The 57,671-nt window shown below is 51.0% G+C and carries 43 protein-coding genes (2 of these 43 only partly in view); 23 read left to right on the top strand and 20 right to left on the bottom strand.

The window, feature by feature from the left end:
• From SH449x_RS11755 to cbiE, 3 genes are all read right to left on the bottom strand, one after another.
• Positions 1–195, bottom strand: the start of a protein-coding gene (locus SH449x_RS11755; RefSeq protein ID WP_482381526.1) for a 3-keto-disaccharide hydrolase. 597 nt of this gene lie to the left of the window's left edge; the window shows 195 of its 792 coding nt (coding positions 1–195); its start codon is at positions 193–195; the stop codon falls past the left edge of the window.
• An 81-nt stretch (positions 196–276) separates the two neighbouring features.
• Positions 277–1,491, bottom strand: a complete 1,215-nt coding sequence (locus SH449x_RS11760) for a hypothetical protein (protein ID WP_482381527.1) — start codon at positions 1,489–1,491, stop codon at positions 277–279.
• On the bottom strand, positions 1,488–2,729 hold the full coding sequence (gene cbiE / locus SH449x_RS11765; protein ID WP_482381528.1) for a precorrin-6y C5,15-methyltransferase (decarboxylating) subunit CbiE: 1,242 nt from the start codon (positions 2,727–2,729) through the stop codon (positions 1,488–1,490). Before cbiE ends, SH449x_RS11760 begins: the two co-directional genes overlap by 4 nt.
• 1,483 nt (positions 2,730–4,212) lie before the next feature.
• On the opposite strand from cbiE, the gene SH449x_RS11770 reads away from it, so the two are divergent.
• Positions 4,213–8,247: a protein kinase domain-containing protein gene (locus tag SH449x_RS11770; RefSeq protein WP_482381529.1), complete on the top strand. Its 4,035-nt coding sequence runs from the start codon at positions 4,213–4,215 to the stop codon at positions 8,245–8,247.
• A gap of 800 nt (positions 8,248–9,047) precedes the next feature.
• Here SH449x_RS11770 and SH449x_RS11775 read toward each other — a convergent pair.
• On the bottom strand, positions 9,048–12,521 hold the full coding sequence (locus SH449x_RS11775) for a c-type cytochrome (protein WP_482381530.1): 3,474 nt from the start codon (positions 12,519–12,521) through the stop codon (positions 9,048–9,050).
• A 300-nt stretch (positions 12,522–12,821) separates the two neighbouring features.
• On the opposite strand from SH449x_RS11775, the gene folP reads away from it, so the two are divergent.
• A complete protein-coding gene (gene folP, locus SH449x_RS11780) occupies positions 12,822–13,682 on the top strand; it encodes a dihydropteroate synthase (protein ID WP_482381531.1) in 861 nt (286 codons plus the stop codon).
• 86 nt (positions 13,683–13,768) lie between these two features.
• Here folP and SH449x_RS11785 read toward each other — a convergent pair whose 3' ends face one another.
• From SH449x_RS11785 to SH449x_RS11795, 3 genes are all read right to left on the bottom strand, one after another.
• The gene (locus SH449x_RS11785) at positions 13,769–14,197 is read right to left on the bottom strand and encodes a tetratricopeptide repeat protein (protein WP_482381532.1); all 429 of its coding nucleotides are present in this window, start codon (positions 14,195–14,197) and stop codon (positions 13,769–13,771) included.
• Between the two features lie 95 nt (positions 14,198–14,292).
• Positions 14,293–15,459, bottom strand: a complete 1,167-nt coding sequence (locus SH449x_RS11790) for a DUF1559 family PulG-like putative transporter (protein ID WP_482381533.1) — start codon at positions 15,457–15,459, stop codon at positions 14,293–14,295.
• Positions 15,460–15,812: 353 nt separating this feature from the next.
• Positions 15,813–16,253 carry a secondary thiamine-phosphate synthase enzyme YjbQ gene (locus tag SH449x_RS11795; protein WP_482381534.1) on the bottom strand — a complete coding sequence of 147 codons (441 nt, stop codon included), beginning with the start codon at positions 16,251–16,253 and terminating at the stop codon, positions 15,813–15,815.
• Positions 16,254–16,403: 150 nt separating this feature from the next.
• Between SH449x_RS11795 and mdh the strand changes: the two genes are divergently transcribed.
• The 6 genes from mdh to SH449x_RS11825 all read left to right on the top strand — a co-directional run bounded on the left by mdh (position 16,404) and on the right by SH449x_RS11825 (position 22,256).
• Positions 16,404–17,354 (top strand): malate dehydrogenase, encoded by a 951-nt coding sequence (mdh, locus tag SH449x_RS11800; protein ID WP_482381535.1) that lies wholly within the window; start codon positions 16,404–16,406, stop codon positions 17,352–17,354.
• Positions 17,355–17,524: 170 nt separating this feature from the next.
• The gene (locus tag SH449x_RS11805) at positions 17,525–18,340 is read left to right on the top strand and encodes an alpha/beta hydrolase (protein WP_482381536.1); all 816 of its coding nucleotides are present in this window, start codon (positions 17,525–17,527) and stop codon (positions 18,338–18,340) included.
• A gap of 3 nt (positions 18,341–18,343) precedes the next feature.
• Positions 18,344–19,159 carry an ABC transporter ATP-binding protein gene (locus tag SH449x_RS11810; RefSeq protein ID WP_482381537.1) on the top strand — a complete coding sequence of 272 codons (816 nt, stop codon included), beginning with the start codon at positions 18,344–18,346 and terminating at the stop codon, positions 19,157–19,159.
• Positions 19,160–19,348: 189 nt separating this feature from the next.
• Positions 19,349–20,323, top strand: coding sequence for a WecB/TagA/CpsF family glycosyltransferase (locus SH449x_RS11815; RefSeq protein WP_482381538.1), 975 nt, complete (start codon positions 19,349–19,351; stop codon positions 20,321–20,323).
• Between the two features lie 161 nt (positions 20,324–20,484).
• Positions 20,485–20,832 carry a hypothetical protein gene (locus tag SH449x_RS11820; protein ID WP_482381539.1) on the top strand — a complete coding sequence of 116 codons (348 nt, stop codon included), beginning with the start codon at positions 20,485–20,487 and terminating at the stop codon, positions 20,830–20,832.
• A gap of 191 nt (positions 20,833–21,023) precedes the next feature.
• Complete coding sequence (locus tag SH449x_RS11825) at positions 21,024–22,256, top strand: cell division protein ZapB (protein WP_482381540.1); 1,233 nt, start codon at positions 21,024–21,026, stop codon at positions 22,254–22,256.
• Positions 22,257–22,260: 4 nt separating this feature from the next.
• On the opposite strand, the gene SH449x_RS11830 is transcribed toward SH449x_RS11825, so the two are convergent.
• The 3 genes from SH449x_RS11830 to SH449x_RS11840 all read right to left on the bottom strand — a co-directional run bounded on the left by SH449x_RS11830 (position 22,261) and on the right by SH449x_RS11840 (position 26,652).
• Positions 22,261–25,221, bottom strand: a complete 2,961-nt coding sequence (locus SH449x_RS11830; protein WP_482381541.1) for an Hsp70 family protein — start codon at positions 25,219–25,221, stop codon at positions 22,261–22,263.
• Positions 25,211–26,158, bottom strand: a complete 948-nt coding sequence (locus tag SH449x_RS11835) for a GDP-L-fucose synthase family protein (RefSeq protein WP_482381542.1) — start codon at positions 26,156–26,158, stop codon at positions 25,211–25,213. Before SH449x_RS11835 ends, SH449x_RS11830 begins: the two co-directional genes overlap by 11 nt.
• Positions 26,159–26,331: 173 nt before the next feature.
• A complete protein-coding gene (locus tag SH449x_RS11840; RefSeq protein WP_482381543.1) occupies positions 26,332–26,652 on the bottom strand; it encodes a FliM/FliN family flagellar motor switch protein in 321 nt (106 codons plus the stop codon).
• A 258-nt stretch (positions 26,653–26,910) separates the two neighbouring features.
• Between SH449x_RS11840 and nadA the strand changes: the two genes are divergently transcribed.
• A complete protein-coding gene (nadA, locus tag SH449x_RS11845; RefSeq protein ID WP_482381544.1) occupies positions 26,911–28,044 on the top strand; it encodes a quinolinate synthase NadA in 1,134 nt (377 codons plus the stop codon).
• Between the two features lie 20 nt (positions 28,045–28,064).
• Here the strand turns inward: nadA and folE2 are convergent, their stop codons facing one another.
• Positions 28,065–28,886, bottom strand: a complete 822-nt coding sequence (gene folE2, locus SH449x_RS11850) for a GTP cyclohydrolase FolE2 (protein WP_482381545.1) — start codon at positions 28,884–28,886, stop codon at positions 28,065–28,067.
• 308 nt (positions 28,887–29,194) lie between these two features.
• Here folE2 and SH449x_RS11855 point away from each other — a divergent pair, with 308 nt between their 5' ends.
• Positions 29,195–29,674 (top strand): 6-pyruvoyl trahydropterin synthase family protein, encoded by a 480-nt coding sequence (locus SH449x_RS11855; RefSeq protein WP_482381546.1) that lies wholly within the window; start codon positions 29,195–29,197, stop codon positions 29,672–29,674.
• Positions 29,675–29,752: 78 nt separating this feature from the next.
• Here SH449x_RS11855 and SH449x_RS11860 read toward each other — a convergent pair whose 3' ends face one another.
• Together SH449x_RS11860 and SH449x_RS11865 are read right to left on the bottom strand one after the other, a co-directional pair.
• On the bottom strand, positions 29,753–32,305 hold the full coding sequence (locus SH449x_RS11860) for a DUF1592 domain-containing protein (protein WP_482381547.1): 2,553 nt from the start codon (positions 32,303–32,305) through the stop codon (positions 29,753–29,755).
• 31 nt (positions 32,306–32,336) lie between these two features.
• The gene (locus tag SH449x_RS11865) at positions 32,337–33,215 is read right to left on the bottom strand and encodes an NAD(P)-dependent oxidoreductase (protein ID WP_482381548.1); all 879 of its coding nucleotides are present in this window, start codon (positions 33,213–33,215) and stop codon (positions 32,337–32,339) included.
• Positions 33,216–33,351: 136 nt separating this feature from the next.
• Between SH449x_RS11865 and SH449x_RS11870 the strand changes: the two genes are divergently transcribed.
• The 6 genes from SH449x_RS11870 to SH449x_RS11895 all read left to right on the top strand — a co-directional run bounded on the left by SH449x_RS11870 (position 33,352) and on the right by SH449x_RS11895 (position 41,749).
• Entirely contained in the window at positions 33,352–34,335 is a 984-nt protein-coding gene (locus tag SH449x_RS11870; RefSeq protein WP_482381549.1) for an NAD-dependent epimerase/dehydratase family protein, read from the top strand.
• A 298-nt stretch (positions 34,336–34,633) separates the two neighbouring features.
• Complete coding sequence (locus tag SH449x_RS11875; protein WP_482381550.1) at positions 34,634–35,614, top strand: glycosyl transferase; 981 nt, start codon at positions 34,634–34,636, stop codon at positions 35,612–35,614.
• Between the two features lie 3 nt (positions 35,615–35,617).
• Complete coding sequence (locus tag SH449x_RS11880) at positions 35,618–36,448, top strand: glycosyltransferase family 25 protein (RefSeq protein WP_482381551.1); 831 nt, start codon at positions 35,618–35,620, stop codon at positions 36,446–36,448.
• A gap of 2 nt (positions 36,449–36,450) precedes the next feature.
• Positions 36,451–37,299 (top strand): alpha-1,2-fucosyltransferase, encoded by an 849-nt coding sequence (locus SH449x_RS11885; RefSeq protein WP_482381552.1) that lies wholly within the window; start codon positions 36,451–36,453, stop codon positions 37,297–37,299.
• Between the two features lie 232 nt (positions 37,300–37,531).
• Positions 37,532–40,414, top strand: coding sequence for a DUF1549 and DUF1553 domain-containing protein (locus SH449x_RS11890; RefSeq protein ID WP_482381553.1), 2,883 nt, complete (start codon positions 37,532–37,534; stop codon positions 40,412–40,414).
• Positions 40,415–40,444: 30 nt separating this feature from the next.
• Entirely contained in the window at positions 40,445–41,749 is a 1,305-nt protein-coding gene (locus tag SH449x_RS11895) for a DUF1501 domain-containing protein (protein WP_482381554.1), read from the top strand.
• On the opposite strand, the gene SH449x_RS11900 is transcribed toward SH449x_RS11895, so the two are convergent.
• Positions 41,742–42,689, bottom strand: a complete 948-nt coding sequence (locus SH449x_RS11900; RefSeq protein WP_482381555.1) for a hypothetical protein — start codon at positions 42,687–42,689, stop codon at positions 41,742–41,744. The two genes, SH449x_RS11895 and SH449x_RS11900, sit on opposite strands and share 8 nt — an antisense overlap.
• 30 nt (positions 42,690–42,719) lie before the next feature.
• The gene (locus tag SH449x_RS11905) at positions 42,720–43,442 is read right to left on the bottom strand and encodes a PTS sugar transporter subunit IIA (protein WP_482381556.1); all 723 of its coding nucleotides are present in this window, start codon (positions 43,440–43,442) and stop codon (positions 42,720–42,722) included.
• 311 nt (positions 43,443–43,753) lie between these two features.
• Between SH449x_RS11905 and SH449x_RS11910 the strand changes: the two genes are divergently transcribed.
• Positions 43,754–44,074 (top strand): HPF/RaiA family ribosome-associated protein, encoded by a 321-nt coding sequence (locus tag SH449x_RS11910; RefSeq protein WP_482381557.1) that lies wholly within the window; start codon positions 43,754–43,756, stop codon positions 44,072–44,074.
• A 33-nt stretch (positions 44,075–44,107) separates the two neighbouring features.
• Here the strand turns inward: SH449x_RS11910 and SH449x_RS11915 are convergent, their stop codons facing one another.
• From SH449x_RS11915 to sppA, 4 genes are all read right to left on the bottom strand, one after another.
• Entirely contained in the window at positions 44,108–44,914 is an 807-nt protein-coding gene (locus SH449x_RS11915) for a 3'-5' exonuclease (protein WP_482381558.1), read from the bottom strand.
• 68 nt (positions 44,915–44,982) lie between these two features.
• Complete coding sequence (locus tag SH449x_RS11920; protein WP_482381559.1) at positions 44,983–47,505, bottom strand: excinuclease ABC subunit UvrA; 2,523 nt, start codon at positions 47,503–47,505, stop codon at positions 44,983–44,985.
• A complete protein-coding gene (locus SH449x_RS11925) occupies positions 47,502–49,055 on the bottom strand; it encodes a polyamine aminopropyltransferase (RefSeq protein ID WP_482381560.1) in 1,554 nt (517 codons plus the stop codon). Before SH449x_RS11925 ends, SH449x_RS11920 begins: the two co-directional genes overlap by 4 nt.
• Before the next feature lie 141 nt (positions 49,056–49,196).
• Entirely contained in the window at positions 49,197–51,248 is a 2,052-nt protein-coding gene (gene sppA, locus SH449x_RS11930; protein ID WP_482381561.1) for a signal peptide peptidase SppA, read from the bottom strand.
• 236 nt (positions 51,249–51,484) lie between these two features.
• On the opposite strand from sppA, the gene cmk reads away from it, so the two are divergent.
• The 6 genes from cmk (at position 51,485) to SH449x_RS11960 (ending at position 57,121) form a co-directional block, all read left to right on the top strand.
• Positions 51,485–52,219: a (d)CMP kinase gene (gene cmk / locus SH449x_RS11935; RefSeq protein ID WP_482381562.1), complete on the top strand. Its 735-nt coding sequence runs from the start codon at positions 51,485–51,487 to the stop codon at positions 52,217–52,219.
• Positions 52,206–52,898 carry a lysophospholipid acyltransferase family protein gene (locus SH449x_RS11940; protein ID WP_482381563.1) on the top strand — a complete coding sequence of 231 codons (693 nt, stop codon included), beginning with the start codon at positions 52,206–52,208 and terminating at the stop codon, positions 52,896–52,898. The genes cmk and SH449x_RS11940 overlap by 14 nt, the downstream gene beginning before the upstream one ends.
• Positions 52,891–53,247 (top strand): zinc ribbon domain-containing protein, encoded by a 357-nt coding sequence (locus tag SH449x_RS11945; protein ID WP_482381564.1) that lies wholly within the window; start codon positions 52,891–52,893, stop codon positions 53,245–53,247. Before SH449x_RS11940 ends, SH449x_RS11945 begins: the two co-directional genes overlap by 8 nt.
• A 27-nt stretch (positions 53,248–53,274) precedes the next feature.
• Positions 53,275–53,847: an NfeD family protein gene (locus tag SH449x_RS11950; protein ID WP_482381565.1), complete on the top strand. Its 573-nt coding sequence runs from the start codon at positions 53,275–53,277 to the stop codon at positions 53,845–53,847.
• 109 nt (positions 53,848–53,956) lie between these two features.
• Positions 53,957–54,655, top strand: a complete 699-nt coding sequence (locus SH449x_RS11955) for a metal-dependent hydrolase (RefSeq protein ID WP_482381566.1) — start codon at positions 53,957–53,959, stop codon at positions 54,653–54,655.
• Positions 54,656–54,661: 6 nt separating this feature from the next.
• Positions 54,662–57,121 carry a transglutaminase TgpA family protein gene (locus SH449x_RS11960; protein ID WP_482381567.1) on the top strand — a complete coding sequence of 820 codons (2,460 nt, stop codon included), beginning with the start codon at positions 54,662–54,664 and terminating at the stop codon, positions 57,119–57,121.
• Positions 57,122–57,148: 27 nt separating this feature from the next.
• On the opposite strand, the gene SH449x_RS11965 is transcribed toward SH449x_RS11960, so the two are convergent.
• Positions 57,149–57,671, bottom strand: partial view of a trypsin-like peptidase domain-containing protein gene (locus tag SH449x_RS11965; RefSeq protein WP_482381568.1) — the end only. 833 nt of this gene lie beyond the right edge of the window; 523 of the gene's 1,356 nt are visible here — the last part of the coding sequence; its start codon lies off the right edge, out of view; the stop codon is at positions 57,149–57,151.

A 57,671-nucleotide genomic window follows, 5' to 3' on the forward strand; every position in this document is an offset into this window, starting at 1 on the left:
ATTCTCCCACTGGGAAGCATCCTTGCCGTCAAACAGAACAACCGCGTCCGAAGGTGGTAGATTGTCGCTGGCACCTGGCGTCACGACGGGAGGCTGCTTCCACTCGATACCGTTCAAGTACTCCTGAGCAGAACAGGTAGCACCAATCAAGCCGAGCGCAGTGAAGCCGACGAAGAAATGTTTGAGCTTTGTCATTGGAATTTCCGTTGGGTGGGAGGAATCAAGGTGAGTGACCAATCCCAGCATTATGATGCAGGGCTGGCCGAATTACAAAGGTTAAGGTCGAGTAATCTGAAGTATAGCAGGAGCTGCCATGTCCCGGTCGAGACGCGACTCTAAGGACTTCGAGATTGCATCCCTCGTTCGCTCCAGAGATCCTTCGAAGACGGTGCTTCCTTCCCATACGACCTTCACCGGCAGGTCTAAATTAATAAGTTGATCACTAAGGTAGAGATTCAATTTCTTGAGTTCGGGATTCGATACGCTTTCTATTTCAATGGTCTGTTCTTTTATTGCCGCGCGGATCTCGGTACGTTCGCGAGCAGAATCGGCTTCGACTCCTAGCCAGTAAAATCTCTGGTGAGTCACGTCATCTTGCATCCAAACAATTTTCTTCGGCCAAGGATTGCGAACTCGCTTTTGTAGCCATGGCAAGCATTCGCGATCTTGTCCGTTCATCCAGTGCCCCGTGTCATAGGTTTTCACCCAGTGATCGTAGCCTTCAGGATCCGCTTTAGCTAACTGGCTCAGTTTATCCTTCCAGTCTATAGCGATCTGACTTCTTCCGTAGGCTGTATCTTTCTCACCCATGAACAACGCAAACGGGACATTCCTCAGGCCTTCAGGACGCGTTTCATTAGGGTGCCCTGCCATCATGGCGACAGCTGCCCATCGATCAGACATGCGAGGTGCTAACTGAAATACGCCATCCCCGCCAGCGCTGTAACCCATTAGATAGACTTTGTTAGGATTGACCCCTCGACAGAGAACATGTGCCAAAATCAACCGATCGAACAAACCATCGATATGGGCTTCATGCCATAAGTTCCAGGTGTTGGTAGGTGCACGGGGAGCAACATAATACCCTTCCTCAGGTTCATACAAACGAATCTGATTTCGCCACTGTTGATCGTTCATGCGAGCCGGACCATTCCCTCCGCCGTGCATGGAGATGTAAAGAGATCGTTCTCCCTCAGGTGCCGAACCGAATTGCTTGACCAGCAATTTCAGCGATTTGCCATCGAGCAGAATTTCGTTTGCTTCGAGTTCTTGGAGCAACGTTTGCTTGAGGGAATCGGTTTTCTCTTTCCAGATAACTTCCCGTTCCGATTCTACTCCTGCGGACGCTAACGTATCTCGAGGGTCGATCGCCCTGGCAGTCTTAGTCCAACCATAGAGGCAAGTTATCCCTATCACGTAGGCAACAAGATACTTCATAGCAACGGAACCTTGGGCCGGCACACCGCAAACATCTCTTGGTAGAAATATCATCCTGGCTTTACCGCCTTAATGAGGAATGAGGGATTAGCAGATTCGAGGCGAGTGGTCTCAAGCTGATAATTGCCTCGGGAGATTTGAATCATCCAAAATTGCGGCTCCACTTCAAGCTTGGCCGTAAAAAGTTTCTGGAGGGCGACCACATTTTCCATGCTCATGATATTCACAACCAACGAGCCGGTAGGCTGTAGTCTCGGCCAAGCTTGTTCGACCAGATCCGCCACGGCGCGTCCGGTTCCCCCTACGAAAATCGCCTCTGGATCCGGCAGATTATCCCAAGCTCTCGGCGCTTCTCCTAGTATCGGAACAATGTTGGTAACGCCAAATTTAGCAGAATTCTCGACGATCAAATTGTAATCCTCGACATCCATTTCGATCGCGTACGATTTTCCGTACCTCGCGATCTGAGCTGCTTCGATGGCAACCGAACCACTACCTGCACCGATGTCCCAAACGATCGAGGTTTCCTTGATGCTAAGTTCTGCGATGGCAATCGATCGCACCTCGGCGGGCGTAACCAGTTCTCTTTTCGGTTTAGATTGTCGAAACACGTCGTCTGGGTTGCCAAAAAGTCTGATTCTGTTTGGTTCTGTCGGGGTATCGGGCACGCCGGTTTGTCGAACGAGAATCATCACATTCAAGGGTGAGAATTTTTGGTTAACGATATCTCTCAATTGGGAACGCGTGACCCGTTCATCAGGGGAACCTAGATTTTCACAAACGTATGCCGTGAAATAGGTCAAACCCTTGGCGATAAGAGCTTCGGCGAGCTTGGACGGTGAGACTTGTTCGGACGTGAAGACCCCCACTTTTTCTGCCGATCGAATTCGCTCTAAAACTCGTTCCAGCGACTGTGTGGCCAGATTGGTCAGGTATGCCTCGTCCCAGCTTTCTTTGACCCTGGCAAAGGCGAGTTGCATGCTGCTGACGTGTGGCAATACCTCGAACCGGTCCTTGCCTAACCGATCGCATAGAAACCTGGCCGTACCATAGAACAGCGGGTCGCCGCTGGCCAGTAAAACCGAGGTTCCCTGCGCGGAGTCCAAGGTGTTTGCCAAACGATCCAGATCTGCTCCTACGACCTCTTTTCGGCCTGGGTAAGAGGGGAACTTGTCTAGCAAGTTCGCAGAACCGATCAACATTTCCGAAGAATTGACGATATCGAGCGCCTGGCGTGTCAGCCCAGCAGCACCATCGTCCCCAACACCAATAATCCAAATGCGACTTTCCATAGGCATGTTATACCGTCAAAGTCCGCGTTTGAGGAGTCGCACGGAAGGGGAGATCACCAACGAAAAAAGGCCATGATATGCCGCTCCATCGTCACACCATGACCCTAAATGTCGGAGGATCCGTGCGAGCGAATGATCCGACTTCCCAATCCATGTTATAGAAGTATCGGATTTTCCATCCAGACAGTCGAGGGAGTTCCAGGGCGGCCACAAAGGCTACCTAGCCCAACTACCCGAGCTAGGCGGAAGAGTCGCCTGAAAGTGCACCGAACCAGTATTTCGAGTTCCAGGTTGCATTGACGCTGTTGGGAGCGAGTCTGCCTTTTCCTCCCGATTCTTCAGATATGGGCTCATAACGGACCTGGCCGTTTGAGTCGCAGCCGTATCAGAGTTTTTCGAAACGACCAACGACATGGTAGTGGTCTCATGTGCTGTAGCAGCTTGATTAGGACGCGATCTCTGTGCGACCATAACATCGGAGTTTACGCCAGGCTGGGCAGGCACACTGTGCAGTGAAGACCACGACGATCGATAACGATTCTTGGCTAAGGTGTCTGTATGCCCTGCCGCGGGAGACGCATCGCAGGCATCGCACCCTACAGGAGCGCACCCCGCCGGAGCAGAGTGTCCGAATCCGCCGACATTACATTTCAGACAGGATTTATGACCTACGCCATGCGAACAGTCTCTACATAACTTAGACGCGATGGCTGCACGTTCCGCAGCGTAACCAGACCAAAAATCTTTGCAGTTGTCGTTACATGACAGGTAGGAAGCAACCTGCGATATAGGGGTTTCGCAACCGAGAGGGTAAAACTGGGGTGCTTCGTATGTTGGATGCGGTACTATGGGGGCAGGGGCAACCGGGCTACCTTCGATTGGCACACCCGTGATGGGGGCTTCCTGGGAGAAGGCCACTGGTGTAGAAATCGTTAAGATCAATAAAGCTTGCATCGTGCATCGCATACTCTGAATCCCCAGATAAAAGATGTTCATCCATGATCGCGGAACAACAAACCGATTCCGCACCTACACCTTCCGCGATGGGCCGCTTGTTGCTGCCTCACAGAGAGTGGAAAATGAGAGAAGGGGCGAAGCGCCCTATGACGTAGCAACGTTTAGCTACATTGACCGCGGTTGTCTGTCGCGGCGGGATTCGCCATCACTTTCTCCACATACTAATGTGACACCTGATTCGCGATCGGGCAAATGTACGGAAAGACTTTTTTTTCGGATTCACGTCTAACACTCCAGATGGCATGCCTAGGTAAAATAATTGGGCTGACCGAGTCGGTAGGTTCGCGAGAATACAGCAAAGCGATTTGCATAGAGAAGGAAAAGTGTATCCCTGTGGTCGACTCTTGCGTAGAATAAAGAATTGCGCAGAGTTTATCCCTCATTCCGATCAATCCGGCGTCAGACTATTCTGGGTGTGAACCGTTTCATTATTTCCATCTCAAACATTTGAGCAAACCTAGCCATCATGTCCGATTCGGAAATCAATCTTTCAAGGCTTGATTCAGAAGAGTTTGGGAAAGAGGAATCCGCTTCTTACCACACAAACGATTCAACCGCTGTCGTACCTGCTAACAATGCTAGACCCTCCGACGAGGTAGGCGACGTAGGAACACCTGAAGCTAGATTGCCTAACCGGTTTGTAGGACGATATCGTATCGATCGGCAGTTGGGGGCGGGTGGCTTTGGCGTCGTATTTCTAGCCCATGATACGACGCTTAATAGAAAAGTTGCCCTCAAGATCTCCAAGCCGTCCAATGCGATCAGTGAACAGCTACGTACTTCATTGCTGACAGAAGCCCGCTCCGCTGCAAATCTAGACCATCCTAATTTGGTACGGATTTATGACGTAGATCAGTGGAACAGCCAAACTTTTATTGTCATGGAGTACATCAATGGTAAGTCGCTTGCGCAGGTGATCGCCGAACACAATGTGCTTCCCCTGAAACGCATCAATAGTCTGCTTGTTCAGACGGCGCGAGCCCTCGAGGCGTTGCATGCAAACGGAATCGTTCACAGAGATCTTAAGCCTGCAAATATCCTGGTCACTGCTGCGGATCATGTCAAAGTGGCGGATTTGGGATTAGCGATTTCGGATGAGACGCCTATCGATAGTCGTAAACAGTTCGCTGGAACTCGCCAGTACATGTCGCCAGAGCAGGTGCTCGGAGAATTGCATCGTATCGACGGCCGTACTGACATCTGGGCATTCGGAGTCATTCTCTACGAACTATTAACCCTCCAGTCGCCATTTCGCTCTCGAGATCCGTCTGTTGTTTTCTCTCAAATCTTGAAGGGTGAGTTGCCATCCCCTCGTCAGCGTCGTCCCGACATACCAGATCGGTTAGAACAAATCTGCTTGCGTTGCCTTGCAAGACGGATGTCACAACGTTTTCAATCCGCACGGCAACTCATTTCAGAGCTAGAGGCAATCGACTCGGAATTCGAATTGACACACAGCATTCCAACCTATCGAAGCGAACCGTTGCCTGAACCGAGGATCGAATCGTCTCCACTCTCGTCTGACGAATTCCGAGGCGGCGACTCAAAAACATCCTCCCCAAAAATCAAACCGTCAGAAGCAGAATTGCTCAAAGGAATGGTTCCGAGAGGGCTGAGGGCGTTTACGGCTACAGACAGTTCTTACTTTCAAAAACTCATGCCAGGCCCTCACGACCTGGACGGACGACCGGTCATTTTAAATCACTGGTTGGACTGGATCTTGAGGGGGAGACTGCAGAACGGAGTTGGTGTTCTCTATGGCCCCAGTGGCTGCGGAAAAAGCTCGTTTGTAAGAGCGGCATTGTTACCAACACTTCCCGATGAAATCGAGACCTTCTTTTTTGACTTTTCCACCCAGAATCCTAACCAACAGCTTTTACGCGAGATTCAGAATAGGTTTTCCGAGGTGCAGAATGCAGAAAGCCTGGGTCAAGCATTTTCGCTTTTGAGGCGAAACCATTCAACGAACTTGAATAAGTTAGTTTTCGTTTTCGATCATTTCGAACGTGCACTTATCAGTCAGCGAATTGATCTCGAGCATGAGATGGTTCGAGTGTTGCGTCAGTGTGACGGCGTTGCATTACAAGCATTAGTTCTTGTGCGAGATGAGTTCTGGTCTGAGATTAGCCAGTTTATGCAACTGCTAGATGCGCCACTCTCTGACGGTGAAAACGCTTCAAGCTATCCAGCCATGTCCATAGCCCAATCTTTGAAAGTTCTCGAAGCGCTCGGTCGGGCACACGAGGTCCTACCACATTACGGAACGACATTAAGTCAGTCACAAAAAGATTTCTGCAAATTGGCCATAGATGGATTGTCGGAGGGCGGAACCGTTCTGCCTGTCCGCATCGCTTTGTTGACTGAATTAATGCGGGGACATCCTTGGGAGGCTGCTACCATTCAAACGCTCGGTGGTATTGATGGGGCGATTGTTCGATTCCTCGGAGATTGCTTCGATTCACCCGCATCCCCGATGTCCAGACGATCGGTCGCAATACCCTGCAAGCGAATACTAAGGCTTTTACTCCCAGCAGATCAAACGGAGCTAAAGGCCTATTCGAAATCGTATGCTGAACTTAGGGAGCTAACTGGGTTCAATGATAAGCCGATAGAATTTCAGCAAGCAATTCGCTGCCTAGAACAGGATCTGAAACTGATCTCTCCAATCAAAGGGAGCGACGAATCACGAGAGTATACGCTTGTACACGACTATCTGGTGCGACCCATTCGTACTTGGTTATCGGAAACGGACCAGCGAACCTGGGTCGGTCGGCAAAAGAACTTACTAGCCAAAAAAGCAGAACGCTACAAACGAGATCCATCCAACGACAATCTACTCAACCCTGTTCTGTGGATGACAGCAAGCTTGGTTTGGCCCAAGAGAGAGTTATCAAAGGAGCAGCAACTCGTCATAAAAAAGAGTACACCCAGAGCATTATTCTCCTTCTTCTTGTCGACAGGTTTAATCTGCGTGCTTGTCTCCATGGGAGTGATAATATCATCTCGTTCCAAACGGCTGAATGAACAAACAAGGAATGCAACGTACTACAGTGTCTTCAACTATCTCAATACGAAGGACGATCTGGAATCGAATTTTAAGACTGTCAGCCAGAATCCAGGACTTGCGTATAGCGTAATAGATGACGTCCGAAAAAATGGCGACCCAGGGCTCCAGTCCCGAGTTACCTTACTCAAGGCTAGATTGAATTACCCTGTGTCTGTTAGTGAAATAATTAAGGCACTAAACGAAAGCGTTCCCACGGAATGGACGCAATGGAAGCTTGTCGTTGCCGACCAAAATCTTCGAGACGAACTCTCAAGTCAGCTTGTACCTCGAGACCCTGTTGAGATCCCTCCTGTTTTACATTGGTTATTTATGGACCAAGGTGATTTTCGCTTGCTCCATGGCTGGAAAGAACCTCTAGCTGCGGAATTGCCGTCTCAGCGATTGTTAGCGTTTTTAGTCTCCCACGCCGGATTCGATCCCGCCGAACGTGGTCTAAGCCTCGAGGACCAAGTGTCTTTGGCTGAAGCCCTCGCGACCTATAGCCACAAGCCAACAACGGATTTACCGATGGTTGCAAGAGTTGCAATGTTGCTATACGGTTTTAAGGACTCCAAAAAATCTCAGACCTTCGACTGGGCGGCGTTTGCTGAGACATACCAGAATTCTCCTCAGAGGTCGATTGCTTTAACTGCTCAATGGTTGCTCAGTCAGCTCAGAGAGCAATTCGAGATTTCTGAGCCCTCTGAAAAGAATGGCAATTGGAAGCTCGTACGCGTGGCCGATGCTCAACCGTTTCGAATGATACTGATCGAGAAAGGTGAATTAATGTACCAACATTCATCGATTCTATCGGATTCAATGAATGCGGAGCGGTTAGTTGTACCGAAACCATTCTGGCTAGCCCAAACCGAGGTGAGCGAAACTCTTGTGGAAGCCTTTTTTAACGATTACCCAGACCTACGAAATGGTTGGATGCGCAACACTCGCGTCGAAAAATCCGCAGCGGGGCTCAACGGGCTGCAATGGTTGAAATTTTGCAATTGGGCAAGCGAACGAGAAGGTTTGGAACCGTGCTACCACTTCTCGGAGGTTGAGGGGTGCGAGAAAACCAATTTTGAAGGGGTTTGGTTCAACCCCAAAGCAATCGGGTTCCGACTCCCAAACCTAAATGAGATGCAATTAGCCGCTGCAAATGGTGATGTAGAGCTATCCAGGTCTTATTCAGAATCCCAACCTTACGCGGATAGAGTTGCACCCGCCAGCCAGAGAGCAAACGTCCGTAACCTGTGGTCAATTCTACCAGACGCATGGTCGTTTCAAGGCTTATACGGTAATCTGTTTGAAATGGTAATGAACGACCGTAATGAGTTTGCTACATCAACCATGAATCTCGAATTGAAGAACTCCTGGGAATCAGCAATCACCAGTAATAAACCCGAGAATTTTGCGATTAGCATTACCGGCGTCCGGCTAGCACAAAGCGTTCTGCACTAGCCAACTAATCGACAAATAATATTCATGGTCGGTTTTTTATCGACGACGCGATATCGGCTTGCATCGAAACAATGGGATGCATCTATGAACGGGCCGCGTGCATACAGCAGGTGAACAGGTCGGATTAATATAGATACAATTGGTTTCGATGGGCAGCGGCTGGATTTCGATTGATCGTAAACATGCGAAGTAGTTGTCCTCACAAAGCGCTGGAAGATTTTGCCCACCAGACATGCAGGTATTGTAAAACTGCAAGCAAGTTGCAGGACTTGGTGGTTCTGGGAGCGTTAGATAGTAGCTCGGATCGTAAATAGAAGGTAACGGGTGCCGCCCTCCATTTAAACAGCGGTTGTATCGCGATAACGCAATCGCTTTGCAAAAATCACAAGCAGCAGGATCGGACGGATAAAGTCTCTCACAAAGCAATACATCGGATCGATACTGATCACAACACGGATTTGCGATTGTCGGAGATGCGGGGAGCCTTCCCGTGATTCGACCAATTATCCCACAGCGATTGCTCGGCTCACAATTGCGATTTGCGATCTTCGCTTTCAGTCGCCCAAAAAGCTGAGCGTGAGAAGTCGGTGCCATTAAGCAAATGAATAACGAAGCTAGAAACACTCTGCGTAGGATCAATTGTGAAAGCATGATGAACCCCTGGTTAATTTGCAGACATGAGCATAATTCGAAATTAGACATTACAAATTGCTCGCTATATTCACCACTCTAGCAATTTACGACGGCGAAACAACTCCCCCGCAATTGGGTCGAGGACACCAGGGCTACTCTACAAAACTCTATAAAGTGGAGAGGTAAGCCATAAGATTCGCTAACTCTTGGTCGTCGTTGTCATCTAGCAGTCCGCTCGGCATGATGGACTCACTCGAATAGGCCAACTCCTCAAGATCCTCTTTGTTGACCCTGATGATCTGACCGGTCGCTGTCGTGATCGTTGTGCCATCAGCAGCCGAGTAGACCACCAAACCGGTAAAGACATCGCCATCGATCGTCAGGATCCTAACCGCCCTGTAGCGATCTGAGACGTCTCGGCTGGGATCAAAAATCGCCGTCGCAAGGTCCATTCTTGAGAACCGCTTGGCTACCCCGGTTAAGCTAGGGCCCAACGCCGTCTGAGCTCCATGACAACTGGCACACTTTTGGTCGTACAAGATCTTTCCTGCCTCGATATCACCACGAAACCCCTCCGACTGCTTCACCCTGGCAACCCAATCCACCTTAACTTTGGGTTGAGCTAATTGCTCGTAGGCTTCCTCGCCCAAATGGTCTCTCAGAAACGGTTCCCAATCTGTCCAGGAATTCGAAGCCGGTACGGAGGCGAAGCCAAGCTGCTTTGCGACAGCTCGAGTTCGCGTAAAAACCGGCTCTGCGGGCAAGCTGGAGGAGTTGTTGCAAATCTCCGATACGAGCCTGGCCATAACCGGCCATTCCTCATCGGCAAATGCTATGGGCAAAGCCTGTAGTCCCCGCCACGCCACCGCCCAAAGGGAGCGGTCTGGGTTAGCCAGGGTTTCCTTGTAAATCTGATAGTCGCTAGCATCTGGATAATTCGAAAGCAATTCGATAGAAAGTCGGCGCAACTCCGGAACACCGACCGCTTGCCGCAGAGCACTCAACATGTTGGGGGTCAGTGTTTGTGACTGCAACGCATAGCGGACGATCGCTGCCGACCAGCCGGTGGGATCTGTTTGTAGCAAGTCACGACGAATGCGTTCTCTGACCTTCACCTGGACATCAACAGGGAAGGCATTGATCAATACAATATCGTTCGCACAGTTCTGCCCCGGCGTATTGGCGAAAGCATTGGCGAGCTTGCTATCTCTAGCCATCAACGCATTGACAAGCTGTTGTATTCGCTTGGGCCACTGATTGTCTGTGTACATGCCCGCCTGCTGTAACTTGCCAGACACGCCCAACAACAGAGCTGCGGTTTGCATGCTCATCTCTTCCGTTCTGAGGCCCGTGCAGCAAGCCACAGCACACAAAACGTGAATATCGAACGTGGGATGAGTTTTGGAACTCGATAGCGAAAGGAGTGACTCCACGACTTTCTGTTCCGAGGGTTCGAACATGGCCAAGGTCCGAATCACCTCAATCTCTAACTTTTCATTGTCGTTCTTTCTAGCTTGATCAATCAGATAAACGAGCCAATCACACCAACCTTTTCTCACGTGTTCAGGCAATTGTTTGACGCTTACTGCTTTGTAACCATCTAGGACGTCCGGGTTAGATGGGTCGGTCTGCTGAGGCAAAGTTACCCTCCGGTCGCCAAGCGCGAATTGCAACCCTGCAAGAAACTCCATCAACTCTCGATTGTCCAGTGACGCATGACTCTTGGGAAACCAAGCCGCAACGAAATCGAGCAGCTTGGTATCAAGCAGTTGACTGCCAGATCCAAAAAATCGCTTTGCGAGAAACATGTCAAGCTTGGCAGAGTCCGATTTTGCGTTTAGGGGTGCAGGGGATCGATTCAGAGCCCAGAGCCAAGTTCGTCGTAGCGCATTTCCCGCAGGCATGTCTTCGCCCTCGATTGACTCGAACCTAGCCATGGGCCATTTTCGCAGACCAAAGGCCTCCAAACACAACCTCGGCAACTCCGATCCCAGGTGATCACCCCAAGAAGTTTGCGCGTCGGGGGCGAGTGACGCGCTTGCGGCACTTTGTATCCTGATCGAATCTCGCTGCAAATTCGCAACGACCCCGCGGCCGACAATCCACCATCCGGCAAGCCTCGAGCTTGGGGATGGCGAGCTAACAGCGCGAACCATTGCGGCCGAAGGGATCGTCACACCTGTCCTCGTCAACATCTGTGCAGCGAGGAGTTTAAGCGAAGACGCTCTTGATTCATCGCAATCAATCGGTAACTCATCTGTTACAATCTGGAGAAGCATATCGAGATGCTTTGGTTGCAATTCACGTCGCCAAATCGATTCGGACCAAGAGTCCCATGGACTGGGCGTTCTTAGAGCTTTGGCGATTACCTCAGCACTGGATTCGTCAATTCTTTGCGTTCTCAAAGCCCGCTCGAACAGAACACTGACTCGTAGCGTTGGGTCCGATTCTTGCCCGATGGATTCTTGTCCAGCCGAAGCCTTGTCAGTAGAGATCTGCTGGGGAATATCCCCCTGAACGTCTTGAGGCGGTTCCTCGGCCAGAAGCGGGGAAATACGATAGATTGCCCCCTTAGTGCCTCGCCCTCCTGTGCAGACCAGCAAGTCGCCCTTGGCATCAACGCATAGGGCCGTTGGTGCAAACCCGTTCACTCCCGTGGTCTGCATAAAAATTTCTGCTGGAATACGATTGGGAATTTGCTGCGACTCAGGCAAATTCCGCATAGGCATGATCGCCATGACCCGTCCAAAGGTCCAGTCCAGCACAAAGACCGCCCCTCGATACTTTTGTGGAAAGGTGCGGTGAGAATAGACCGCAACTCCCGTCGGTGAGCCTCGTCCGAGCGAAGCAATCGTCTGCGGCATGGTGATGTAGTCATCGTGATCTTTCCATGTCTGTCCGCACCAGCCGGCATCGCTACCTGGGCCTAACACGAACACGCGAGTCGCGCGATACCATGGTAAAACAGACTCTCGCTCGCAGTCGCTGTCGAAGGTAACAATCTGACCATCGGGCAGAAAATCAAAGTCGTAACAGTTTCGCATACCATGACTCCACACCGACCGGGTAGAGAAGTCCGGGCTGATCCGCCACATGGTCCCTGCTCTAGGACGGCTCACGGGGGAGTTCGGGTCATTCAACAACTTGGTAATACCGTTGGAAAAGTTCCCTGCAATGAGATACCAATACCCGTCAGGTCCTTTGCGGATCGCGTGGGCATGATGCTCTCCACCGGTTGGCAAATCCAAAAGCTTGGTCGGCGCTCCATCTGCCATGAGGTTGCCGGTTTTGTCTTCCGACGACCACAATCCCCCGTCACCTACCCAGTAAATCTTGCGTCCCTCGGCCCACAAGCCTTGTGCCCCCTGTTGAGGACTCGTCGACCACAAAATCGCTCGGTCATAGATTCCGTCGGCATCGTCGTCGATGAGCGTCTTGATGTAGCCAGGCCCCGATACGATAGGTCTACCGAGCCCATCGGTGGTCATACAAAAACAATCATGAACGAGATCGTCATCGGCTGCTAAAGTGACTTGAAATCCCTCGGCAATCTCGAATGGCAATTCGTCTGCTGATAGTATTGTCGAATCAATCGAATATGACCATGTGGCGAGAATCAGGCCCGCAAGGCGTCTGAACATGTGTTGTAGCTCTCGTAATCCGTTGGCGGTTAGGGACGGAAACTTGATAGGGGGCATCCCTATCAACAGGCCCTTGCAAAGAATCCATTGACCTCACACCATCATACAAGATGTATGCGTTCCTCGGCCAGTTAGCAGTGGGACAAATAGTAGGAAAACCCTCTATTTCTCTCGTGACTTTCGGGCTCTGCGGTATCCTTAGCACCACGTTGAATCGCTTCGAGCTGTTTGCTTGAAATGGGCCTAGTGGCTCGATCGACGATAATACCACGCCGACCTACCACTTACGCACAACAATCGATGACTGTGACACTATGCTCAACGTGGACGATCCGTGATCGTCAAATTATCTTCAATCGAAGACCAGTCCTTATGGGGATACTTAACGTCACCCCGGATAGCTTCTCCGATGGAGGACAATTTTACGCAATTCAATCAGCGGTCGACCAAGCAAAGCGACTCGAAGATCAGGGGGCGGGCATTCTCGACATCGGAGGAGAAAGTACGCGACCCTACAGCGAACCAGTCCCCGAGGAGGAAGAGTTGAGGCGCGTCGCAGCTATTCTCGAAAGGCTTCAGGGGAAAATTGAAATCCCGGTGTCTATCGATACCACAAAATCGAGAGTGGCTGAGGCAGCAATCCAACTGGGAGCTTCGATCATCAATGATGTATCGGGCCTAGAAGCGGACCCCGCCATGGTGGAAGTTGCCAAGAAAACGGGGGCGGGAGTATGCGCCATGCATATGAAGGGGACTCCCCTGACGATGCAGGACGACCCTAGATACGATAATGTCATTGAAGAGATCTTTAGTTATCTCTGCGACCGCAGAGACTGGCTTATTCAACGAGGAATCGAGCCCGATCGGATTTGCTTGGACCCAGGAATTGGATTTGGCAAGACCCACGATCACAATCTGGAGCTCATCCGAAATGCAGCACGATTTCATGATACCGGGCGGCCAATCCTGGTCGGCCATTCTCGCAAGGGCTTTATCGCCAAGCTGCTAGGGAATAAAGATACGAATCGCACGCTCGGCACCGTTGGGGCTTCGCTGAGCCTGGCTCTCCAAAGAATTCAGATTTTGCGTGTTCACGATGTGCAGGAGCATAAGCAGGCTTTGGATCTGTTCCTGGCTTGTTTGCCTAGCATACAAGCATAGTAAGTTCACTTCACGACGGAGTGCGCATTCCGAAGTCGCCCTGGGTTCACAGGCTGGCTGGCGTCTGTAGCCGATAGACCATCGGTTTACTTCGGGAGCTTTAAAGTCGGGTCGAGCCGCTTGGCCTTAGCAAAAGCAGCCTTGCTCTCAGTCGATTTGCCCTGTTTTTCAAGCACTATACCTTTGGTAAGTTCCATCATGGATTCGGAAGGTGAACCTTGGTCCGCTTTCTCCAAGTCCGCCTCAGCCTCAGCCAGTTTGCCCGCCATCGCATAGCACTGGGCTCTCAGTAAAAGAGCTTCTACATAAAGATCCGGTCCCAGGCCTCCCCCCGTGATCGCTGTCTCTAGCTTTGGAAGCGCCGCTTCGTAACTTCCGTCCAAGACCATAGACTTGGCCTCTGTATATCCGGCTTCGCTACTGGCGACCGATACTGGGTCAGCTTTAGAGCCTCCGCAGCCCAGCATTGTGGATAATGCGACTGCACATAAAAGTCCTGCGACCAACGTTTTCATACTATTCTCCATACCGATTCGTCAAAAAAAGACCTCTCATGGATATGAGAGGTCGGAAATAGTTTTCAGAAATTCTAATCTGGCTCGAAGGAATGTTACTCGATATTGGCAACCTCGCCGCCATCCCTTGTGCCCAAGGCTCTCCAGAGAAGTGTATCAACGCCGCCGGTCACGAAACTAACTGATCCGTCACCGCGCGAGGTGTTAACTCCACCCGTATGTGAACTGCGAGCAGCCACGATTGCATGCTCGCCGGGAGCATCTGGAATTGCACTCCATTGTCCGCAGTCGAAACCACTCCAGTTTGGTGGAGCGACGTGGTTGTACATGGTGCTCGAATAAAAGCCAAATGGCCAACCATTGGAAAAGTCGCTTCCTTCCAGCCATCGTCCAGTTGAGTTGAAGTTAAAGCTGTCAACAACAGGAACGTAGGTGCGGCACGCTTCGAATATCTGGTCGGGCAGGATCAAAGTTTGCGTTCGACCAGGCATGGTAATCATGTCAAAACGGCGATCCGGCAAGGATTGGGCCATATTGCGTCCGCTTCCTTTGTCTCGCTCGGCGAAGAACACTGTGTTGCTCAACCCGTCTTGAATCGCTCCAATCCTCAGGGCGTCACCGATGCTAAAGGCACCGTTTCCTCGTACTGTGAAAGGCCCGATTGCAGCATTATTGTTATTGTTTGCGGCACTGCTCAAGGCACCTGCATAGTGGGTAGATCCGCCAAAGTTGTAGCGGTAATTGTTCTCGGTGATCACGCGACCAGTGTTCGGGTCCGACGGGCAAATATAGAGGCTGGCGGCATTCGCATAGGCAACATAGTTGACGTTAGAAGGAACGCCGTTCGTCGTCATCCGAACCGTAGTTGGAGCGCCGAAATCGATCAAATTATAAATGTTGGCCTGTTCCATAAATGGCAGGATGAATGTATGAACAGAGCGAAAACCTGTCCATTGTCCCGGCGCTATACCGAAGTTATTATAGTTGGTATAGCTAGCTACTACGTTACCGTTGACGGTCACGTCAGGAAGAAGTCTTCCTGGCGGGAATCTCTTATGAGCAGATTCGTAATTGAACACTGCAAGGCCGATCTGTTTCAGGTTGTTGGCACATTGCATACGCCTAGCCGCCTCGCGGGCCGCTTGAACGGCAGGAAGAAGCAATCCAACTAGAATCCCGATGATCGCGATGACTACCAAAAGCTCTACAAGAGTAAATGCCTTGCGAACCGCTTGCGGCCGCAACAAGTGGCGAATAATCATAACCCCCCCAAAAACCAATTCTAAGATGACTCTGCTGTGCAAAAATTGCACGAGGTACAGCAAATAGGTTACATGTCAGACCGTTCCTGACAATCGGCTTTTTTTAAGACATTCCTATTATTCATGATTATTAGCTCGAATACTTCCCGTCCCCAAAACCCCATCCACCAAAAGAGGGGAGTGTAGGTTTTGATCGGATAACACCCGTAAAGGCAACCCAGGCCTCACTAATCAACTGCTTGCGGCGGACTGGGCTTCTTTTCTAAGTGAATAAGGTCATCCCCCCACGGAAGAAGCCGAATCACCGCAGGCATATAGCTGGTAATGTTGGAAAAGTTAAGTTTTGGTGAAGCCTACTCCTCTCCCCGGGTCAGTCCCTCTCCCCATACCGTCACGACGAGCGTTCGACGCACCGGGTGGTTTCGATGCTCGCACAGGTAAATGCCTTGCCAAGTCCCCAAATTTAGCCTTCCGTCGGTGATCGGCAGCATCAAACTGCAACCGAGCAGCGAAGATTTCACGTGGGCGGGCATGTCATCGGCCCCCTCTGCTGTGTGGATGTAGTCCAGGTCCTCAGGAGCAATTTCGTTCAACGCCATTTCCATGTCCCTGCGGACGTCGGGGTCGGCATTCTCGTTTATCGTCAGGCTCGCTGATGTATGCTGAAGAAAGCAGTTCATCATTCCGCAACGTACTTGGCTGACCTCTGGTACAGCGGCGCAGATTTGGTCAGTGACGAGATGGCAACCGCGACGGAAAGGGGGCAACTGAATCTGCTTTTGGAAAATACGCATAGAGATAACGCTGTTCGGTGATCGTAGCCTTAGTCTGGTACTTGACTCATTACATCATAGCGACATACTTCGTCCTGATCCGGGCGAGACACCATCTAGTAAATGGATCCAGTATTTGATTCACACATCTCAGGGCAGACGAGGACAACGATGAGGCGAGCAAAGATTACCATAATCGGTGCGGGAAATGTTGGGGCTACTTGTGCACACTGGTGCGCTGCGGGAGAGTTGGGAGATGTGGTGCTCCTGGATGTTCCTCAAACGGAGACAATGCCCAAAGGAAAATCGCTCGACTTATTCCAAGCGTCCCCCATCATGGGGTTTGATAGCAAACTTGTGGGTACAACAGACTATGCAGATACCGCGAATAGCGACGTTGTGGTCATCACCGCAGGTATAGCTCGCAAGCCTGGAATGAGCCGCGATGATTTGCTGGCAACCAATGCAAAAATCGTTACGAGCGTTGCCGAGCAAGTCAAAGCGACGAGCCCGGATGCCGTTGTAATCGTGGTCAGCAACCCTCTCGATGCGATGGTTCAGAGAGCCTTCCAGGTGTTAGGCTTTCCGTCGAGCCGAGTCATCGGTCAAGCTGGGGTTCTCGACACCGCACGATTCCGAGCTTTTTTGGCTATGGAGCTGAATGTCTCGGTCGAGGACATCTCTGCGATGCTCATGGGCGGGCACGGAGACACCATGGTTCCGATTGCGAGTTGCACCTCAGTCGGCGGGATCCCCGTGACTCAACTTATCGCCAAGGAACGACTCGAGGAGATCGTTCAGCGGACCCGCGATGGTGGTGCGGAAATTGTATCACTTCTGAAAACAGGTTCGGCCTATTACGCGCCAGCTGCGGCTACCGCACAAATGGTCGAAGCTATCGTCCGCGACAAGAAACGACTGATCCCTTGCGCAGCTCTATGCAACGAAGAGTACGGAGTCGGAGGGTACTATGTAGGGGTTCCTGTCGTGTTGGGCTCGGGCGGGGTCGAAAAGATTATCCAACTCAGCTTGACTGACAGTGAAAAGGCCGCATTCCAAAAGAGTGTGGACGCCGTGAAGTCCCTGGTAGCCACGATGGGACAGCTTCTCGCGTCCGCCTAATCGTCAATTCTTAAATGACAGCATTTGGATGGTAGCCTTTACCATCCAAAATCTGGCGCCATGCGCCATTGACGTCATTGGAATCGGTGCCCTAAAACCTACTTTATCTTGTTCACCACACTTTGCTGTTTTCTCAAGTGTGGCTTTCGAGGCGACCCAGGAACTACTCGATGAATCGTATTCCCACTTTGCTTGCGCCTGTCTCGCAATCCATTCCAAGAACCTTGACAGGCGGCAGTCGTCGGGAGGCCGAGCGGTTAGAACAGCTTCCGGTGTCGATCAAACATCGGCTTTACCACCCAACAAACTTTGCGGCAACCTACGATTATCCATTAGTCATTTGGCTCCACAGCCAAGAAAGCAGCGAGTACGAACTCGATAGCGTTATGGACGCATTGAGCGACCAAAACTACTTGGCGGTTGCTCCTCGTGCCAACCGACGATGCAAATCCAAGCGTCGCATCTACAAATGGGGAGAGAACATCCTCGATTATGCGTTTGCCGAAGACGCGGTGTGGGAGTGCATCGATGCAGCAGTGGAACACCTCCCCGTCAATCCTGAACGGATTTTCCTCGCTGGTTTTGGCCATGGCGGGACTGTTGCGCAGTGGATCGGTTGGCAATCCCCCCATAACATCGCTGGGGTTGTCTCGCTAAGCGGTCCCATGCCGAACCTCGCTGGCAGCATGACGCAATGGAAGCAGATAAAGGAACTGCCTGTGCTCTTTGCTCAACGCAAGGGTGCAACGATTTGTTCAGACCAGGAACTGAGAGCGGCAATGCATACGGCTCATCGTTCGTCACTGTCCTACCGTTTTTTGCAACTAAGAAGCGAACTGGATTCTTTCGACGACTCAGATGAACTTTCGACGGGCATGTTGGCCGCAGCGAATCGATTTCTTATGGGCTTGGTTACCGAAACGGAAATTAGCCTCGCGCCCGAAGCGAGTCGCGATCACATGGTGGGGCCCTTCGGTATCAATTAGACAATGTCAGTGTCTGATCCTCTCGTCGAGATGTCGGAAGTCGTTGTGGAGCTAAATGGGTTTCGTATTCTCGACATCAACGAATTGATCATCCCGAGAAACGAAAACGTAATCATTTTCGGACCCAACGGTTCAGGCAAATCAACATTGCTCAAACTGCTGATGAAATTCTTTTATCCATCGGCGATAGAGAATCGATCGGGAGTCATAAGAATCCTAGGCAAGGAAGCCTGGAACGTCTGGGAACTAAGAAGCCAAATCGGTTTCGTCAGTTCCGAAATCGACCACCATTTCATGACAGGGCGCAGCGGTCGACTAACTCCTCTCGATGCAGTCCTAACCGGATTCGAATCGAGCGAACTTGAGATTGATCCCTCCGCGATGACACCTGAGCGAATGGAAATCGCGAGGAATTGGCTTGATTTTTTTGAACTCGAAGCCAATTCGACGAAACGCGTAAGCTGGCTTTCCACTGGAGAACGAAGACGTGTTATGCTGGCTCGATCCATGGTTTTGGGGGCAAGTTCGCTGTTGCTGGACGAACCAACATCGGGGCTCGACATGGTCGCCCGGGAAAAGCTTCTTCGCAAACTCGAGGAACTAGCTGCATCCGGCATCCAAATCGTCTTGGTCACGCACCATCTCGAAGAAGTTGTAGCCCCCATAGAGAGATGCGTCATGTTAAAGAATGGAAGTATCGTGCAAGATGATACGGTAGCTCATTGTTTTACTGCCGAGTCGATAAGCATGCTTTTTGATGCTCGGATTCACGTTTGCAAGATAAGCGATCGTTACTCGGCAAATCTGCTCTCGCAATAGCGATACCCGCAGAGCAATCGATCGTTTTCTCGTTCAAATACGGGGCATTCACTGCCTCACAATCGCTACAGCCAATACAGGCCAACTGTCGGATTCTAAGAATACTGCCCAATCGTTTGCTTTGCGTTACGATTCGACCTACGGTTCGTGCGACTGATTTTTTGATCGCACACTCCGTTACTGATTAGAATGACGACTCAAAACACCGAGTACCCATCCGCACCCACTAGCGCACCGATCTATTTACCCCCAGTTCCCAAACGGGGAGAGGCCGGGTTAAATGCTGCCCCATCGAATCCCGATAGGAAACTAGATTCGCTAGCGACAATCACAGGTATCCAAACAAACGATCCCCTAGTCGACGCAAGGAAAGCAGCGAACAGTGAGTATCTTGAGAACTGGAATTTAGGCGTAAGTCGGGTTTGGGGGATCGATTTCCATCAAGTCACGATGGAACAAACGCTACGACTGATTGATGATATCATCCGGGTGCGAAAGCCGACTTATGCTATCACTGCCAATCTCAACTACGCAATGCTCTGCAGCCAGAGTAACCGACTCCGCGAATTCACAGAAAGGGCCGGATTAGTGCTCTGCGACGGCATGCCAATTTTGTGGAGAAGCCGTTGGAATAAAACCAAGCTTACCGAACGTGTTGCTGGCTCGGATCTCATCTTCCGTCTCGCGGAACGCAGTCAGCAAAAAGGTCATCGGATCTATCTATACGGCGCCGCGGAAGGTGTCGCTGAGAAAGCCGCGAGCGAACTAAAGCGACTCTATCCGGGTTGCGTTATTGCTGGTTACCAATGCCCCCCTTTCCGCGCGCTCAGTGAATCGGAATTGCGATCTCAAATGGACAGCATTCGTGAAGCGAAACCTGATATCCTCTTGATCGCCCTAGGTCAACCTAAAGGTGAGTTCTGGATCGAAGACCACCTTCACGAACTGAACGTTCCACTCTGCATCCAGCTCGGTGCTTCGTTTGACTTTGTTGCAGGAACCGCCAAGCGCGCTCCTAAGATTTGGCAGAGAACCGGTTTGGAATGGCTCTATCGCGCATGCTCTGACCCAAAGCGACTCGTTCCTCGCTATCTACAGAACGCTTTCTTTCTTCTCAAATCGATTCGAAAAGAATTGATTGATGCGTTAGATGGGAAAAGCTAGCAAAGCTTCCGAGACTCGGATGGACAACTAAATTAGCGAATCGTCTTTCACGATTTCCCAGTCTTTAGAGAAATGGGCTTAACCTGCAAAGTCACCCTAGTCGATAACCTTAGTACGTATTCGTTCGTCAGTAGGCTCCTTCACCGACTAGAAAGCGGCTCATGAATCATCCAGAGCGTAGCATCATCTCGATTCATAACTCGACTATTGGTTCACATTATCGCCAAATGGAAACTGTGACGAGCCAAACCGCAGTCGAGCCTACGGCGGGATACCGAGTTCTGGATGAAGAGGGCCGTACCGTGTCGGTCCCATTCTCTGCCAGAAACCGTGTAGGACATTCGTCAGACCAAGTCCGGGTTCGTGTTCGAGATCTGGTTCGCGGATTACAAGGTATGGCAAGCTCTCAGCTGGCCTGGCTCGACGACCTGGGGGATGATCCTATCGTATTGACTCGAGATTTCTATGAGGTTTTCTTGACCTGTCAACAGATTAGGCGATCCGCGTAAAGGTCCTGCTAGCCAGAGCGATCACTTGCTTGAGACTTAGCCGCAGGTATTGCAGCCCGTTGTCATTTCCTCTTGACGCGTGAGCATGGAATCTCCTATTCCTCTCGTCCATGCGTCAATGCACATCGAACCCTCACGCGCCTACCTACTTAGCCGCTATCCGCGAAACATTCTTTCGACGGAATCGTTCGATGTTCGTCGCGATAGCGCTTCTCTTGGTTTCGATACCTGCCTGCCGCCAAGCCGCCTTTAACGAGTTTTATGTCGAAACGATGGCAGCCGAGATTCGAGCTCTCGAAGATCGTATCTACGAGTACGACTCCGCCTATCAAACGCTTGAAATGGAGAACGAAGATCTCCGAGCAAAACACGAACGACTGCAAAAGAAGCTTCGCGACCTGGAGGAGGAAAGCGGCGTTACGGTCGGAAGCAAGCCGTCTCGCACAGCTCCTCGAACTTCCCAGCCTAGCCCATCCAAGGACTCCTCGGATACTTTTGACTTGATCGTTCCCGGCAAGTCAAAAAATGAAGAAGCGACCCAAATAGTCCCGAAAACCCCAGTCTCACCACCCGATTCAAAGTCGGACAATCCCCTACCCCTTCCCGGGCTGCCTGCGTCGGGTTTGAATGCGACTGAACCTGCTGAGTCTGTGTTGCCCAAAATAGAAGAGGGTGGAATCCTACCACCACCATCGGGTGGGAATACGTCGTTGCTACCGAGCAAGAGTAAAAGCAAAACCGATCTAAAGGCAGGGGATCTGGTTGAGGAGTACACTATGCCCCCGGCCTTTATCCGTTCCGCACAACAGCCCGCTTCACCGAACCTCGTATCACCTCAGCAATCGCCATCAACACAGCCCACCCCTAACTCTACCCCTCGGTTACCATCCTTACCAGGTACCTTTCCCGATGCCTCCCAAGGTCGCATTAGAGTCCCGCAAGCCGGTGGGGTCATTACTGCCTCAGCAACTGAGATCGTCCAAACGAATCGGGTGGACAGTGTTCATGATCAGCGAGTCATTGCTATCGACTTTCACCCAACTCTATGTCGTGGTATCAACCTTGATAATCAGCCTGGCGATGATGGTCTCTACCTAGTCATCACACCACGCAACGACGCAGGACAAATTGTGAATAACATCGGCAAAATAACCATCGTCGCAGAAGAAACGATCGACAATAAAACGATCCGACTATCGGCCTGGGAAATCGATCCAGAAGAAATGGAGGAATACCTTGAGCCGATCGGGCCGGCACAAGGCTACCATCTGCGACTCCCTTGGCAATCCGACAGTCCACGCGGTAGAAACATCCAAGTCTTTGCGAAGTGCGAGTTCGAAGATGGACGCAAGCCCGTTAATCGCCGCGAGATCGTCTTGAGCAAATCGTCGATTCGTCCATTGACTTGGACTCCACGCCAGTAAATTTTTATCGCAACGTGAAGCCGAGCGGAAGTGCCTCGCCCATTACAGAGGTGGCATCCTCACAGCTTAGATCACCACCCGTGCGAACTAGTTCTATCTGTTGATCTGAAACCTTTTTTACTTCCATCCAGTCGATAACTCGCGAGCGTAACGCAGGATCGACATCGCGGTAACGATCACCTGTTAGTCTGCACCACAGCGCTAAACATAACGAGACCGCGCTCAGATTGTTCGCGGAAAACTGCTTCTCGAGTCCTAGTAATTGATCCGCCCAAGTATTCGCATACCTGGCTGGTACAATCATCTGCAAATTAGCGTAAACAGGGACGCGACATCCTAATCGTCCCGCAGCCCATAGGATGGGCCCTGCGAGGCTATGGTTCTTTTTACGAGCCAAACTATCCAGTAGCAACTGGGTTACTTGGATCTTTTCAGCAGCTTCGATCCACTCGAGTGAGCCAATCAGTCTTAGATACTCATTTAGTACATTGCTGTTCAAGCTAGCACCAGAACCGCCTAGCAAAGTGGATCGTACTCTTGGCCAAACGTCCTGATAAAGCGCCTTTTGTTGCCCCGCAGTAAAGCCGCCGGAAATCCGTCGCCAAAGAATAACGGTTTCCGATAGGTTCTCGGCAGTGCGGTGCACTTGCTTGTTATAGATTGCCCGCCAGGTTTCACCAACACGCCATTCATCCCCAGGGTAGCCAAACCCAGGCCGCAAACACCAACCGAGCAAATTCATCCAACGAGCTTCATGAGCGGGCGAACGCTTACGATAATCCGAGAACCTCATTAGGCCGCTCCATAGCTCTCGTAGGACAGCAGGCTCCCACTGGTGCTTCTTGGCTCCCAGCCATTCTGTCAGCTTACCAATTACCTCTTTCGGTGCAGCAGCCTGTTCGGTACCCAACAATGCCTCAACGGCAGCTCGTGATTTGTTGAGAGACTCCTGATCGGCGACCATTCCAGCAGATCTGGTCTGCTCAGTGCTCGCCCGAGCCTCAAATTCGAGAATCCACTGCATAGGGCGATCGCTATCGCCAAGGATATCGGAAGGGGATGATACGAGTCCAGTACTGACTCCATCGATTTCGTTGGTGGCGGTAAGAAGAGCCTGCAATGTACCAATTTCGGTCAGCTCTATGTCCAGTTCGACAGGAATGGTTCGCTTTGATTTTCTGCTATCGATTCTGAGCACGGTTTGTAACGGTGGCATGTTATTCATGGTCGCAGGATCGATTTCGATTAAGTCACCTGGACGATCGGTCAATCGCGTGTTGCTAGAAAGCAACTGAAACCGGACTGGCTCGCCGATAGCCAAATCAAACACCATCCCCTCCAGCGCGAATCGCTCGCCAGGATGAGCGCTCGCGGGCATAATGCAAATTGCCTTGGGCGGAGATTGACTTACCTGCAAGTAATAGGTTCTCGCCAAGGTCGCATCGATCTTCACCCCCTCTCCGCGACGCACCATACCGTAATAGGCAGCCCCCTGAGCAACCGCGAGATCTAATCGGTTCCCGTCCAAACATCCTGGCTTCCAATCTGACTCCACCGGCGAGAACCATGTTGCAATTTGATTCAGGATTGTATCTCGAACTTGGGTCGATTCTAAGACTCCGCCGTTGAAGAGAACCCAGTCGGGGCGGGCTAACATTAGATCGGGCTGATCAAGTTGCTCGTCGCTGCGTCCTGCTCGGCGATGCTCCCACAAGAACTCCGCTAGGTGCTTTAGAATGTTTGGTTCGGTCGCATACGGCAACCCAAACTCCTGAAACCCTTCCGCTTGTGGCGCGGGATGGGCATCAATGGAAACCGGGCCAAAGAATCCTGTGAGCAGCAAAGATCGGGCTTGTTCCAACTCGATCGTTACACTTTGAAAATTACCAATCAGACTTCTGCCCGAAGAGGGAAAATGAATCGCAATTTCCTCTGGCGGTTCGGGGCCTAGAAAACGTTCTTTCGCATTTCGGCATTGCGACTTGAGCGTATCCCATTGCCTAGCGGATAGTTTGGTTTGGCCCGATGTTTCGCAAAACTTTTGTTCAGCGAACTTGGCTAATGCGATATCGAGATTGTCCCCTCCGAGCATAAGATGTTCGCCAACCGCGACCCGATGCAACCCGAAGGTAGATTGCAATTCTCTCTCGACCGCCCGACTGACATCCGTCTCAGACGACAGCGTTTCTTCGGCAGACTTCGCGGCACCCGTCACGCGAATCAAAGTGAAATCGGTCGTGCCACCACCTATGTCACAGACCAGAATGGTCTGCCCCGGCCGAAGTTGGTTCGTCCAATTTTCGGCATTCCGGGCCAGCCAAGCATAAAATGCGGCTTGTGGCTCTTCGATCAAATAGAGCTTTTCAATCCCTGCTTTTTTCGCAGAAACGATCGTGAGCCGTCGAGCGATCTCATCAAACGAAGCGGGTAGCGTAACGATGGTGTCTTGATCGCGCAGCGGATACCCGGGGAAGGCTCGATCCCAACAGCGTCGAATATGCTCCAAGTAACGACGACTAGCTTCCACGGGAGAGATCTTAAGTACATCTTCGTCTCCACCCCAGGGAAGAAGATCGCTTTCCCGATCCACCATCTTGTGGCAAAGCCAGCTCTTCGCAGATGCGATTGCTCGACCAGGTAGTTCCGCCCCCCGTTGCCGAGCCATGATCCCCACGATCGAAGCAACAGTCTCAGTTGTGAAGACATGTTTCCGCTCGACTCCAGAAATCTCGCTGTCGAAGAGTTGGTAATGAAAAGAAGGGAGAGTATCAGCCCCAGAGGTTGTGCTGATATCGATCATCTGCTCGAGGCGAAATACATTCACCTCTTTGGAATCGCCTTGAGTATCGACGAAAGCTACGGCGCAGTTGGTTGTTCCAAGGTCGATTCCAACAACGTATCTACTGACCTCCCCTGCAAATGCTTTTTCGAGGGAACTAAGTTCCGAATTCGGACTAGACTTCACGGAGAGCACCCGACTCGATCTCCTTCAAAAAGTCTTGGTAGGTTTGACGCAATCCGTCCTCGAGATCAATCTTGGGAGTCCAACCGGTCGACTTGAGTAAAGTCGTGTCGGTTAGCTTTTTGGGGGTGCCATCTGGTTTGGAGGGATCGGTCAGAATTTGCCCCGTGAAACCAACTGTCTTGGCCACTAGGTGAGCCAAGTCCAAAATACTGATATCGATGCTGGTACCTACATTAACCCAATCAGGAGGATTCTCTAGCTGACAGAGATGAAGAATTGCATCGGCCAAGTCATCAACGTGCAAGAACTCGCGCTGAGGTGTCCCGGTTCCCCATATGGTGACCGATTCCGATCCCTTGAGTTTTGCTTCATGAAAGCGACGAATCAAACTAGGCAGCACGTGGCTATGGTCGGGATGATAGTTGTCGCCGGGGCCGTACAAATTGGTTGGCATGGCAGAGTGGTACATGACCCCATACTGCTGCCGAAAGTACTGACATAGCTTGAGGCCCGCAATCTTAGCTAAGGCGTAGGCTTCGTTTGTTAGTTCGAGCGGTCCTTTCAGTAACTCGTCTTCGCGAATCGGTTGCAGTGCCATGCGAGGATAGATACAAGTACTTCCTAAAAACAAGAACCTTTTCACGCCATTCGCGTAGCTCGCGTGGATCGTTGCCAACTCTTGACGCAAATTGTCGGTAAGAAACTCGACCGGGTACGTCCGGTTAGCATGGATGCCTCCAACCTTGGCAGACGCGAAAATGACGGTCGCAGGTTTTTCGGTCTCAAAAAAGGAAGTGACTTGTCTCTCGTCGCACAGATCCAACTCGCTGCGGTTGCGTGTAATAATATCAACGCCAGGCTCGCGAATTAGGCGACGGCAGACTGCCGCCCCAACCATGCCTCGATGTCCGGCCACAAAAACAGGTGATGGTATCATAAGATTCAATAACTGGTAATAAAAACTACCGACCACCAAGCGAGGTCGCCAACCGAGGTGATGATGTCAAATCCACACTGCGATCGGGGACAAGAGGGGTCTATCGCGAAAAATAATGCAAGTCCAAGGTAGATTCTAATCTGTCGCTCTCTATTTCCGAGAGGTTCCTCGATTTAGGACTTCGGTTTTTCGGTGACTAAAGGAATCCAGGATTCTTCACATTCCGCGATTTCTGTAATTCGCAGACCGAATTTGTCCCCAACCTTCACCACTTCCCCTTGTGCTATCTTCCTGTCGTCGATTTCAACGTTTAGTGGGGTATCGCAAGCCTTATCGAACTGAATCATCACCCCTGGCACAAAACTAAGAATTCTTTCTACGGGAATATTCTTCTTGGCCAAGGTTACCGTTACGTCAGAACTTATGCGCAACAAACTCTTCCAAAAGTCAACTTTGGCCGGATCGGTCGTCGTCAATTTCTGCCCGTTTCCCATCGCCGTGCCTGCTCTAGAATCATTCCTCCCAAGCCCCCAAACCAACTTAGGGTGTCGACCAGGAGCCCCTCATCCGTCTAACATCGGTAGTTCCGTCCCATTAGTTAAACAGAACTCGGTAAAATCTAGAAGTTGGGTATAATGTGAGAGCACGGTTCAAAAAATGGCGAAAGCATCAATCAAGAGTGCATCGAATGATTGGTGCAGTGCAGCCAACGCCCCCAAAATGATCCTCTTGTTCCATTCGAGATAAAACGCATGTCAGTCGCATCCCAACCGTTTCCTTTCGCTCCCTACCGAGAATTGAGCAACGACACGTTGTGCGAAAGAATTACCGAGGCCAAGCGAAAACTGGGCTCGAGCTTGCTCATTCTAGGGCACCACTACCAACAGGACGAAGTCATCGAACACGCCGACTTGACTGGTGATTCTTACCAGCTGAGCAAAATGGCAGCTGAGAGCTTGGATTGCCGCTACATCGTATTCTGCGGTGTCCACTTTATGGCCGAAACCGCCGACATTCTGGCCAATCGAGAAGAAAAGCTCAATGCGCGAGGTGGAGTTTCGATTCCTGTCGTCTTACCCGACATGGCCGCAGGCTGCTCCATGGCCGACATGGCCGCTATTCGACAAGTAGAATCGGCATGGAAGCAACTTTCCGAGGTGATCGATACCGAGGACATGACTCCGGTCACCTACATTAATAGTGCCGCTAGCTTGAAGGCATTCTGCGGCCGCCATAACGGAATTGTTTGCACTAGCAGCAACGCCAAAGCGGTGCTCGATTGGGCCTTTGCCAATCGCAAACGAGTTTTCTTTTTTCCTGATCAGCACCTGGGCCGCAACACATCTCTGAAAATGGGGATCACCAACGACCAAATGCCTGTCTGGAATCCGCATGAAGAAGTTCTTGGCGGCAATTCACGAGAGACAATCGAAGCCTCCCGAGTCGTGCTCTGGAAGGGACACTGCTCCGTCCACCAAATGTTTCAGGCGGAACATGTCGACAGTTTTCGTAGGCGAATTGAGGGGATCAAAATCCTCGTCCACCCGGAGTGCCCACAGGAAGTCAACGATATCGCCGACATATCGGGCTCAACGAGCAAGATCATTGAAACGGTACGAGCCGCACCGGCTGGTTCGAAATGGGCTATCGGTACCGAGTTGCACTTGGTCAACCGACTTAAGAAGGAGCATCCGGAACAAGAAATCCACTTCTTGTCCCCCTTGGTTTGCATGTGCGCCACGATGTACCGTATCGACTTGTCGCATCTCTGCTGGAGTTTAGAGAACCTGCTAAATGGAACAGTCGTCAATCAGATCAAGGTGAAAGAAGATGTCGCCAAATGGTCTCTAGTCGCTCTGGAGCGAATGCTGGCAGTGAGCAAATAGCTCGTGAGCAAATAATCCGTTCATCTCTTATCATTCGTGATGAATGCGTAAGCGTTGTGATTGTGAATGGACTCGAAGTTTTCTGAATAGCATTCGTACCAAACAACTCTGTTGTCCGCATTGAGTGCTACTGCCATATCCCGGACGATGTCCTCGACGAACTTCGGGTTCTCATAAGCCCGTTCGGTCACCCACTTCTCGTCGGGCCGCTTGAGAACGGAAAACACTTGCGTGGAAGCGCACTTTTCGATCATTCCAAACAATTCTTCGATCCAGAGATGCTGGCCTTCTGCCACTCGAACCCGAACGGTCATCTCGCAACGCTGGTTATGAGCACCGTATTGCGAAATTTCCTTTGAGCATGGACACAGACTTGTAGCAGGAACCTTCAATCCCAGAATGAAATCGTCCACCCCATTGCTGGTCATCTCGAAAGTAACATCGATATCGAGTTTACCAGGTTGGCCCGTCACAGGAGCCTTCTTGTCGATGAAGTAGGGGAATGCCATTTCCAAATGCACTTCGTCCGCCTTGAGCCGTTCCTTCATCGCTCGGCAAACCTCAGGCAAGGAGTCGGAACTCAAGCAGTCGTGATGCTCGTTGAGAACCTCGACAAAGCGAGACATATGGGTCCCCTTTACGTCGGGAGGCAAGGCAACGTACATGTTGATTTGCGCGACTGTCGTCTGGCTGCTGGTCCCTGAACCGTGGCCGGGGGTGCGGAGCGAGATAGGGTATCGAACCCCCTTAACTCCTACTTTGTTAATGGCAACGTTACGGCGATCGCCGGAAGACTGGATATCTGGAAGACCTGACACGGTAGGATTAATTACGGCTGACATGAGTACTTTTCTGTATGGGTGAATTGCGAGTGGAAGGCATCCCGCTCACCGTTCCCCGCGAGGGTTACGTGGGAAACTGTAGGCATCATACCCTGATTGACTAGTTTGTTTTAGGAATATTTCTTTGAAATGCCCCATTGACAGTGTTTTGTCCAACCCATGGCTTGCCTGAGCTGAATAATTTAAAGTCCGGAAAGAAAGACACTCGTTTCCGTACTCGGGCGATCTTCGTGGACTATGACCTTATACACGCCATCGGCCCTAGCTTTGGCAATCGGTTCCAAACCTTATTCGAAACCAGGAAAATCATGTCGCTGACTATAATGAGACGAATCAAGTTCTGTGCAGGTCACAGACTTTACAAGCACGGGGGAAAGTGTGAGCACTTTCACGGTCACAACTACGTAGCAGATTTTTTCGTGCAGGGAGAAAGTCAGGATTCCGTAGGGCGTGTCATCGACTTTGCCGAATTAAAGGCCAAGTGCAAAGGCTGGCTCGATGAAAACTGGGACCACAGTTTTCTCGTGTACGAAGGTGACGAAAATGCGATACATGCTCTACGGCAGGTGAAGCCCTGTCGCCTGTTCCTGCTCCCTTACAATCCGACTGCCGAGAACATGGCCCGCTACCTGCTTGAAGAAGCTTGCCCAGGCCTATTCCCCGAGGGTGGTGGTCGGGTCGTGCGAGTTCGAATCTGGGAGACCGACGAGTCGTATGCCGAAGCGTCCCTAAATGCGTCCAGTGAAGTGTTGCTGACCTCAGTATCCGAGGAGTCGTTCCTGAATTGAAAGATAGATTGGCCCGCTCTCTCGGGGTCAGAGTTGTCACATCACAAATCTTGGACCGAGAAGCACCAAGGCATTTTGTCAGTACGCCTGAAAAGGTTCGCTAAGAACGATCGCGCGGATCATCTCTCGCAACTTGTATCCGTGTGATTTCGTGTGGTCGACAATAGTGCCGATCGCGGATTGATCAGCCAGGGTTATTTCGCGTCCCAACGCATAGACCAACAACTTATCTGACAAGCAACGCAGGAAGTCATCTTCCTGCTCGCGTAGAAATCGCCTTAGGGAGTCTGGACCAAGCACCTGAGTACCGTCCGGTAAAACGACCGAGGCATCGATTACTGGATCATTGTCACCAACTCGACCTTTGTAACCAAAACCCTCGCGGATCCGAAATTCACCCGAAGCGTTATAATTCTCCAGCGCCAGACCGAGCGGATCGATCTTGTTGTGGCATCGAGCACATTGAGGTAGCTCTCGATGTATTTCGAGCCGCGTACGTACCGTCGCCTTGTCGATACCAGGGACAGAAGGTGCAATGTCTCCAGCATTGGCTACTGGCAAACCGGGATCTGCACCTAAGATATTCTTCAGCACCCACGTTCCTCGCTTGACTGGCGAAGTTCGAGTTCCGTTCGACGTGATGGTCAACATCGAGGCTTGGGTCATGACACCCCCGCGATGATGCTGTGGCTTGACACTTACGACTCGATGCCAATCGCCGCGAACCCCATCGATTCCGTAGAATCGAGCAAGACGTTCGTTGATAAAGACGTAATCCGAGTCAACGAAATCTAGGACATTCCGATTTTCAAAGAGAACCGTGCGAAAAAAGCCTCGCGATTCCTCGCGCATCGATATTTCCAAATGACGATCGTAGTGTGGATAAAGATCTATAGCGGGTGGGTTGGAGCCTATCTCGCGCAGTCCAAGCCACTGATCCGCAAAGTTTTCGACCAACGCTTCAGAACGTGCACGCTGCTCTAGCATGCGATCTACTTCGGAACTTAGCGTCTCAGCGGAAAGAAGCTTTCCATTATCTGCCAGCGACCTAAGTGCTTGGTCCGGCGGCGCAGCCCAAAGAAAATAGGAAAGCCGCACCGCGAGCTCATGAGCCGACAATTTATCTGTTGGATCGGCTTCCACCAGGAATAAAAAATTCGGAGATATCAAAATCGAAGACAACGCGGTCTTGTAGGCAGCCAGCGGACTAGAGCCCTGAGACCTGACGCGTTGGTAGATCGTCAAATGGGGCTCTATTTCACCCCGATCTACCGGTCGCCGAAAGGCTCGACTGGCAAATGTAGAGAGTAACCGCAGTGCAACATCCTGCTCGTTGGATTCGGTTATCGGAGTGGGCAGGAGCAATGCCCTGCTAGCCGGAGGCCACTCATCGTAGACAGGCCCTTCGAGCTCGATCCAATCAACGTAAAGCTCAGGTCGCGCGAAGTGCTCGTTTCGCTGCATCCAAAAGTTTTCTAAAACGCTAGGAACCGAATATGCGTTCTCAATGGTAATGCCAATACGGTCGGTGGTGAGTCGGACCCGTACTTCGTACAGTTCGGGATTGGAAAGATCGGTCGGTATATCAAGCTCGCCAACTGTCCTAGGCTGGCCACCGAGGTCGAGAACGACTTTGGCTCGCGACGGACCGTAGTCGTACATTCGGTCATTTTGGAAATGTTCGAGATCCTTCTCGAATTGCTCATCATGCCAACGTTTACCTTTCGGATTCTCTCGATCTTGTTTCTGTCGACGATCATCAAGAATGGTCGTTGCGGACCGAACGACTTCTTCCCGATCAGGAATTCGACTGGCAGCACGGAAACGGATGATGTAGTACCCTGGATCCTTGACAACAAAATCCCTCACGTTGAGCTTTTTGTCCCAACTGTCGTGATGAATCATTTTGAATCCGTTAATGACGGGATTGTTACCGCCGTTGACAATCGCATTATTTCCCCCGATGCGAACGCGATTGGCGTCGGAGTCACCTGAATCGATTTCGAATCTCCAACGAATCGGCTCAGGCTGTTCACTTAAATCGAGCGCTTCGTCGAGCACGGTTTCTGCTGCCTCCAGATACATCTCGATCTGCATAGGTGAGAGCGATAGTGCACTTCCCACGTTATCAAACCCGCTTGCAGACGGGTCGAGCGGAAAGTGCGATATGTCATAATCGATTCCTGTTAATTCTCGAATGGTATTTTGATATTCGATCCGATTCAGTCGCCGCATGACGACCGCGTTTTCGCGAAGCTCGCGCTCTTGTTGCACGATCTGGTTCGTTGCCCAGTCAACAACAGCGGCTACATCGGAGGCTCTCGGTTGCTTCGCATCAGCGGGTGGCATTTCATGGCTGTTAAGGACGTTGATTATCTCACGCCATTTGCTGCGAGCTTGAGTGGATTGAAAATCCCTGAGGAGTTCTTCTTCTATTCGGAACTCTCCTTCGGCATGCTCCTGATTGTGGCATTCAAAGCAGTAGTCTTTGAAGAATCGATTCAGCTTGGTCAGAAATTCCCCGTCTGGGATATTGCGTGCTTGAAGATCCGCAGATGAAAACGACAAGCTAGCATATAGCACCATAGTAAGTGCCACGCCACGAGTGACATTTCGGGAAGCAAGAGACATGCTAAGTCTGACTTTCGTGAAAGCGATCTGGTCAACGATAGAGCTCGATAAGGCCGGAGTGATCGATACCTCCTAGCCCTCGTGTTTCGACAAGTTCTTCCCATTGGCTTAAGCAATTGACAAGCGTGGGCGACTCGAATCCTACGGATTTTGCTAAATCGCAGATCAGTCGCACGTCTTTCAGTTGCAATTCGGCTCGCCCACCCGGCTCAAAGGTTCGCTTGATCATCCGTTCGCCATGCAATTGGAGAATCCGACTCTCTGCAAATCCACCTAGCAATGCTTCCCTCACTAACTCTGAATTCACGCCGGAAAGTTCGGCCAATCGAATCGCTTGAGCCACCGCGTCGATCGTTTGGGCTACGATCAGTTGATTCGCTAGCTTCGTCACTTGTCCGGCACCTGAATTTCCCATCCAGGTTACTCGGGCTCCCACTGTATGAAAAAGTTCGCGGGCTCTCTCGAAATGCTCCTTCTCGCCGCCGACCATGATGCTCAAGCTTGCTTGCTCGGCTCCCGTTTGCCCTCCTGAAACGGGAGCGTCGAGCCAATTCAACCGTTTAGAAAACTCTAATGTCGCTTCGACGCTCGTTGTACCAAAATCGATGATCAATGCGTTCGGATCCAGGTGTTTCGCGATTCCCGATTCACCCAGAACTATCTCATGTACAACCTGTGTATGGGTCAAGTTGAGGCAGACGATCCCCGAACCAACACTCTTTGCTAGATCGCAGAGTGACTCGGCCCGCTTTACCCCTAATTGCTCAAGTTCGATCGCTTTCTCACGGGTGCGATTCCACACGATCAAGTCCGCACCGGCAGCATGAAGGTGCTTGGCTCCCGGCATCCCCATGTTGCCTAAACCGATATAGCCAATCTTCTGTCCAGCGAGTTTTCCTTGTGTCATCATTCCACTATTGGACAGCAGAATACCCTATATTGCAATCGGGCAACCTCCATGCCGCAAAGTCGCAGTAGGTGGTATGATAAACCATGTGCCTTTTTGTGTTTTTGTCCGTCGCCTCTCTAATGGAAAGTGTTTCTCGATGCAAGTTGTCATAACCGGCGGAGGTGGGTTTTTAGGGCATCAGCTTTGCCTGGCATTACTCGGCCGCGGTACACTTGAGAATCAAAAAGGAGACCGAGAGCCAATAGAAGAGTTGTTTTTGATCGATCGTCACTTCTCTCATCCCATTAAAGACTCTCGCGTCAAGCAATTGGTCTTAGATATTTCGGACCGTTCGACTTTGTTCGACTCCCTCCCCACAAAGAAGGGAAGCTCTTATTTTCATCTGGCATCCATGGTAAGTGGCGAGTGCGAGGAATCGTTCGATGAGGCTCTTCGGGTTAATCTGGATGGAGGTCGAAATTTGTTCGAAGCTGCACGGCGCACAGGGCAACCCTCGCGTGTCGTGTTCGCCAGTAGCATCGCATGCTTTGGTGGTGAAGCCATGCAAGGCGAATGTCACGACCGCATGAAACTGACCCCACAAACCACCTATGGTATGACAAAAGCGATGTGCGAGATGCTCGTTAACGATCACTCTCGCAAAGGGCATTTCGATGGCCGATCCGCTCGATTACCAACTGTCATTATTCGCCCCGGGAAGCCAAATGCGGCTGCGTCGAGTTGGGCTAGCGGCATGTTTCGCGAGCCTCTTCACGGTCAGACTTGCCTCCTGCCGATTAGACGAAGCCAAGCCCATCCGATGACAGGCTATCGAACCGTCATCGAATCTCTGATCGAACTCCACGACTTACCGAGCAAGGATTTGGGGGATGATCGGGCTGTGGGCTTGCCTGCTATCTCGGTAACCCCCATCCAAGCAGCAGCCGTGTTGCAGCATATCGCTTCGAGCAAAAATCTCAAACTAGGTGAGATCATCGATGACTTTCAGCCTCGCATTCAGCGGATTGTCGACAACTGGCCTACGGCGATCGATGGCCGCCGAGCGATGAGGCTTGGCTTGCCAAAGGTCCCTCCACTTGAGCAGATCGTCGGCGAATACCTCGAAGACTTTTTAGGTTGACAAATCACGACGAAACCATCGCCATAACACCAAAAGTATAATGTATGGCTTGCGCCATGATGCTGAGATGATGGGTGACAAGGTTTGTGCTAGCAAAATACAGTTCTAACGATCTGGTGACAACCCGACGGTTTGAGCTTGATTCTATTCGCCCATTTCTGCTAGCGTTAGGAAACGTCAAGGTGGGCGAATTGAAAGGCATAGACAAGCTAGCCAAGCCACTGCGGTAACTAGGTCGCAATCCAAACGTAAACCATTCCTCATTGTGCACTCCACTAGCTGTCTCGAAAATCAACACATGGAAGTCGCTGGCTATCGGTTTCAAAGATCGGATCTTCGGATCGCCGATCGTGTACCGGGCATCAGCGCGTTCATGCGGATTAAGAATGGGCAAGACTTCTTGGAGCTAACGATCCGAAGCCACATCGCTTATTTCGACGAGATCGTTGCTGTCTACAACCAGTGTACTGACGGTACTGCGGACATCTTGCAACGTTTGCAAGCCGAGTTCGGTTCGGAAAAATTACGCGTCTTTCACTACACGGACCGAGTGTTCCCGCCTGGGAGTGATGATCATTCCAAAACAGCATCCGATTCACCGTCCAGCTTGGTTAACTACTACAATTTTGCCCTCGCAGCAACTCGATACACACATGCGACCAAGTTAGATGACGACCATCTAGCTATTCCGAGCGTACTAGAGCAGGTCACCGAGAAGGTTCGGCGGCAATTACCTCACCAACCGATGATGAAATGTTTTTCGGGGCTGAATCTGTTTCCTGGTCCAGACGACTCGATGGCTCTATGCCGACGTGATCCGATATCTGGCGGCGGAGATATTGGCTTCTTTCGCGTTACGCATGAAACCTTTTTCACACGTGACCGACGCTTTGAGAAATTTCAACGAGGCGGAATCCCTCGCCGTTTTTCTGGCTATCTATACTGGCATTTGAAATACCTAAAGCCGGAAATGGGATTTGCCAACTACGAATTAGAACGCTACCAGAACAGTCGGTATGCACAGCGCAAGTACCGATTGTTAACCGACGATTATCCCTCGATCCAATTGAAGGAATTAGCCCGACAGAAGACTCGGCAACCGTTGTCTAGTATCAAGTCGCTCTTTTCTGAGAAACAGTCGCTTCTTTGCAAACGAGACCAAGCTATTGAAAGTAGCTTTCCCTATGAGACCTGCGACCAAGCGTTAGAGCGAACCGTATCGCCGGAGATGCTAAGTCTTTTTTACCAAACGCTTGAGTCCCAGGACCAACGAGGTTAACGGATGAAAACCTACCTCATCAACCTAGATCGTTCACCCGACAGATTAGCATTCTTCAGGCATCAAGCCGAAGAGGTTGGACTCACCTTTGAAAGAATGGGGGCGATCGATGGAAAACTCCTGCCCGATGCGACTTGGAGGTCATTCGTCGCCAAGAAATTCGAATTTCAACCAATCAACGTTTTCGAAGCGGCAGTCTTTCTAAGCCACAAGTCTATTTGGGAGCGAATCGTTCGGCATCGCATTCCCATGGCAACGGTTTTCGAGGACGATGTCGTGCTATCTGCAACCATCCCACACACGTTGAATGCGATTGAACAAGGAAACCTCTCTTTTGATCTCATCAAAATCGAAACAACACTCCGCTCGGTCGTTCTAAGCAAACAGCAAACGAAACTTTCGTCGGGTAATTCACTGCGCAGCCTCATGTCGTGGCACGGAGGTGCTGCGGGGTATGTAATCTCTCTTGAGGGAGCAGAAAAACTTTCCCGAGCGACCAACCTCATTGCAGATCAGGTGGACCAAATTTTGTTTAATCCACTTTCTAGCATCTCGACAACTCTACGAATCCTTCAATGCTTTCCTGCGGTTTGCGTGCAAAAAGACCTGCAGAATCGAAATCATCAAGCAACCTTTGAGTCGACCATCGAAAGGAAGAAGACTCGGGGTAGGCTTTTTCGTCATGGGCCGATCGTCGATTTACAGAGATTGCTCAAAAAATTTAAGCAGAAAAGACTTGCTCAGCGACTCGCTCATCTTCCAGAGAACGAACAGATAGTTGTACCCATGTCAGGCACTGATTCTGTCGGCTTTTCCAAATCTATCGCAGCTTGAGGATGCCCAAGGACAGAACCGTCACTGTCCGTCTCTCCGGCGGACTAGGAAATCAGCTATTTCAATATGCCGCTGCTCGCTCTGTAGCGATTCGCTGCGATGCAGAACTCTGTCTCGATGTCTCGTTTTACCATCGTGGGCGGCATCGCTCGTACGAACTGAACCAGTTTCCGATCCAAGCGACTGTCTCATCAAAGCCAAAGGGAAAACTGATAGGTCTCCTCTTCAAGATTGCCAGGATAGGACAACGTCAAAAACTCCACAAAGAGAAGTGTTATCATTACTGCTCAAGTGTCGAACAGATTGTTGCGCCGATTATACTAGACGGATATTTCCAAACTCCTAGGTATTTCGCTGCTCACGAAGAAACCATACGCGCAGAACTCATGCCACCTAACGTCCACGGGGCCCAAAATCAGAACCTAGCGGAATCTATATCATCCGGTAATTCGACAATCCTCCACATTCGGCGTGGCGATTATGTTACCAATCCCAAGGCGAAACGAATGTTTACGGAGTGCCCGATGGATTACTACCGTCGAGCGAGCGAGCGAGTACCCTCGGATAGTCACTTTTTTGTCTTCTCCGATGACATACCATGGGCAAAAAAGCACTTGAGCTTGGACAGACCGATCACGTTCGTCGGCGACGAAACGCCGCGAACGGGCATTGAAGATTTAAAGCTCATGAGTTTAGGACACCATCACATCATTGCGAACTCAACCTTCAGCTGGTGGGGAGCTTGGCTGGCTGGCCCCAAAAAGGGGCTTACGATAGCCCCTTCGCGATGGTTCGTAGACGAATCGATCATTGATACCGATCTATTTCCCTCGCGTTGGATTCGAATCTAAGCCCATCGGTAGACATCATTGATCGAAAGCGCCCTCGGTACCGGCCTATATGATTTATCTTGGCTAAACCCAGCAATCGTCATGTTCGCTTAACAAGATTTTCATTGTTCTAAGCCTCGATTTCCCAACTCCTGAACTCGGCTAGCGAATACAATCAGTAGGTGGAGAACCAGACGTCACGCTTCAGATCGGTCTAAAAATACCGGTATTCCACGAGACCATCCACAACACTATGAAGCTGAATCGACAACGTGTGTTATCCTCCTTGGTCATCATCCTCGCATGCTTGGGAGGTTTCGCTCGGGCTCATTCGTCAGACATCGAGCCTGTGAAGCCGATACACGAACGTTTCGCACCAAATGAAACCGGAGCGATCCCATCAGCCGAAGTTCCTGACTTTCAGAAACATATCTCACCACTCCTTGGGCGACTCGGTTGCAATGGACGAGCTTGTCACGGCTCTTTTCAGGGACAAGGTGGATTGATGCTTTCACTATTCGGATACGACTTTGATGTCGACCATAAAGCATTGCTCGAACCTGGCAGTGGACGAGTCAACCTCAACGCTCCAGAGGAGAGTCTAATACTCGCGAAACCCACCAGCGACGACAACCACGAAGGTGGCAAGCGGTTTGAAAAGGAGGGCTGGGAATACCACGTCCTAAAGCGTTGGCTCGAATCGGGAGCCCCCAAGGTCACCAAAACCAAAGCGAGGCAACCTGCTCTAAAGCTCAAGCAGCTAATCGTAGAGCCCAATGAGCTGGTTTTCCAAAATGAGAAGCAATCGGCTTCCTTAAAAGTTGTTGCTGTGTGGAACGATGGCACGATCGAAGAAGTTACCGCTCTGAGTCGTTTCTTTAGCAATGACACCTCCATCGCCGAGATCGATGAATCGGGACTCGTGACAGCAGGAGTATACGGCGACACCCATGTTGTCGTTTCGTATGATGCCAGTGTGGTCCCTATCCCTGTCTTGAGACCGTACGGGCCCTCGGGGCAGCTGGCACCACAGATCGCCGCCGCCGAAACGGAGGTCGATCGTTTAGTACTGAGCAAACTTGATAAGCTTGGGATTCAACCCTCAGAGCTATCCTCCGATGAGGAGTTCTTCCGACGAGTCAATCTGGATATTGCAGGAACACTTCCTACATCGCAGCAAGTACGTCTATTTCTCGCTGATAAGTCACCCGACAAACGCAAGCTCGCCATTGATCGGCTATTAAACTCCCCAGGTTACGCAGCCGTTTGGACAACATTCTTGTGCGATATTACAGGCAACAACGAAGACCAGCTTCGCAACGCAACCTATCTGCCCACGTCACCGTCTCTTTATTGGTACCAGTGGATCTATGACCGCGTAGAAAAGAATGTTCCTTACGATGAAATTGTAGAAGGAATCGTGACGGCCGTCTCTCGCGAATCGGGAGAAACGTACCGCGAGTACTGCGAGAACATGACCGCCATCGCAAACGATCGAACGGGCAAAGAATTCGCTGCCCGCTCCCAGATGCCATACTTTTGGGCTCGTAACAATCAGCAGACTCCCGAGGAGCGAGCCATTGGTTTCGCCTACGCATTCTGTGGAGTAAGAATTCAGTGTGCTCAGTGCCACAAACATCCCTTTGATCAATGGTCCAAGAAGGACTTTGAGCAGTTCGAATCCCTATTCGATAGTGTCGTTGGCAAACAAGGCACCTTGTCCAACGAAGGGAAAAAAGACTTCGAGGAAATCGTTGCGCAACTCGGAATAGCCAAATCCGTTCGAGGCAATCAGCTTTCGCGCGAGATCCGCGAAAAGTACAAGGCCGGGGAATACGACAAAACCATCCCTTTCCCCGAAGTGATCGTGCAACCTAAAAGAGCCAACGCGAATGACAACAAAAATCGAAAAGCAAAAGACTCGCCAACGAAACCAGTTTATGCCAAGCTGTTGGGGGGTGAGTTGGTCGATCTGTCCGCAACGCGCGATCCTCGAACGAAGCTGATGGAATGGCTACGAAGCACAGAGAATCCTTACTTCGCGAAAGCCATGGTCAATCGTGTTTGGGCACACTACTTTCAAACTGGCATCGTGAATCCCGCAGACGACTTGAATCTCGCCAATGCCCCCAGCAATGCACCCCTTTTGGACTATTTGGCGAAAGGCTTTATCGATAACCATTACGATATGAAATGGCTCCATCGAACGATCCTCAATTCGGATACCTACCAACGGAGTTGGCGGCCTAATTCATCTAACGAAAAGGACCGTCGCAATTTCTCGCATGCACTCCTGCGACGATTGCCAGCTGAGACCGCCTATGACGCCTTGCGAATCGCCCTCTCCAGTGATGAACGTGCTGCTTTACTATGCAAACTAGAAGAAGATCGGGCGATCACCATGCCGGGGTCGAGTGCTCAATCAAGGAATCGCGGTAGCAATTATGCCCTATCAGTGTTTGGTCGCTCGATTCGCGAAAGCAATTGCGATTGCGATCGATCGAGTGATCCGAGTTTGCTGCAGACCGTCTTCCTACGAAACGATTCCGATATTTTACAAGCCATGGTCGAACCGAACCGAAGCTGGCTTTCTCAAATTGCGAAAGAGAACGGTTGGTCTCTTGATAGCATGCGAGGCAACCGCAATCCTCGCCTTGCGATGTCTGATGCTGCCCCTCATACGATGGGACAATCGAAAGATCAGGAGAGTATCGCTGAGCAATTGGATCGTGAAGTGAGAAGCCTAAAGACGCAACTGGAACGGCTGACGCAGCGTGACGCCCCTGCCGAAAGAATCCAGAATATAAAGACCCGCTTGGCGAGGGCCGAGAAGAAGCTCTACGAGCACAGAACCAAGCAGACTAAAGAAGAGTCCGCTAAGCAGGAAACCGCCGAGTCGCAGGAACAGTCTCGATCGAATTCCACCACAGGTAGTGACCTAATTAAACCATCGAATGCAGCCGTTTATCAGCCTCTCATCGAAGAAGCGTTTTTGCGGACCCTTTCCAGACACCCTCGGCCCGAAGAGATCGAATTTGCTTCCCAGGCAATCGCGGAAGCAGCAAACCCATTGAGTGGCCTGAGCGACTTGTTATGGGCATTGATAAATTCCAAAGAGTTCATTCTAAACCATTAAGATCCACCCTCAAGATTTCGAGAATAGTCAATGAGCTTACACCGTAACTGCGATGGAATACGCCGAAGAGATTTTCTTCGAGTAGGAGGATTGGCGACGGGCGGACTATCGCTGGCTGGCTATCTAAAGATGGCCAATGCGGGCTTGGTACGTGAAAGTGGAGCAACCTCGGGGATCTTTATCGATCTCAATGGCGGACCGTCCCATATCGACACCTTTGACCCCAAGCCTGAGGCTCCCGCCGAGATTCGCGGAGAGTTCGGTACCATTGCGACCAATGTAGCAGGGGTTCGATTGTCGGATCGACTACCAAAGCTTGCAGCATGCTTTGACAAGTACACATTGATTCGAGGTGTTTCGCATACCTTAGCAGCACATCGACTCGGTAGCGAGTATGTCAACACGGGCAGCCGACCTATCGCTTCGCTCGAGTATCCTGGTTACGGAGCGGTGGTGTCCAAGGAACGACCTGTCGATCACGATATCCCACCTTTTGTTGCGATTCCCAATGGCGGGCAGCGGGCTGGTTTCCTCGGCATTCAGTATGCGCCGATGAACACCGCGTCCCAACCGCAACCAAATCGACCATTTAATGTTCGAGGTATTTCACTCGGAGCGGGAATTACTGTTGAACAAATTGATCGTCGCCAAAATCTGCTGATGCAGTTGGACAAGACATTCGATTCCTTGCAAGGGAAAGATCAGTTGCTCGCAGGATTGGATCGATTTTCCGAGAAGGCATTCTCGATGATCACAAGCGAACGAGCACGTATAGCATTCGATATTTCCAAGGAGTCACCTGCGTTTGCACAGCAGTTTGGTAGCGATCCCTTTGAGCAAAGTTGCTTGCTGGCAGTTCGTCTGATTGAGTCAGGGGTACGGTTTGTTTCGCTATCGCTAGGCGGATGGGATAACCACACAGACATATTTAACGCCCTTTCCACAAAGCAGTTACCTAAATTGGATGGGGGACTTTCGGCACTTTTATTGGGACTGGAACAGAAAGGGCTTCTATCATCCACTGCGGTTTTGGTTACCGGAGAGTTTGGTCGAACTCCCAAAATCAATACGCGAGCTACACTCGGCGGTCGAGATCATTACCCTCGGTGCATGTTCATGCTCATGGCGGGCGGAGGGATTCGCGGTGGACGCGTGATAGGAGCGAGCGATTCAACAGGCTCGGGACCTCTGCATGAAGCCTACAAGCCAGACGATATTGCGGCTTCGTTCTATCACAACCTAGGCATCGACCCTAAGCAAGAGTTTCAAACCGAAACAGGACGCCCCATCACCCTTGTTCGTGACGGAGAGATCATTCCAGAACTGTTCAGCTAACGGCCTGCTGCGTCCAACGTTGCATGCACCACGCGAGTCCGTAAAGGCAACCCGGCTTGGGAATCAAGACGTCTGCGCCGCTTTCTGACCATCTTTCCCAATCGTTCCAGCGAGGAAAGTTGCTGGCCACCACACGCATAGCATCTGGGAATCGATCCCGCGCGGCTTGCAGCGCATCGGTTATTCTCTCGGACACAGCGTCACATGCGGGATTTAGATGACGCGATGGTGGTGGATCGAAATCGATCAGCACGGTGTCAGGCTGAAATCGGAACCGACCAAAATCGCAGTGATCCACACCAAGCACAGAGCCGAATTGGTCTTGAAGAGTCTCTCGCCACATCTGCTGAGTCGTAGTGGAATCCGCTACCACTACAACTCGATTATTTTTCCATTCCCGGTTTCGGAAGCGTTCCCCCAAGGCTATCCATCGAGCCACTCTCAGGCCCCGCTCTCCAGCAGGGCTTTCCAGTAAATCGCTACCCGACTCTTCGTGCAAATCGAGTGCGGGTAGAAGCCGGTCGAACAATTCGTACCAGTAGAAGCTTTGAAGAGACTCAGGCAAGGGAAATGTTCGCCGATGGCCAATCCAGGATTCGCCAAGAAGTAACCAAGCACTGGAGCTGTGGACAGCATGGGCCGCATGAGTCGTCTTTACGGCTACTGCCGGTTTTGCGGAACTTGACTTCTTGCGGCTTTTCTTAGGGGACGGGCTTTCGTTCGATAGCTTGGTGTTGGGCGTAGCGAGAATCGACTCAAGCTCTTCCCATTCACTGGAAACTCGACTGTCCGCAGCCACTAAGAGCAGATCCCTCTCGGAATCCGGCTGCCACTGGGCAACTCGGCTGATTCGTTCCACATCCGGCAGATGATCCAAGACCCACGACCAAACCTTGGTCTCCGGACCAACCCATCCGATGCGTCGCTTAATGGGTTGCATGAAATCACCTATGAGCTTAGTACCCTGAAACTAGTTGGTTGCTTGAGTCAATTCCAGCTCTGTGGTTCGGATCAAATCGAGGGTTTCTAAGCTGGATGTTGACGAACGCAACATGGTCAGAAAGACTTCGTCTGTAACCAATCTCGCCAGTCGAGCTAAGATTCTGAGGTGGACACGATCGTCGGTTGAGCAGATCAGAAAGAAAACATCTGTCAAATGTCCTGATGTATTTCCGAACGGAATGGGGTGTGGTGAGATTCCAAGTGCAACGAGTGGTTCGGCTAGAATCGATGTTTGCGGACGTCGGGGGTGCAACAAAGCCACTCCGTTTTCTAAAGCGGTCGGGTGTAAATCTTCACGAGCTAAAACCGCTTCGCTCATGGCTGCGGCATCCCATAGGAGTCCGGTCTCGGCAGCTAGGCTGCACATTTCTCGGATGACCGAATTTCTGGTTCTCACATTGAGGGGGACCGAGACGGCATAGGGGGACATAAAGTCCACCAACATAGCGCGGTCATCGGAGCTGACATCGACGTTCTTTTGCAAGACACGTTCCATCCGCTCCAGCTCGTCTGCATCGCTGACGCCGATTTGCTCTTCAAGCCAATGATGGATTTCGGCTTCGGAAAATTTCCATGTACCGTTCACTCTTCGGGATGGCAGCTTACCGCGTGTTGCCATCTTGGTCACTTGACCGATGGTCAAGTGAAGGTAATCGGCGAGTTGCTCTATATCAAAATCCTTGCTAGCCATAAACGATTCGACGACGGCGTCTGATCCTATTCGAAAATTCAGCGTATTCCTCTTAGTCGGTTCGACCCAAACAATCGAACCAAAGGCTTTGTAAGTTTAATGGCGAATGAAACGATCCCCAACGGCAAATTCTCCGCCATTGTTCAAAAACATCCGTTTTGTGGCGGATTTCACGCCAAATTCATCTTCATTCATGAGGTCTGTCACAGGATCGAGCAGGATTGAGCCAGAATCCCGAACCCGCAGTTGGGATTTTTCGTACTAACAATAGTGTGTTAGTAAGTTATCTCCCATCAGAAGAAAGTACTGCTATGCAGATCTTGATCAACACAGACAACCACATCAATGCATCGGAGAATTTTAATGCAAAGGTAAGTGAGTTTCTTCAAGAGCGACTCCAGCGATATGGGGATCGCATTACGCGTGTCGAAGTTCACTTTAACGATGAGAACAGCTCTGCGAAATCGTATGGGGACGATAAACGATGCGTTCTAGAGGTTCGTCTAAACGGCATGAACCCACTCGCTGTTACCGCTACGGCAACCGAGGTCATGTCAGCACTACGCGGTGCTGTAGACAAGATGAGATCGCAAATCGACTCCGTGCTGGGCAAACTTCAGGAAGCACGGTAGTCGCATACGGAGCTTGTGGGAAGCCAACGCATTCTAGCGACTTGTGATGGCTTCCCACTGTTCTAGGTAGGCGGTATAAGCGGGGTGCTGATCCTTTTTCTGTAGTAGATAGGCGCGAGTCATTTCTGCTAGCTCTAGCTCCCGCTCGGCTGATATCTTCCCCATGATCACGAGGCTTCTAAGAAATGTGAAATAGGTGTCGAGCACGTCGCATCGACAATACTCGCTGATCTCCGACAATCGCCCTTCCGCATACAACTCGTGGACCATCGCACCTTGAACGTCGATCTTACCTGGTTTGCCAGCGAGTTGTGCTGCGAGATTGAGTCCGCCACGAAACCAGCTGCTGCCAAAATTGGTCAGGACTTCATGCAGGTCTAGGTGTGAGTGAACATTGAATCGATTCCGATTCTGCTCATAGGCTTTGTCATAGATGTTGTACCATGACGGAATGCTGATTTGGTATCGATACGCCGCTAGTTCCATTAAGGGGATATCGAACGAACGACCGTTGAACGTCACCCAGGATGGTTTAGCGTAACGTTCCCATCCGGTCCAGAAGTGTTTGGTTATGACCTCGGGGCGATGCTGTGGTTCGTCGAGGGAAACGATTTCCACGAGTGAGTAATCTTCGCGGACTTTTGCGATGACCACAGCCACGGGTACGTGATAGGTGTAAGGGATAAAGTCTTTCCCACCGTCGCGGAGCAATTCATAGCGAAACTTTCGAATCGCTTCCTCTGGCGACAAATCTTCATTGGGGTAACGAGAGGTTTGAATAGTGCGTCCATCGGCGACACTTTCGACATCAAACACCAAGTATTTTATTTCGTTGCTCATTTGGTTCATTGCCAAATTCTAAGCAGAATACGGCGAGGAATCTACCGGGGAGTCACCTCGACACCTATTTAATCGATCCTGTCCGGAGGACCGGCATAAACGATTTCGCCCCCTTTGGCTGCGGCTCCCGGCCCCATTTCGATTAGCCAATCACATGCTCTGATGACATCCCAGTGATGCTCGATTACGAAAACGCTGTTCCCTTTATCTACCAAATCCTGTAGCACATCGATTAATCGATGTACGTCCTGCGTATGCAGCCCCGATGTTGGTTCATCCAGGAAATACGCCGTACGACCGGAATTGGACTTGGATAATTCCGATGCCAGCTTGACTCGCTGCGCTTCCCCACCACTTATCGTAGTGGCTGGCTGACCGATCGGCATATACCCCAATCCTACTTGAACCAACCCTTGTAACGGTCGAGCCAACCGTGGAATCTCGCTAAAGAACTGAGAGGCTTCAAAAATCGACATGTTCAAAACGTCAGCGATGGATTGACCTTTGAACCGAACAGCCAGGACGGAACGCTGAAAGCGATTGCCCCTGCATTGCGGACACATGACGTACACATCTGCCAGGAAATTCATCTCTAGCTTTACCCGCCCTTGGCCAGCACACGCCTCACAACGCCCCTTACCTGAGTTGAAACTGAAATAACTCGCATCAAATCCTCGCATCTTGGCATCGCGAGTTGCTGCATAAACTTTCCGAATGTCGTCCCAAAATCCGCAGTACGTCGCGGGTGTGCTACGGGGAGATCGCCCGATCGGTGATTGATCGACCACAATCAAACGCTCGATCGACTCCAAGCCCGAAATCTCCCCTACGTGAGCGGGGTAATCCTGGGCTCGATTCGCTAAACGCGCACTCAACGCCGGAACAACTGAGTCTTGTATCAATGTACTCTTACCGCTTCCACTGACTCCCAGCACTCCGACAAGTCGTTGTAACGGAAGCTTACAACATAGACTTTGCAGATTGTGAAGCGTGATATCGCGAACATGAATCGAGGGTGTATCGTCGTCTGTAGGACGATTGCGAGAACCCGGTGGGGATAGGGCTCCGGACAAGTAGCGTACCGTTACCGAGTCGGGATACTTTTTCTCCGCCTTTGGCTTCAGCAGGTCGGACGGAGCTGCTTCGACCAATACACTTCCACCTTCAGAACCAGCCGTTGGGCCGAAGTCCACAATCCAATCTGCCGCCTTCATGATTTCGTGGTCATGTTCGACGACCAGAACGGTATTCCCTTTATCTCGGAGCTTATACAAAGACTCGATCAGCATAGCTGTGTCCGAAGGGTGCAAGCCTACCGATGGTTCGTCCAGAACATAGCAAACGCCCGTCAATCCTGCTCCAAGGCTCGAGGCCAGCTTGACTCGTTGCAATTCACCACCACTGAGAGATTCAGCACTGCGACCTAAACTTAAATATCCGAGTCCGACATCTTTCAAGAAATGGATGCGTGAACGAATCTCCCTCTGCAGTGGATCGGCAATGATCGCTTGATGCCCGATGAGTTCGAGTCCGCTCAACCACTCTTCGAACAAGTCGATGGGCAAGCTGACCATGTCGTGTACATTCTTGCCTTGGAGGCGAATCGCTAACGACTCCTTTCGCAATCTAGCTCCTTGACAGGTCGGGCACGGAAGATTGCTTTCTTTAGATCGAACACCGAACCCTTCGCAGCTTAGGCAGGCTCCGTAGGGACTGTTAAAACTAAACGTACGGGGCTCTATCTCAGCAATGTTGACTCCGCATTCGATGCAGGCATATCGCGTCGAATAGAGAAATTCCTTTGGTGGCTCAGCCTCACGAGGAATGGTAACGATTTCGACCAGTCCATTCGATAACCGCAGAGCAGACTGCACCGATTGCTCGATACGATCTCGGTTATCGTCCCGAATCACGAGCCGATCCACAACAGCTGAAATCGTATGTTCTTTTCTTACTGCCAAGGTCGGCGGATCGTCAAGATCGACCATCTCGCCATCGACTCTCGCCTTGAGAAGTCCCGCCTTGGAAATGCGTTCGAACACTTCGGCGTGAGCTCCTTTGCGACCGATCACCATCGGGGCCAAGACACCTATGCGTGTTTCGTTCGGCAGTTGGCAGATTTGCTCAATAATCCTGTCTGCTGACTGACGATCGATGGGCTTGCCGCATTTGTGGCAAGCCGGTGTGGCGCATCGCGCCATCAGCAGTCGCAGATAGTCGTAGATTTCCGTAACGGTACCGACCGTACTGCGAGGACTCAAGGAGCCTTGCTGTTGATCGATGCATAGCGATGGCTGCAGCCCGAGTATGGCATCAACATCGGGGCGTTCCATCTTGTCGACAAACTGTCGAGCGAAACTGGACAAGCTCTCCAGGTACTGCCGCTGTGCCTCGGCGAACAGGGTATCGATTGCAAACGAACTTTTCCCACTTCCGCTGACTCCGGTTACAACAACCAGTTTCCCACGAGGAATATCGAGCGTGACATTCTTTAGGTTGTGAGTCCTTGCACCTCGGACTTGAATGGAATGGGGCGTTGCGGTCGGCTTAACAGTAAAGTCTGAACGGGGCTTGCCTTTCTGCACAATCATCGTTGAAGCCCCATTTCATAAAGCATGTATAGCTTGGGCTCAAAGAGGGTATTCACAGGTACCGTTAGTGGTCCGTTATCGAGGGCGAACTGCGATGCCGCGCGAAACGCATCTGTAGAGAGGTGTTTGCGGGGAACATCGGCCAAGAAGATCGCGTCCAGATCCATTTCTGAGGATTGCTTTACTGCCAAGTTAAAACCCCACTCACCGAACGAGTTCAAGAATCCTCGAAAAGGCAGAACGCGAAACCCGGAGTTTTCTATCGTCTTATTGATACACCAAAAGGCCTCACGAGTGATGATTGGTGACGCGCTTTGGGTGACCAAGCTGCCATCGTCGCTCAAAATTCGTGAAACCAGCCGATAGAACTCAGTCGTATAGAGTTTGTTGAGAACTTCGCTATGCGGATCGGGCAGATCTATGATGACGCGATCGTAAGTACTTTGTGCTTCCGACATTCGGCGGTGTGCTTGCTGAACAAAATTAAAAGCGTCCTCATGAAAGATGGTTACCTTGGGATCTACGAGGCTATCTTGATTCATCCTTACAATCGGGCCAAAGGTCTTGCTGAGTTCTGTCATCCGTGGATCGATATCGACTAAGTCAATTGCCTCTACCGAAGGGTACTTTAGCACTTCGCGAATTGCTAACCCATCGCCTCCCCCCAATATCAGGACTCGCTTTGGGGTATTGCCACAACTCATCACGGGGTGAACGAGTGATTCGTGATAACGGTGTTCATCCGACTGAGCGAATTGTAGGTGGCCGTCCAGATAGAGTCGGACTTCTCCATTGCGGGGGTGCTTGGTGACGACAATGCGTTGATAGGTAGACTGTTCCTGAAAAATCATTTCGTCTGCGAATAACTGTCCTTCAGCGAACTTGGCAATTGCAGACGAGTAAAAAATACCGCCGAACAAAACGGCGATGATTAGCAAAGTGACGGGCCAATACTTATTAAGCTCAGGAAAGGGTCGGCGCAAAACCACCAGAGCGATTGCGGCGACTGCAATATTCAGCAATCCGATGGCAAACGAAGAGCGAAAGAGCCCCAAGCTGGGAAGTAACAGGAGTGGAAAACTGACCGAACCGATTAGTGCGCCGATGTAGTCCAAGCTAAGAACATGGGCAATCGAATCCGAAATGCTGCGAGATTCTGTTAGGATTCGTGTGAGAATGGGGATTTCCAATCCGACCAAGGTCCCGATGACCAACGTCAGGGAGTACATGGTCGGCTTGTAGAGTGCGTAATAAGGAAAGACGAGAAATAGGATCATCGCACAGAAACCGCCGATGAGAGCGACAGCGATTTCGATTTGAACAAAACGTATAACCAAGTTCTGTTGTATGAACTTTGAGAGGTAGGATCCGATCCCCATCGAAAACATGAATAGACCGATCGTGATCGAGAACTGCGCTACACTGTTGCCCAAGAGATAGCTGGAAACGGCAGCTATAATCAGCTCGTAGGCTATCCCGCACAATGCGACAACCAGCACGGATGCAAGCATCCACGCCGTTTGCTGGGAGGTGAGTTCACGATTGACCATGGGACAATAATCCGCAGATAGAGTGCTCGAATCGGCTAAGTGCGATTTTGTGGAATCGCACATTCTAGTCCGACACGGTCAATATATGATAGGGCAGGCTTATGACTATCCAACGAACTTCTAGTTGGCCAGCTAGCGATACTAGCGAATCTTGAATTCGTCGGTCATCAGAGCCCACGCTTTGGGGACACCGGACTGATTCTCGAGCGAAGATTTGAGCAGCGTTCGCAACCCTGTCAGCTTGAATCCTAGCTTGCCCAAGGTTTGCAACCACTTAGCTTCGGCATCAGCGAGAACTCGATGGGTCACCTCGTTGGAATCTTCGTCGCTGAACAACGAGAACAAGCCTCCGCTCGATGCAGGGTCTGGTCGGTGAACAACTTTATATTTCGAGATACCAGCTCGCTTCGAGATAGCATTGATGCAGTCATCCACCCCGCCGAGCTCATCGACGAGTCCTGCCAGTTTGGCTTGTTCGCCAGACCAAACCCGTCCGCCAGCCAACGATCGCAGCTTATCCACTGGCATCTTTCTAGATTCGCTCGCGTAGGTTAGAAACTTGGTGTAAACATCGTCGATAAATCGCTGCATATTCGATATGTCTTCGTCGGACCACGAGTGGTCGATGCTGTTGAGGGCTGCGGAGTCATCCAAGGCCACTGTTTCAACATGAACCCCTACGCGACGAAGGAGAGACCCGATGCTTATCTTCAGCGAGAACACACCGATCGAACCGGTAATGGTACCTTGTTCTGCATAGATTGGTTGGCCGATACAGGTCACCCAATAGCCACCAGAGGCTGCTACCTCTCCCATGGAGAAAACGACAGGCTTCTTTTGCGAGAGTTCGTGGAGAGCTTGACGAATGGCTTCACTGGCCGTCGCACTGCCACCAGGTGAATTGATACGGACGACGACCCCTTTGACTTTGTCTTCGTTGATCAGTTCTTCGATTTGCTTGACAGTTGGCCCGGCGACGATGGAACCAGGAGAGGTTTCTTTACCGTCGACGATAGCACCTTGGAGGTGCAAAACCACTATGGAATCCTCTTTGTACTTCATTGTGGTTTCTTTGGGGCCCGCCATGATACTCCCCATGACCTCAAAGAACGATTTTTCACGTTTCGGTTTCGCTTTAGGTTTGGTCCATTCGATCTCGGCACCGATCATTTCCGTGATCGTCTTTTTCATCGAACCGTAGGGAGCCAGCTTGGTCACGAGGCCAGCTGAAAGCGCTTCGCTCGGCAGAAGCATGCGTTTCTTTTGAAGATCACGAACAGCCGCCGTGGTTAGCCCACGTCCCTTAGCAATTCGGGAAACTTGAGCCGAATTGATCGACTCAAGCATCTTGAGATAATGCTCCTTGAGGTGAGAGCTCATTTGTGGATTCAAGTAAGGCTCAACCGCACCTTTAAAATCGCCAGCCCGAACCACTGAGGCTTTGATCCCGACTAAGTCCATCGCTTCACGGTAAAAGGTCGTTTCCATGGAGGAGGATGGCATATCGATACCGCCAAAGTCCGCCATGATAATGTCGTCGCATTGAACGGCGATCGCGAGATGGACGTTGTCGGCGTTTTCGAGCCAAGCGATCGTTTTCTTCCCTTTTTGTTTGAACGCGGTAAGTCGGCGAGAGAACTCATCGAGTTGTGCCGGATTCAGAGCGAGAGAGGGATCGGACAGATCAAAAAGAAGGTGAGTTACATTCTCTTCCTCGGCGACCTCGTCTAGATAATCGCAAAGTCGGAAGAAAGACTTGGACTTTTCAGGAAGCCCACCGAGGAGTAGCGCAGTAGGGTCGAGACCTGGTGGTTGTGCGAGATCGGAGTATGAACCGCTGAGAGCCAGCCATCTCAATTGTTTCTTCGGGGGGGCCTTGTCCTTTGTGGATCGGGTGGTGGGCTTTGTCGATTCGGTTGCAGGCTCGGCAGCCTCAGACTTGGTCGCATCAGCCTTTTCGGTATCAGATTTTTCTGCAGCGGCCTCTTCGGCTGCTTTATTCTCTTCCCCTTCTTTCGATTCTTTGGCTGCAGTCTGTTCAGTCGCAGTCTGTTCTGTCACGGGAGGTTCTTGTGCGAAACTACTTCGCGGCGAGCTTAATCCCAAGGCGACTACTGTCAGAAGTGCACAAAGCGTAGAGAGCAATGTTGACGGAGAAAGGGTTCGCCGCCTGGCAAAGATAGGTCGAGGCATCGATTTATTCCTGGGAAGCAATTCTTTGGTTTCTAGCGTATATTATCAGTCGAGACGAGTTTTCCCTAAAATTATATCCCAAGTTCAAGCAAACTCTTGCTATCAAGCTGCCTGAATGTCGGAATTCCGTATTTTCCAAGTCGGATTGCTGAATAACAATGATCTCGAGCGGGAGTTTTTGGGCTCTGGCGTGTGACCAGGGTCGGGATTGAGACGCGGTAGGTAAAGAATTCGGAATGATCGTAACCATTGACGGGCCGGCGGGAGCAGGAAAAAGTTCAGTTGCTAGAAAGCTGGCTGATGCCCTAGGGTTTGCTTTTCTCGACACCGGGGCGATGTACAGGTGCGTGACTTTGCTTTGCTTAGAGAAAGGTATTGACTGGCAAGACTCCGATCGGATCATCGCGATAGCAAAGGATTGCCAGATCGAGTTTCGCGATCAGGCAGTATATTTGAACGGATCTGACGTGACGGATGCCATTCGGGACGTGGCTGTCAGCAGTGCGATCAAGTTCGTGGCCGACCATGTCGAGGTTCGCAAGCTTATGGTGAAAGCGCAGCAGGAGTGGGCGAGAGGGAAGGAATTGGTCACCGAGGGTCGAGATCAAGGCACGGTGGTCTTTCCCCAAGCGGAGTGCAAGATCTTTTTGACGGCATCGGCAGAGGAGCGAGCTGCACGTCGCTGTCGTCAACTGGCCGCCATGAACAAAGAGGCTGACTACGAAGCGATCTTGGTTGCCCAAAAGGAGCGGGATCGCCATGACATGTCTAGGCCGGTTGGTGGTTTGGTAGCGGCAGACGACGCGACGCATGTCAACACGGATGGGATGACGGAGGAGGAAGTCTTAAGCCGCTTGATCGCACTCGTCAGAGGGACCAGGGCTAATAGAACGCAGATTGATTCCTCGCGATCCTATGCATCGAGTCGGCGAGCGGGTGAGGAACCGGAGGTTGGCAATGGAGTGGCGTGAACGATTTTGGACCTGGGGCCGGCGACAGTTTTATAAGTGGCTGCGACTCATGGCGAGGATCATCGCATCGGTATTCTTCGCGTTTCGAACGGAGGGTAGGCACCATCTGGATTTTGAGGGAGGGGCAATGCTTCTTTCCACTCACCAGTCGGTGATGGATCCCGTTTTGGTCGGGCTCATTGCCAATCAACGATTGAATTACTTGGCGCGCAAGACGTTGTTCAAGAACGCAGCCTTTGCCTTTTTGATACGGGTCTTGGATGCGATCGAAATCGATAGGGATCGAGGAGGGCTCAGCGGACTAAAGGAGATGCTTAAACGGCTAAAGCGAGGAGAAGCCGTACTGATGTTTCCAGAGGGAACTAGAACATCGGATGGGGAAGTCGGACTATTAAAACCAGGATTTATACCAATCGCGCGCCGCTCCGAGGTCCCTTTGGTGCCTATAGCCGTAGTCGGTGCGTATGATTGTTTGCCAAAGGGGAGCAAATTGCCAACTTGTCAACCAATTGCGGTTGTTGTTGGGGAACCACTTCGGATGGAGGCATATGGATCCATGTCCGATAGCGAATTGCTGGCTGCCATGCAACAAAAGCTGGCCGCTTTACATGCACGCGGCCTTGAGTTGGTAGGCGGAAAGTCGAGAGGCATCGAATTGCTTGAGGAGAAGCATGCTTGAATTCAGGGACTGCCCCCATTGTGGTAAACGCATACGCCAGGAGGCTTCGTTTTGCCATCGCTGCGGAGGAGAGGTTCGCGAGTCTGCTCAGCCTCGAGCAACTACAAAGGGCAGTTCACAGCTCAAGGGGTCCCCGGATGATGAGAGTCAGCTAGGGGCTCCCGAACAAGCGGCTGTTTATGGCGGCTACGATTCGAAGCAGGATGATTTTGATTACGAAGAGTTTTTAGAAGAAGAATTTGGTAAACCTAAGAAGAAGCAAAAATTTTGGTACTATGTAGCATGGGTGGTCATTGCGTCACTAACGTTGCCCATCGTACTCCAAGTCCTAAAGCTCCTAGGTGTCTAGTGGCTTGATTAGAACAGGAAGAGAACTGTGTCGTTGTTTGCGATTGCTTTGGGTCTTTTTGTACTCGCGATCCTTATCTTTTTCGTTGACCTATTTATCCCGACCGGTGGCGTGCTGATTGGGGTTACTGGTGTATTGGCACTCGGAGCCATCGTGCTAGCGTTTATGCATAGCGTATCGACAGGCCTTTGGATGATCAGTGGTACGTTTTTAGCGATCCCCCTAATGTTTTGGGCGTTTATCGAACTCTGGCCAAAAACACCGATGGGGAAGCGGTTGATCGTAACTCCGGAAAAAGCAAATGACTTTGTTTGGTCAGACGCCAAGAATGCAGATCCGAAAATGCTGATCGGATCAATCGGAATTGTTGTAGACGAGTTGTTGCCAAGTGGATTCGTGAAGATTCATAATCGCAAGTACGAGGCAATCACAGAAACTGGGCCGATCGATTTGGGCAAGCCGGTTCGAGTCGTTGGCCTGGACCTGGGCCGACTCGTAGTTATAGAAACGAAGGAGCAACCAGATCCAGCGACGGAAACGCAAGGGTTTGGCTTAGACCGTCCAGCGAAGGATTTGAATATTGATTCTCTCGAGGGGTAGATCTCGAGGCTAAGGTCGCAAGTGCCCGACAAACATGCGAGAATGGTACGAACGACGGATCTGGTTCGAACGACAGATTACTATGATTAAGAGCAAGAAAGGTTAGGAGATGCGTTTAGGACTGCAATGGTTCGGTCATTCGACCTGGATGGTGCAATGGGGGGATCACAGGATCATGATCGATCCCTTTCTGGATGACAATCCGTCGTCGACAGTTAAGGCTTCCGATCTGGAACCGACTTGTATCTTGATATCCCACGGCCATTTCGACCACATTGCAGACACTGCTCAGATAGCAAACCGATTGCGTTGCCCCGTGTATACCAACTACGAAATAGCCCAGTGGCTCGAGAAGAAGCATGGAGTCAGCAATTGCATCGGCATGAACATAGGCGGAAAGGCCAAGACTCAGTTCGGCGAATTACAGCTGGTTTCCGCGGTGCACTCGTCTGGATTGCCTGACGGCGATTATGGTGGCTTGGCGGGTGGCTTTCTGCTTACTTTTTTTGACAGAGAAACAAAACACTCAATTTATTACACGGGCGACACGGCCGTATTTGGTGATATGGCTTACCATGCCAGACATGGAGTCGACACACTCATTGTTCCGATCGGCGATCTTTTTACGATGGGTCCCGAGGAAAGCATCGAAGCAATCAAGCTGATCAAGCCTCGTGTAGTGCTTCCCTGCCACTACAATACATGGCCGCCGATCGCTCAAGACGCACAGTCTTGGGCAAACTCCGTACAGAGTTATACTTCGGCGAAGCCGTTAATCATGAATCCTGGCGAACAAATTGAGATCTAAAGCATAATGGCAAACGCTCTACCTGCGGCGACTCCCGTTCGTGATTGGTTAACCGTTCGTTGTTCGCTTTACTTCGGGCTATTCTCTATCTTCGTATCAGGATTGTTGGGACTTGGGCAAGAGTCCTGGTCTTTGCCATTGCTGGTTTCCGTCTCGGTAGCATTGGGGCTGGTCTACACCGATTGGTTAGCTTGGTTTTCGCTGAATCGATTTTTTGTTTACGTATTGATGATTGCTGGCGCGTTTGTTGCGATCATGCAATATTTAACAAATCCCGGTTCCGACAGGCTCATGGCGGTTGGGAACCTTTTAGTGTTTGTCCAATTGCCCCTTGTCTTTCAGAAGAAAGCCAAACGAGTCTTCGAACAATGGGGCGTCTTTTTACTTCTGGAACTCGTTGTAGCGGCACTGGTTAACGACAACGTACTTTACGGTGTTCTAATGGTTCCTGCCTTGGTCATCGGCTGCGCGGCCATGATGGCCCTCGCGTTGTATTCATCTCGAATGTTACATAACGACTCGAGAGCTGAGTCGACCAATATTCTATCGAGATCGATGAGATGGCTAGGTATGGATCCGATGCTCTCTAAGAAGAACATGAACATAAAACTGTCATCGTTGGATGACCCCTCTTCTTCAACTCGGGACATAACACGAGCAGGAGGGATGCGATGGCGATGGCTGATTGTCCCCATAACAATGAGCGTATTCGTGTTTGCCGCTGCGTTTTTCTACACGCTACCGCGAACGCAGATTGGAGCCTACCAGACAAACTCGTGGGGCTCTCCCAGCGTTGGCTTTTCCGAGCAGGTGTCCTTGCGAAGCCAGGGGGACATACAGCAGAACGAGTTGCCTGCATTCCGGATGGTAATGGTTGATGAAAAGACAGGTCAGGAGTTCCGACCCACAGCCCCACCTTATATCCGAATGTCTGTCCTGCATAAGTATTATGATGGTCCGTCTCAAGGCATCTGGCAGCGAGGTGATTCGACTATTGCCGTAAGCCCGAGAACTTACCGCAATGTTCCTGTTTCCTCAGAGATAGAACCACTACTTGTAGAAGAGTCGGACTCAGTCCTTGTTTCCATCACGGAGAAAGCCAACTTTGGTGCATCGGTTGCGTGTATCCCTCCGTATTCACGGGCCAACACACCTCAATCTTACATTACCACGCGGCGGGATTGGCGAATGGTGGATACCGCAGAAGAATCGATTCTAAAAACCACTCGCAGACGCTATAGCTTTCGGACATACGGATTTAAGAAAGGGGTCGAGAAATCGTTGCTGCATGAAGTGGCTGACGCCATTCCCATTGAAACGAGTCGATTCAAAGTAAACGACTCGATGAGTCTCTACAGTCGCGAAGAAATTACGGAATTCCCTCCTTCTCTGACACCAATTATCGCTTTTCGCGATAGCGTGCTTCAACAAGCCGCCAATTTGTCCGACAACAAGTACTCGCACGCCAAGTACCTCGAAAGTTACTTGGCCACTTCTCCCGAGTTCAAATACTCATTGCGAAATTCGGCAGCCATCGATAACAGAGCTGATCCGATAGTGGACTTTCTTTTGAATAAGAAAAAGGGGCATTGCGAATATTACGCTTCGGCTCTTGCTATGTTGCTTCGGTCTATGAACATTCCCACTAGATTAGTAAGCGGCTATCGTCCTAGTGAGTACAACGAGATTGGCCGCTATTTCCCCGTTCAGCAGAAACATGCCCACGTGTGGGTCGAGGCGTACTTTACCGTCGACGAACTTAAAGACACCTACCTGGCTGAGATGATCCCTAGCTGGGTTAAAACCGGCATGTGGGCGAGATTGGACCCTACTCCATCGGGAGATGAAGCCACGGGATTAGACTCCTTCAAAACACCCGATGGTCAAGCTTTTGGAATGCTACAGGAGCTTTGGTCTGAACTAGTCATGAACGTTGACAAGTCTCGCCAAAGCAACATGCTGTCACTTTTTGGCGAAACCTCGGAGAATTCTTACAAGGAGTACTGGGAGCAACTAGCGGATTTTTTTGAGAGTTTGAAATCGAGCAGTCTCATTGGTGGGTTGCTGTCACCTGATAAGTGGTTTTCCTGGAGGGCGGCGGTGTTTATCACCCTTCTGTCTGGAGTCATCGTTGGGATTTATAAACTGCTCGTTTGGCTTTTTCCGGGTTTCGTTCCCAGGATAAAGGGTAGAGCAAAGCCACGAGGAAGGGCAACGCGAGTCGAGTTCTACAATCGAATCACCAAAGCACTTGGGCGACTAAAGATGGCTAGAAAGCCATGGGAAACCCCCAGAGAATTCCTCGCATACGCGAGTGCACGATTGGCGGAAAAGGGAGTCGCAATGGATGGCAATTTTCTAGCAGCCTGCTTCTATGAATTACGGTTTGGAGGTGCTACGCTCGAACCGGAGGTTGAGAAATCTCTTAATCAGCTGGTCGCGCAGCTCGAGGCCTTAAAGAGCTGACTGAGCTCCTGGACCGGCGGCAAGTCTCTACCTTCTCGTACGATCCTGCCCGAGAGCAACCGTTACAGCTTGATCGCGACGGATCAGATAGTACTTAGCGGTTAACGAGCTTTGGTAGCTATTGTTTGCCATCACCCAAGCCAAAGACTTCAGGTTCGGAGTTTGCCAGTTCATCACACCTACGATAACATCACCGGGGCTAAGGCGTTCACGGGCAGCAGGACTTCCCGGTCGGATTTCGGTGATCTTCAAGCCGCCCTTGTATTCCTCGCCGAGTCCTTTCAATTGACTAGCGTTCACCGGAGTAACGCGAACACCGATTCTTTCCCAGGCATTTCGGAGAATCTCAGCATCCTCGCTCACGACGCTGGTTCTATCCAGCACAATAGACTGCACGACCGAGTGTCCGTTCCTGCCGAGCTCAATATCAACAGTGTCGCCAGGATCTCGATCCAATAGCGCGAGTTCCACCTCGAGTTGGTTACGGACAGTAACTCCACCTACAGTAATAATTTCATCGCCTGTTCGGATGTCCCGAGACGACTTGTTG

It is taken from the genome of Brakhagea baltica, from assembly GCF_052161605.1.
In the GTDB taxonomy this organism is placed as follows: domain Bacteria; phylum Planctomycetota; class Planctomycetia; order Pirellulales; family Pirellulaceae; genus JBKCUI01.

What these genes read in the sequence shown, in the direction of transcription:
- SH449x_RS11790 (WP_482381533.1), bottom strand. Translation starts at nt 15,459, where the DNA reads ATGATTATTCGCCACTTGTTGCGGCCGCAAGCGGTTCGCAAGGCATTT.
- SH449x_RS11775 (WP_482381530.1), bottom strand. Translation starts at nt 12,521, where the DNA reads ATGTTCAGACGCCTTGCGGGCCTGATTCTCGCCACATGGTCATATTCG.
- SH449x_RS11880 (WP_482381551.1), top strand. Translation starts at nt 35,618, where the DNA reads ATGAAAACCTACCTCATCAACCTAGATCGTTCACCCGACAGATTAGCA.
- SH449x_RS11885 (WP_482381552.1), top strand. Translation starts at nt 36,451, where the DNA reads ATGCCCAAGGACAGAACCGTCACTGTCCGTCTCTCCGGCGGACTAGGA.
- SH449x_RS11825 (WP_482381540.1), top strand. Translation starts at nt 21,024, where the DNA reads ATGTTCGTCGCGATAGCGCTTCTCTTGGTTTCGATACCTGCCTGCCGC.
- SH449x_RS11960 (WP_482381567.1), top strand. Translation starts at nt 54,662, where the DNA reads ATGGCAAACGCTCTACCTGCGGCGACTCCCGTTCGTGATTGGTTAACC.
- SH449x_RS11805 (WP_482381536.1), top strand. Translation starts at nt 17,525, where the DNA reads ATGAATCGTATTCCCACTTTGCTTGCGCCTGTCTCGCAATCCATTCCA.
- SH449x_RS11865 (WP_482381548.1), bottom strand. Translation starts at nt 33,215, where the DNA reads ATGATGACACAAGGAAAACTCGCTGGACAGAAGATTGGCTATATCGGT.
- folE2 (WP_482381545.1), bottom strand. Translation starts at nt 28,886, where the DNA reads ATGTCAGCCGTAATTAATCCTACCGTGTCAGGTCTTCCAGATATCCAG.
- SH449x_RS11795 (WP_482381534.1), bottom strand. Translation starts at nt 16,253, where the DNA reads ATGCGTATTTTCCAAAAGCAGATTCAGTTGCCCCCTTTCCGTCGCGGT.
- SH449x_RS11770 (WP_482381529.1), top strand. Translation starts at nt 4,213, where the DNA reads ATGTCCGATTCGGAAATCAATCTTTCAAGGCTTGATTCAGAAGAGTTT.
- SH449x_RS11810 (WP_482381537.1), top strand. Translation starts at nt 18,344, where the DNA reads ATGTCAGTGTCTGATCCTCTCGTCGAGATGTCGGAAGTCGTTGTGGAG.
- SH449x_RS11855 (WP_482381546.1), top strand. Translation starts at nt 29,195, where the DNA reads ATGTCGCTGACTATAATGAGACGAATCAAGTTCTGTGCAGGTCACAGA.
- SH449x_RS11920 (WP_482381559.1), bottom strand. Translation starts at nt 47,505, where the DNA reads ATGATTGTGCAGAAAGGCAAGCCCCGTTCAGACTTTACTGTTAAGCCG.
- SH449x_RS11925 (WP_482381560.1), bottom strand. Translation starts at nt 49,055, where the DNA reads ATGGTCAATCGTGAACTCACCTCCCAGCAAACGGCGTGGATGCTTGCA.
- SH449x_RS11875 (WP_482381550.1), top strand. Translation starts at nt 34,634, where the DNA reads ATGGAAGTCGCTGGCTATCGGTTTCAAAGATCGGATCTTCGGATCGCC.
- SH449x_RS11905 (WP_482381556.1), bottom strand. Translation starts at nt 43,442, where the DNA reads ATGGCTAGCAAGGATTTTGATATAGAGCAACTCGCCGATTACCTTCAC.
- SH449x_RS11955 (WP_482381566.1), top strand. Translation starts at nt 53,957, where the DNA reads ATGCGTTTAGGACTGCAATGGTTCGGTCATTCGACCTGGATGGTGCAA.
- SH449x_RS11910 (WP_482381557.1), top strand. Translation starts at nt 43,754, where the DNA reads ATGCAGATCTTGATCAACACAGACAACCACATCAATGCATCGGAGAAT.
- sppA (WP_482381561.1), bottom strand. Translation starts at nt 51,248, where the DNA reads ATGCCTCGACCTATCTTTGCCAGGCGGCGAACCCTTTCTCCGTCAACA.
- nadA (WP_482381544.1), top strand. Translation starts at nt 26,911, where the DNA reads ATGTCAGTCGCATCCCAACCGTTTCCTTTCGCTCCCTACCGAGAATTG.
- SH449x_RS11760 (WP_482381527.1), bottom strand. Translation starts at nt 1,491, where the DNA reads ATGATATTTCTACCAAGAGATGTTTGCGGTGTGCCGGCCCAAGGTTCC.
- SH449x_RS11915 (WP_482381558.1), bottom strand. Translation starts at nt 44,914, where the DNA reads ATGAGCAACGAAATAAAATACTTGGTGTTTGATGTCGAAAGTGTCGCC.
- cmk (WP_482381562.1), top strand. Translation starts at nt 51,485, where the DNA reads ATGATCGTAACCATTGACGGGCCGGCGGGAGCAGGAAAAAGTTCAGTT.
- SH449x_RS11840 (WP_482381543.1), bottom strand. Translation starts at nt 26,652, where the DNA reads ATGGGAAACGGGCAGAAATTGACGACGACCGATCCGGCCAAAGTTGAC.
- SH449x_RS11940 (WP_482381563.1), top strand. Translation starts at nt 52,206, where the DNA reads ATGGAGTGGCGTGAACGATTTTGGACCTGGGGCCGGCGACAGTTTTAT.
- SH449x_RS11815 (WP_482381538.1), top strand. Translation starts at nt 19,349, where the DNA reads ATGACGACTCAAAACACCGAGTACCCATCCGCACCCACTAGCGCACCG.
- mdh (WP_482381535.1), top strand. Translation starts at nt 16,404, where the DNA reads ATGAGGCGAGCAAAGATTACCATAATCGGTGCGGGAAATGTTGGGGCT.
- SH449x_RS11890 (WP_482381553.1), top strand. Translation starts at nt 37,532, where the DNA reads ATGAAGCTGAATCGACAACGTGTGTTATCCTCCTTGGTCATCATCCTC.
- SH449x_RS11835 (WP_482381542.1), bottom strand. Translation starts at nt 26,158, where the DNA reads ATGATACCATCACCTGTTTTTGTGGCCGGACATCGAGGCATGGTTGGG.
- SH449x_RS11870 (WP_482381549.1), top strand. Translation starts at nt 33,352, where the DNA reads ATGCAAGTTGTCATAACCGGCGGAGGTGGGTTTTTAGGGCATCAGCTT.
- folP (WP_482381531.1), top strand. Translation starts at nt 12,822, where the DNA reads ATGACTGTGACACTATGCTCAACGTGGACGATCCGTGATCGTCAAATT.
- cbiE (WP_482381528.1), bottom strand. Translation starts at nt 2,729, where the DNA reads ATGGAAAGTCGCATTTGGATTATTGGTGTTGGGGACGATGGTGCTGCT.
- SH449x_RS11900 (WP_482381555.1), bottom strand. Translation starts at nt 42,689, where the DNA reads ATGCAACCCATTAAGCGACGCATCGGATGGGTTGGTCCGGAGACCAAG.
- SH449x_RS11860 (WP_482381547.1), bottom strand. Translation starts at nt 32,305, where the DNA reads ATGTCTCTTGCTTCCCGAAATGTCACTCGTGGCGTGGCACTTACTATG.
- SH449x_RS11785 (WP_482381532.1), bottom strand. Translation starts at nt 14,197, where the DNA reads ATGAAAACGTTGGTCGCAGGACTTTTATGTGCAGTCGCATTATCCACA.
- SH449x_RS11945 (WP_482381564.1), top strand. Translation starts at nt 52,891, where the DNA reads ATGCTTGAATTCAGGGACTGCCCCCATTGTGGTAAACGCATACGCCAG.
- SH449x_RS11895 (WP_482381554.1), top strand. Translation starts at nt 40,445, where the DNA reads ATGAGCTTACACCGTAACTGCGATGGAATACGCCGAAGAGATTTTCTT.
- SH449x_RS11820 (WP_482381539.1), top strand. Translation starts at nt 20,485, where the DNA reads ATGAATCATCCAGAGCGTAGCATCATCTCGATTCATAACTCGACTATT.